The 54,431-nt window shown below is 65.1% G+C and carries 59 protein-coding genes and 1 tRNA gene (2 of these 60 running past the window's edge); 34 read left to right on the forward strand and 26 right to left on the reverse strand.

What is annotated here, in order from left to right; translation table 11 throughout:
- Together EV560_RS33545 and EV560_RS33550 are read left to right on the forward strand one after the other, a co-directional pair.
- On the forward strand, positions 1-260 hold the final stretch of the coding sequence (locus EV560_RS33545) for a LysE family translocator (protein ID WP_131860215.1). Its footprint begins 373 nt before the window's first position; only the last 260 of its 633 coding nucleotides appear in the window; its start codon lies beyond the left edge, outside the window; it ends in the stop codon at positions 258-260.
- A 119-nt stretch (positions 261-379) separates the two neighbouring features.
- A complete protein-coding gene (locus tag EV560_RS33550; protein WP_131860216.1) occupies positions 380-1,570 on the forward strand; it encodes a pyridoxal-phosphate-dependent aminotransferase family protein in 1,191 nt (396 codons plus the stop codon).
- 68 nt (positions 1,571-1,638) lie between these two features.
- Here the strand turns inward: EV560_RS33550 and EV560_RS33555 are convergent, their stop codons facing one another.
- A complete protein-coding gene (locus EV560_RS33555) occupies positions 1,639-2,589 on the reverse strand; it encodes a hydrogen peroxide-inducible genes activator (RefSeq protein WP_131860217.1) in 951 nt (316 codons plus the stop codon).
- 128 nt (positions 2,590-2,717) lie between these two features.
- Here EV560_RS33555 and EV560_RS33560 point away from each other — a divergent pair, with 128 nt between their 5' ends.
- The 3 genes from EV560_RS33560 (at position 2,718) to EV560_RS33570 (ending at position 8,502) form a co-directional block, all read left to right on the forward strand.
- Positions 2,718-4,223 (forward strand): catalase, encoded by a 1,506-nt coding sequence (locus EV560_RS33560; protein ID WP_131860218.1) that lies wholly within the window; start codon positions 2,718-2,720, stop codon positions 4,221-4,223.
- Between the two features lie 186 nt (positions 4,224-4,409).
- The gene (locus EV560_RS33565; protein WP_131860219.1) at positions 4,410-7,181 is read left to right on the forward strand and encodes a tetratricopeptide repeat protein; all 2,772 of its coding nucleotides are present in this window, start codon (positions 4,410-4,412) and stop codon (positions 7,179-7,181) included.
- A 121-nt stretch (positions 7,182-7,302) separates the two neighbouring features.
- Positions 7,303-8,502 carry a M20 family metallopeptidase gene (locus EV560_RS33570; protein WP_131860305.1) on the forward strand — a complete coding sequence of 400 codons (1,200 nt, stop codon included), beginning with the start codon at positions 7,303-7,305 and terminating at the stop codon, positions 8,500-8,502.
- A 115-nt stretch (positions 8,503-8,617) separates the two neighbouring features.
- On the opposite strand, the gene EV560_RS33575 is transcribed toward EV560_RS33570, so the two are convergent.
- Positions 8,618-10,462 (reverse strand): glycoside hydrolase family 15 protein, encoded by a 1,845-nt coding sequence (locus tag EV560_RS33575; protein ID WP_131860220.1) that lies wholly within the window; start codon positions 10,460-10,462, stop codon positions 8,618-8,620.
- 1 nt (position 10,463) lies between these two features.
- Positions 10,464-11,258, reverse strand: coding sequence for a trehalose-phosphatase (gene otsB / locus EV560_RS33580; RefSeq protein WP_131860221.1), 795 nt, complete (start codon positions 11,256-11,258; stop codon positions 10,464-10,466).
- Positions 11,259-11,537: 279 nt separating this feature from the next.
- Here otsB and EV560_RS33585 point away from each other — a divergent pair, with 279 nt between their 5' ends.
- From EV560_RS33585 to EV560_RS33610, 6 genes are all read left to right on the forward strand, one after another.
- Positions 11,538-13,115, forward strand: a complete 1,578-nt coding sequence (locus EV560_RS33585; protein ID WP_131860222.1) for an alpha,alpha-trehalose-phosphate synthase (UDP-forming) — start codon at positions 11,538-11,540, stop codon at positions 13,113-13,115.
- A 136-nt stretch (positions 13,116-13,251) separates the two neighbouring features.
- The gene (ptsP, locus tag EV560_RS33590; protein WP_207908179.1) at positions 13,252-15,519 is read left to right on the forward strand and encodes a phosphoenolpyruvate--protein phosphotransferase; all 2,268 of its coding nucleotides are present in this window, start codon (positions 13,252-13,254) and stop codon (positions 15,517-15,519) included.
- 45 nt (positions 15,520-15,564) lie between these two features.
- Positions 15,565-16,650: a peptide chain release factor 1 gene (gene prfA, locus EV560_RS33595; RefSeq protein ID WP_131860223.1), complete on the forward strand. Its 1,086-nt coding sequence runs from the start codon at positions 15,565-15,567 to the stop codon at positions 16,648-16,650.
- Positions 16,651-16,707: 57 nt separating this feature from the next.
- Positions 16,708-16,956: a hypothetical protein gene (locus EV560_RS33600; RefSeq protein ID WP_131860224.1), complete on the forward strand. Its 249-nt coding sequence runs from the start codon at positions 16,708-16,710 to the stop codon at positions 16,954-16,956.
- A gap of 6 nt (positions 16,957-16,962) precedes the next feature.
- The gene (gene prmC / locus EV560_RS33605) at positions 16,963-17,883 is read left to right on the forward strand and encodes a peptide chain release factor N(5)-glutamine methyltransferase (protein ID WP_131860225.1); all 921 of its coding nucleotides are present in this window, start codon (positions 16,963-16,965) and stop codon (positions 17,881-17,883) included.
- 388 nt (positions 17,884-18,271) lie between these two features.
- On the forward strand, positions 18,272-19,339 hold the full coding sequence (locus EV560_RS33610; RefSeq protein ID WP_248312340.1) for a DUF4167 domain-containing protein: 1,068 nt from the start codon (positions 18,272-18,274) through the stop codon (positions 19,337-19,339).
- A gap of 108 nt (positions 19,340-19,447) precedes the next feature.
- Here the strand turns inward: EV560_RS33610 and EV560_RS33615 are convergent, their stop codons facing one another.
- From EV560_RS33615 to EV560_RS33625, 3 genes are all read right to left on the reverse strand, one after another.
- Positions 19,448-20,329 carry an AraC family transcriptional regulator gene (locus EV560_RS33615; protein ID WP_131860227.1) on the reverse strand — a complete coding sequence of 294 codons (882 nt, stop codon included), beginning with the start codon at positions 20,327-20,329 and terminating at the stop codon, positions 19,448-19,450.
- Between the two features lie 95 nt (positions 20,330-20,424).
- Entirely contained in the window at positions 20,425-21,213 is a 789-nt protein-coding gene (locus EV560_RS33620; protein WP_131860228.1) for an MOSC domain-containing protein, read from the reverse strand.
- Positions 21,214-21,303: 90 nt separating this feature from the next.
- Positions 21,304-21,630, reverse strand: coding sequence for a DUF2293 domain-containing protein (locus EV560_RS33625; RefSeq protein ID WP_131860229.1), 327 nt, complete (start codon positions 21,628-21,630; stop codon positions 21,304-21,306).
- Between the two features lie 196 nt (positions 21,631-21,826).
- Between EV560_RS33625 and EV560_RS33630 the strand changes: the two genes are divergently transcribed.
- The 4 genes from EV560_RS33630 to EV560_RS33645 all read left to right on the forward strand — a co-directional run bounded on the left by EV560_RS33630 (position 21,827) and on the right by EV560_RS33645 (position 27,842).
- Positions 21,827-22,957 carry a cache domain-containing protein gene (locus tag EV560_RS33630; protein WP_131860230.1) on the forward strand — a complete coding sequence of 377 codons (1,131 nt, stop codon included), beginning with the start codon at positions 21,827-21,829 and terminating at the stop codon, positions 22,955-22,957.
- A complete protein-coding gene (locus EV560_RS33635; protein WP_165923758.1) occupies positions 22,954-24,042 on the forward strand; it encodes a ligand-gated ion channel in 1,089 nt (362 codons plus the stop codon). The genes EV560_RS33630 and EV560_RS33635 overlap by 4 nt, the downstream gene beginning before the upstream one ends.
- A 243-nt stretch (positions 24,043-24,285) precedes the next feature.
- Entirely contained in the window at positions 24,286-26,907 is a 2,622-nt protein-coding gene (clpB, locus tag EV560_RS33640; RefSeq protein ID WP_131860232.1) for an ATP-dependent chaperone ClpB, read from the forward strand.
- A 509-nt stretch (positions 26,908-27,416) separates the two neighbouring features.
- Entirely contained in the window at positions 27,417-27,842 is a 426-nt protein-coding gene (locus EV560_RS33645) for a hypothetical protein (protein ID WP_131860233.1), read from the forward strand.
- Between the two features lie 51 nt (positions 27,843-27,893).
- Here the strand turns inward: EV560_RS33645 and metW are convergent, their stop codons facing one another.
- Both metW and metX read right to left on the reverse strand, forming a co-directional pair.
- Positions 27,894-28,514, reverse strand: coding sequence for a methionine biosynthesis protein MetW (metW, locus tag EV560_RS33650; protein WP_131860234.1), 621 nt, complete (start codon positions 28,512-28,514; stop codon positions 27,894-27,896).
- 151 nt (positions 28,515-28,665) lie between these two features.
- Positions 28,666-29,835 carry a homoserine O-acetyltransferase MetX gene (gene metX, locus EV560_RS33655; RefSeq protein ID WP_131860235.1) on the reverse strand — a complete coding sequence of 390 codons (1,170 nt, stop codon included), beginning with the start codon at positions 29,833-29,835 and terminating at the stop codon, positions 28,666-28,668.
- A gap of 175 nt (positions 29,836-30,010) precedes the next feature.
- Here metX and EV560_RS33660 point away from each other — a divergent pair, with 175 nt between their 5' ends.
- The 4 genes from EV560_RS33660 to EV560_RS33675 all read left to right on the forward strand — a co-directional run bounded on the left by EV560_RS33660 (position 30,011) and on the right by EV560_RS33675 (position 33,078).
- The gene (locus tag EV560_RS33660; protein ID WP_131860236.1) at positions 30,011-30,844 is read left to right on the forward strand and encodes a chorismate mutase; all 834 of its coding nucleotides are present in this window, start codon (positions 30,011-30,013) and stop codon (positions 30,842-30,844) included.
- A 35-nt stretch (positions 30,845-30,879) separates the two neighbouring features.
- Positions 30,880-31,989: a histidinol-phosphate transaminase gene (gene hisC / locus EV560_RS33665; RefSeq protein WP_131860237.1), complete on the forward strand. Its 1,110-nt coding sequence runs from the start codon at positions 30,880-30,882 to the stop codon at positions 31,987-31,989.
- A complete protein-coding gene (locus tag EV560_RS33670; protein WP_248312337.1) occupies positions 31,986-32,933 on the forward strand; it encodes a prephenate/arogenate dehydrogenase family protein in 948 nt (315 codons plus the stop codon). Before hisC ends, EV560_RS33670 begins: the two co-directional genes overlap by 4 nt.
- Before the next feature lie 69 nt (positions 32,934-33,002).
- Positions 33,003-33,078 (forward strand) — tRNA-Thr (locus EV560_RS33675).
- A 146-nt stretch (positions 33,079-33,224) separates the two neighbouring features.
- On the opposite strand, the gene EV560_RS33680 is transcribed toward EV560_RS33675, so the two are convergent.
- The gene (locus tag EV560_RS33680) at positions 33,225-33,632 is read right to left on the reverse strand and encodes a hypothetical protein (RefSeq protein ID WP_131860238.1); all 408 of its coding nucleotides are present in this window, start codon (positions 33,630-33,632) and stop codon (positions 33,225-33,227) included.
- A gap of 142 nt (positions 33,633-33,774) precedes the next feature.
- Here EV560_RS33680 and EV560_RS36805 point away from each other — a divergent pair, with 142 nt between their 5' ends.
- From EV560_RS36805 to EV560_RS33705, 5 genes are all read left to right on the forward strand, one after another.
- Complete coding sequence (locus EV560_RS36805) at positions 33,775-34,212, forward strand: helix-turn-helix domain-containing protein (RefSeq protein ID WP_131860239.1); 438 nt, start codon at positions 33,775-33,777, stop codon at positions 34,210-34,212.
- A 19-nt stretch (positions 34,213-34,231) separates the two neighbouring features.
- The gene (locus tag EV560_RS33690; RefSeq protein ID WP_131860240.1) at positions 34,232-34,417 is read left to right on the forward strand and encodes a hypothetical protein; all 186 of its coding nucleotides are present in this window, start codon (positions 34,232-34,234) and stop codon (positions 34,415-34,417) included.
- 78 nt (positions 34,418-34,495) lie between these two features.
- Positions 34,496-34,804, forward strand: a complete 309-nt coding sequence (locus EV560_RS33695) for a hypothetical protein (RefSeq protein ID WP_131860241.1) — start codon at positions 34,496-34,498, stop codon at positions 34,802-34,804.
- Between the two features lie 172 nt (positions 34,805-34,976).
- Entirely contained in the window at positions 34,977-35,483 is a 507-nt protein-coding gene (locus tag EV560_RS33700; protein WP_131860242.1) for a DUF4365 domain-containing protein, read from the forward strand.
- A gap of 92 nt (positions 35,484-35,575) precedes the next feature.
- Positions 35,576-36,598 carry a hypothetical protein gene (locus tag EV560_RS33705; RefSeq protein ID WP_131860243.1) on the forward strand — a complete coding sequence of 341 codons (1,023 nt, stop codon included), beginning with the start codon at positions 35,576-35,578 and terminating at the stop codon, positions 36,596-36,598.
- 365 nt (positions 36,599-36,963) lie between these two features.
- Here EV560_RS33705 and EV560_RS33715 read toward each other — a convergent pair whose 3' ends face one another.
- A complete protein-coding gene (locus tag EV560_RS33715; RefSeq protein ID WP_131860245.1) occupies positions 36,964-37,749 on the reverse strand; it encodes an SOS response-associated peptidase in 786 nt (261 codons plus the stop codon).
- A gap of 61 nt (positions 37,750-37,810) precedes the next feature.
- Positions 37,811-38,197: a hypothetical protein gene (locus EV560_RS33720; protein ID WP_207908180.1), complete on the reverse strand. Its 387-nt coding sequence runs from the start codon at positions 38,195-38,197 to the stop codon at positions 37,811-37,813.
- Positions 38,198-38,277: 80 nt separating this feature from the next.
- Between EV560_RS33720 and EV560_RS33725 the strand changes: the two genes are divergently transcribed.
- Positions 38,278-38,499, forward strand: coding sequence for a hypothetical protein (locus EV560_RS33725; RefSeq protein ID WP_131860247.1), 222 nt, complete (start codon positions 38,278-38,280; stop codon positions 38,497-38,499).
- Positions 38,496-38,867, forward strand: a complete 372-nt coding sequence (locus EV560_RS33730; protein WP_131860248.1) for a hypothetical protein — start codon at positions 38,496-38,498, stop codon at positions 38,865-38,867. The genes EV560_RS33725 and EV560_RS33730 overlap by 4 nt, the downstream gene beginning before the upstream one ends.
- On the opposite strand, the gene ligD is transcribed toward EV560_RS33730, so the two are convergent.
- Positions 38,864-39,901 carry a non-homologous end-joining DNA ligase gene (gene ligD, locus EV560_RS33735; RefSeq protein ID WP_465247065.1) on the reverse strand — a complete coding sequence of 346 codons (1,038 nt, stop codon included), beginning with the start codon at positions 39,899-39,901 and terminating at the stop codon, positions 38,864-38,866. The genes EV560_RS33730 and ligD overlap by 4 nt on opposite strands.
- 125 nt (positions 39,902-40,026) lie before the next feature.
- On the opposite strand from ligD, the gene EV560_RS33740 reads away from it, so the two are divergent.
- The 4 genes from EV560_RS33740 (at position 40,027) to EV560_RS33750 (ending at position 42,085) form a co-directional block, all read left to right on the forward strand.
- Positions 40,027-40,236 carry a hypothetical protein gene (locus EV560_RS33740; protein ID WP_131860249.1) on the forward strand — a complete coding sequence of 70 codons (210 nt, stop codon included), beginning with the start codon at positions 40,027-40,029 and terminating at the stop codon, positions 40,234-40,236.
- A 389-nt stretch (positions 40,237-40,625) separates the two neighbouring features.
- Complete coding sequence (locus EV560_RS35970) at positions 40,626-40,790, forward strand: hypothetical protein (protein WP_165923760.1); 165 nt, start codon at positions 40,626-40,628, stop codon at positions 40,788-40,790.
- An 11-nt stretch (positions 40,791-40,801) separates the two neighbouring features.
- Entirely contained in the window at positions 40,802-41,095 is a 294-nt protein-coding gene (locus EV560_RS33745; RefSeq protein WP_131860250.1) for a DUF7696 family protein, read from the forward strand.
- A gap of 216 nt (positions 41,096-41,311) precedes the next feature.
- Positions 41,312-42,085 (forward strand): KilA-N domain-containing protein, encoded by a 774-nt coding sequence (locus EV560_RS33750; protein ID WP_131860251.1) that lies wholly within the window; start codon positions 41,312-41,314, stop codon positions 42,083-42,085.
- Positions 42,086-42,732: 647 nt separating this feature from the next.
- Here the strand turns inward: EV560_RS33750 and EV560_RS33755 are convergent.
- Entirely contained in the window at positions 42,733-43,080 is a 348-nt protein-coding gene (locus EV560_RS33755) for a hypothetical protein (protein WP_131860252.1), read from the reverse strand.
- Positions 43,081-43,240: 160 nt separating this feature from the next.
- On the opposite strand from EV560_RS33755, the gene EV560_RS33760 reads away from it, so the two are divergent.
- Positions 43,241-43,588 (forward strand): hypothetical protein, encoded by a 348-nt coding sequence (locus tag EV560_RS33760; protein ID WP_131860253.1) that lies wholly within the window; start codon positions 43,241-43,243, stop codon positions 43,586-43,588.
- Between the two features lie 455 nt (positions 43,589-44,043).
- Here the strand turns inward: EV560_RS33760 and EV560_RS33765 are convergent, their stop codons facing one another.
- The 5 genes from EV560_RS33765 to EV560_RS33785 form a co-directional block, all read right to left on the reverse strand.
- Entirely contained in the window at positions 44,044-44,430 is a 387-nt protein-coding gene (locus EV560_RS33765; RefSeq protein ID WP_131860254.1) for a hypothetical protein, read from the reverse strand.
- Positions 44,417-44,878 (reverse strand): hypothetical protein, encoded by a 462-nt coding sequence (locus EV560_RS33770; protein WP_131860255.1) that lies wholly within the window; start codon positions 44,876-44,878, stop codon positions 44,417-44,419. Before EV560_RS33770 ends, EV560_RS33765 begins: the two co-directional genes overlap by 14 nt.
- 9 nt (positions 44,879-44,887) lie before the next feature.
- On the reverse strand, positions 44,888-45,175 hold the full coding sequence (locus EV560_RS33775) for a Pam3-gp28 family putative phage holin (protein WP_131860256.1): 288 nt from the start codon (positions 45,173-45,175) through the stop codon (positions 44,888-44,890).
- A 35-nt stretch (positions 45,176-45,210) separates the two neighbouring features.
- Entirely contained in the window at positions 45,211-45,573 is a 363-nt protein-coding gene (locus EV560_RS33780; RefSeq protein ID WP_131860257.1) for a hypothetical protein, read from the reverse strand.
- Between the two features lie 312 nt (positions 45,574-45,885).
- The gene (locus EV560_RS33785; protein ID WP_131860258.1) at positions 45,886-46,656 is read right to left on the reverse strand and encodes a peptidoglycan recognition protein family protein; all 771 of its coding nucleotides are present in this window, start codon (positions 46,654-46,656) and stop codon (positions 45,886-45,888) included.
- A 31-nt stretch (positions 46,657-46,687) separates the two neighbouring features.
- Between EV560_RS33785 and EV560_RS33790 the strand changes: the two genes are divergently transcribed.
- Positions 46,688-47,083, forward strand: coding sequence for a hypothetical protein (locus tag EV560_RS33790; RefSeq protein ID WP_131860259.1), 396 nt, complete (start codon positions 46,688-46,690; stop codon positions 47,081-47,083).
- Between the two features lie 39 nt (positions 47,084-47,122).
- Here the strand turns inward: EV560_RS33790 and EV560_RS33795 are convergent, their stop codons facing one another.
- The 7 genes from EV560_RS33795 to EV560_RS33825 are packed head-to-tail and all read right to left on the reverse strand — an operon-like array spanning position 47,123 to position 51,963.
- On the reverse strand, positions 47,123-47,623 hold the full coding sequence (locus tag EV560_RS33795; protein ID WP_248312338.1) for a DUF4376 domain-containing protein: 501 nt from the start codon (positions 47,621-47,623) through the stop codon (positions 47,123-47,125).
- A 9-nt stretch (positions 47,624-47,632) separates the two neighbouring features.
- Complete coding sequence (locus tag EV560_RS33800; RefSeq protein ID WP_131860260.1) at positions 47,633-48,733, reverse strand: glycine-rich domain-containing protein; 1,101 nt, start codon at positions 48,731-48,733, stop codon at positions 47,633-47,635.
- An 18-nt stretch (positions 48,734-48,751) separates the two neighbouring features.
- On the reverse strand, positions 48,752-49,435 hold the full coding sequence (locus EV560_RS33805) for a YmfQ family protein (RefSeq protein WP_131860261.1): 684 nt from the start codon (positions 49,433-49,435) through the stop codon (positions 48,752-48,754).
- The gene (locus EV560_RS33810) at positions 49,428-50,513 is read right to left on the reverse strand and encodes a baseplate J/gp47 family protein (RefSeq protein WP_131860262.1); all 1,086 of its coding nucleotides are present in this window, start codon (positions 50,511-50,513) and stop codon (positions 49,428-49,430) included. Before EV560_RS33810 ends, EV560_RS33805 begins: the two co-directional genes overlap by 8 nt.
- A 6-nt stretch (positions 50,514-50,519) precedes the next feature.
- Positions 50,520-51,014 carry a phage GP46 family protein gene (locus EV560_RS33815; RefSeq protein ID WP_131860263.1) on the reverse strand — a complete coding sequence of 165 codons (495 nt, stop codon included), beginning with the start codon at positions 51,012-51,014 and terminating at the stop codon, positions 50,520-50,522.
- Positions 51,011-51,292, reverse strand: a complete 282-nt coding sequence (locus EV560_RS33820; protein WP_131860264.1) for a PAAR domain-containing protein — start codon at positions 51,290-51,292, stop codon at positions 51,011-51,013. Before EV560_RS33820 ends, EV560_RS33815 begins: the two co-directional genes overlap by 4 nt.
- Entirely contained in the window at positions 51,292-51,963 is a 672-nt protein-coding gene (locus tag EV560_RS33825; RefSeq protein WP_131860265.1) for a hypothetical protein, read from the reverse strand. Before EV560_RS33825 ends, EV560_RS33820 begins: the two co-directional genes overlap by 1 nt.
- Before the next feature lie 63 nt (positions 51,964-52,026).
- Between EV560_RS33825 and EV560_RS33830 the strand changes: the two genes are divergently transcribed.
- Positions 52,027-52,386: a hypothetical protein gene (locus EV560_RS33830; protein WP_131860266.1), complete on the forward strand. Its 360-nt coding sequence runs from the start codon at positions 52,027-52,029 to the stop codon at positions 52,384-52,386.
- A 51-nt stretch (positions 52,387-52,437) separates the two neighbouring features.
- The gene (locus EV560_RS33835) at positions 52,438-52,872 is read left to right on the forward strand and encodes a hypothetical protein (protein WP_131860267.1); all 435 of its coding nucleotides are present in this window, start codon (positions 52,438-52,440) and stop codon (positions 52,870-52,872) included.
- Between the two features lie 5 nt (positions 52,873-52,877).
- Here EV560_RS33835 and EV560_RS33840 read toward each other — a convergent pair whose 3' ends face one another.
- Positions 52,878-54,431, reverse strand: partial view of a hypothetical protein gene (locus tag EV560_RS33840; protein ID WP_131860268.1) — the 3' portion only. 768 nt of this gene lie beyond the right edge of the window; 1,554 of the gene's 2,322 nt are visible here — the last part of the coding sequence; its start codon lies off the right edge, out of view; the stop codon is at positions 52,878-52,880.

The raw sequence follows: 54,431 nt of genomic DNA on the forward strand, positions 1-54,431 counted from the left end.
CGAAGATCGCGATGCTCTATCTCGCGCTCTTGCCGCAATTCATCGACCCGGCGGCGGGCAGCGTGCTCGCGCAGTCCGTCGTGCTGGGCGCGATCCAGATCGTCATCAGCGTCAGCGTCAACGCGATGATCGCTTTCGCGGCCGGCAGCATCGCGCTCTTCCTGTGCACGCGCCCGCTCTGGGCGGTGGTGCAGCGCTGGCTGATGGGCACCGTCCTTGCAGGACTGGCGCTGAAGATGGCGACGGAGGCACAGCGCTGACGGCGCTGCACAGGCTTTCGGCAGCGTCGATTTGCATCGTTTCCAGAGATTGGGCATTGGGCCATGAGCGGCGTCCGGCCGGCGTTCCGGCCGCATCGCGCGGTTAGCAGGAGTTATCCATGAGTGTCGCCAACGGCCGGGCTCTGCTCGCGATTCCCGGTCCGACCAACGTTCCCGACCGCGTGCTGCAGGCGATGATGCGGCCGGCGGAGGAGCTTGCCTCCGACACGATCTGCAATCTGACCGAAACGCTCCTGGCCGATCTCAAGAAGGTCTTCCGCACCAAGGGCGAGACATTCCTCTACGCCGCCAATGGCCATGGCGGCTGGGAAGCGGCGCTGACCAATGTCCTCTCCCGCGGCGACAAGATCCTGACCCTGGCCAGCGGCCGCTTCGCAGTCGGCTGGGGCGAAATGGCGCGTTTCATGGGCGCCGATGTCGAGGTGCTGGCTGGCTCCTGGCGCGCTGCCGTCGATCCTGCCGCGCTGGAAGAGCGCCTGCGCCAGGACGTCAGGCACGAGATCAAGGCCGTCCTCACCGTGCAGATCGACACCGCCTCCGGCGTGGTCAACGACATCCCGGCGATCCGCAGGGCGATCGATGCCGCCGGCCATCCGGCGCTGCTGATGGTCGATGGCGTCGCCTCGCTCGGCTGCATGCCATTCGAGATGGATGAATGGGGCGTCGATGTCGCGATGTCGGCCTCGCAGAAAGGGCTGATGACGCCGCCCGGCCTCGCCTTCGTCGCCGCGGGCGAGAAGGCGCTCGCCGCGCATCAGAATGCGACGATGCGCACGGGCTACTGGGACTGGACCGCCCGGATGAACCCGCTGCTCTACATGAAGCATTGCGGCACGCCCCCCGAGCATCTGATGTTCGGCCTGCGCGCCGCGCTGGACATGATCTTCGGGGAGGGGCTGGAGGCGGTCTGGCGGCGCCACGCCCTGCTGGCCGGCGCAACCCGAGCCGCCGTCTCGAAATGGGTCGAGGGCCAGGTCCTGACCTATAATGTCGAGGAGCCGGCGCAGCGCGCGCCCTCGGTCACGACGATCCTGTTCCAGGGCGATCCGACGATGATCACCGATTATACGCGCAAGGTCTGCGGCGTGACGCTCGGGCTCGCGATCGGCGACCTTACCGGCAAGGGCTTCCGCATCGCCCATATGGGCCATGTCAACGCGCCGATGGTGCTCGGCAGCCTCAGCGCCGTCGAGATGGCCCTGCAGGCGCAGAACATCCCGCATGGCAGCGGCGGCGTCGCGGCAGCGATCGCGCATCTCAGCGAGGGCGCGCGCAACGGCGCAGCCTGACGCCGCCGTCATTACCGGCGCAGCGAAGTAATCCGGGGGCCTTACGCGCTCCCTTTGGCAATGATTTGCTAGGCGCTTATCGGCAGGCTGATCCGACCCGTTTCGGCGGCCTGCGCGCGCTCGGCCGTCAGCGTCTCGCCGACCTCCGCCAGGATTCGCCCCAGCGCCTGGAAATCGTGTTTCCGGGGTGAGGTCTTGCGCCAGACCATGCCGATCGAGCGGCTCGGCTCCGGCTCGGCGAACCTGAACAGCTTCACCGGCATGTCCGGCCTGAGCTCGATCGGCAGTGCCATCGCCGGCATCAGGGTGGCGCCAAAGCCGTTCGCCACCATTTGCATGATGGTCGAGAGGCTGGAGGCGCCATATTGCCGGCGTGAGCCGCTTTGCGCCGTGCGGCAGAAGCTCAGCGCCTGGTCGCGCAGGCAATGGCCTTCCTCCAGCAGCAGGAGATTGTCGCCCGAGAGCGCGGCGGCAGGCGTGTATGGGTCGTCGCCATCCTGGCTGGACGGCGTCACCAGCACGAAGCCGTCATCGAAGAGGTGCAGCGCTTCCAGCCCCGGCCGGTCGATCGGAAGGGAGAGCAGGGCGACATCGAGCCGCCCGTCGCTGAGCTCGTCTAGCAGCGTCGCGGTCTGTGTCTCGCGCAGGCGGAGCTCCAGCGCCGGATGGCGCTTCTGCAGCAGCGGCAGGGTCGCCGGCAGCAGATAGGGCGCGATCGAGGGGATGACGCCGAGATCGAGCTCGCCGCTGAGCAGGTTCGGCCTGTGCCTGGCGTGGTCGACCAGGTCGCTGGCCTCGATCAGGATGCGGCTGGCGCGCTCGGCGATCTCGCGGCCGATCTCGGTGAGCGCGATCGCGCCGCGGCGGCGCTCGACGAGCTGGCAGCCGAGCTGCGTCTCGAGCTCCTGAATCTGCAGCGAGAGCGCCGGCTGGCTGATATGGCATTCCTCGGCAGCCCGCCCGAAATGCCGGTGCCGCGCCACCGCGCCGAAATAACGAAGCTGTTTCAGGGTGATCATGGCGATTTGATAAACTTATCGATCGCCCGCGTAAATGCTATTGGACATCATCGTCACAAAGGGATGTTAGTTCCTCCAATTCGAAATCCGAGGCGCTCTGGGGGCGCAGTTCAACCGTGGAGGACCGCATGTCCAAGAACCCGACGATGACGACGAGCGCGGGCGCGCCGATCCCGGACAACCAGAATTCTCTCACCGCCGGCGAGCGCGGCCCGGTCCTGCTGCAGGATTACCAGCTGCTCGAGAAGCTCGCGCATCAGAACCGCGAGCGCATCCCGGAGCGTCCGGTCCATGCCAAGGGCTGGGGCGCGCATGGCACGCTCAAGATCACCGGCGACATCTCCAAATACACCAGGGCCAAGGTGCTGCAGCCCGGCACGGAAACCCCGCTGATCCTGCGCTTCTCGACCGTCGCCGGTGAACTCGGCGCCGCCGATGCCGAGCGCGACGTGCGCGGCTTCGCCATCAAGTTCTACACCGAGGAAGGCAATTGGGACCTCGTCGGCAACAACACGCCGGTCTTCTTCGTGCGCGATCCGGTGAAGTTCCCCGACTTCATCCACACCCAGAAGCGCCATCCCAAGACCAACATGCGTTCGCCCACCGCGATGTGGGATTTCTGGTCGCTCTCGCCGGAGAGCCTGCACCAGGTCACCATCCTGATGTCGGATCGCGGCCTGCCGACCGACGTGCGCCATATCAACGGCTACGGCTCCCACACCTTCTCGCTCTGGAACGATGCCGGCGAGCGCTACTGGGTGAAGTTCCACTTCAAGACCATGCAGGGCCACAAGCACTGGACCAACGAGGAAGCCGAGAAGGTCATCGGCAAGACCCGTGAATCCACGCAGGAAGATCTGTTCAACGCGCTGGAACGCGGCGAATTCCCGAAATGGAAGGTGCAGGTCCAGATCATGCCGGAGCTGGACGCCGACAAGACCTCCTACAACCCGTTCGACCTCACCAAGGTCTGGCCGCATGGCGAGTATCCGCCGATCGACATCGGCATCCTCGAGCTGAACCGCAATCCGGAAAACTATTTCGCCGAGATCGAGAATGTCGCCTTCTCGCCCTCGAACATCGTTCCCGGCATTAGCTTCTCGCCCGACAAGATGCTGCAGGCCCGTGTCTTCTCCTATGCGGACGCCCACCGTCACCGGCTCGGGACGCATTATGAGACGATCCCGGTCAACCGGCCGCGCCACGAGATCCATCACTATCATCGCGATGGCCAGATGAACACGTATGGCGGCATCAAGACCGGCAATCCGGACGCCTATTACGAGCCGAATTCCTTCGGCGGGCCGGTCGAGCAGCCCTCGGCCAAGGAGCCGCCGCTGCGCATCAACGGCAATGCCGACCGCTACAACCACCGCATCGGCAATGACGACTATTCGCAGCCGCGCGCGCTGTTCAACCTGTTCGATGCCGGCCAGAGGGCGCGCCTGTTCTCCAACATCGCCGCGGCGATGGGCGGCATCCCGCAGGAGATCGAGGAGCGCCAGCTCGCCCATTTCGACAAGGTCCACGCGGATTACGGCAATGGCGTGCGCGCTGCGCTCGCCAAGGCCGATGGGCGCGAGCGCCCGGCGATCTCGGTGACCGAGAACACGCCGCAGCGCGCGGCGGAGTGAGCTCCACCTCCGGCACAAGCCGGATCGCAAGTTGATGACGGGCCCGTCTGCTTGGCAGGCGGGTCCGTTTCTTTTCGCCTGTCACGTTGATGCTTGCTTCATATTGGCCGGCTAAGCCTCGGACGAAGTCCTTGCGCAGTGATCGCCCGGGCCTCATCCTGCCTGCTCTTGCTGGGGGAGGCCGCGATGCCGAGGATTTATCCGCGATATGCCTTGCCGGCTTTCGTGATCGCTGCCTCCATTTTCGCTGCGAATGTCCCGGCGCTGGCGCAAGGCGCCGCCAACCAGAAGCTCTGCAAGGAGGACCGCACGGAGAAGGGCGTCGCCGCCTGCACGGCGCTGCTGAAAGGCAAGCCCAAGCCCGAGACCAGGGCCTTCGCCCATCTCGGCCGTGCCCAGGCCCTGATCGCGCTCGGCCGTCCGGCCGAGGCGCTGAAGGATTACGACGAGACCATCAAGCTCGCCCCGCGCTTTGCCCCGCTCTATCGCGACCGTGGCCGCGCCCGCTATGCGGTGGGCGACCGCGATGGGGCGATGGCGGACTTCACGGTGGTGATCGAGCGAGAGCCCTTCAACGCCGACAACCACGCCAACCGCGCCTATCTGAAGATCATGCTCGACGATCTCGACGGCGCCAAGAAGGACCTCGACCAGGGGCTGTTCTGGGAGAAGGAGCATGCCCGCAGCTACTATCTGCGCGGCCTGCTGCTCTACCGGCTGGGCCAGTACGGCGACGCCATGACCGCGATCAATCGCGGCCGCGAGCTCGGCTTCCGCACGCATGACAGCTTCATCACCCGCTCGCTGGCCTATTATCGCCTGCGCGCCTTCGACGCCGCCGAGACCGAGGCGAGCGAGGGGCTGAAGCTCTTCGCCGGCCAGCCCGACCTGCTCGAGGCGCGGGCGCGGGCGAGGCTGGAATTGCAGCGCCCGACGGAGGCGCTGGCCGATGCCGAGGAGGTCGTGCGCCTTGCGCCGCGCTATGCCCGGGCCTACTCGACCCGCGGCGCGATCAAGCTCGCGCTCAAGGACATGGACGGCGCCAGGGCCGATGCCGACAAGGCGATCGAGCTCGATCCAAAGCTGTTCGATGCGCAGCAGCTCAAGGCCGAAGTGCTGATGGCTGCGGGAGATCGCGACGGCGCCCGCGCCGTCTACCAGGCCAGCGCCGGCCGCACCGATGCCAAGACCGCGCAGGACATCGCTTCGCGCGATCGCGCCGCCGCCCGCATCGTCCAGATGGATGCGCCCAAGCCGATCGTCGTGGCCGAGCTCGACGAGCCCGAGCTCAAGAAGCGCTGCGAGACGCGCGACGATCCGCTGCGCCTGCAAAGCTGCAACCGCCTGGTCGAGACGGCGGTGACGCCCGAGGCCAAGGCCGACCGGCTGGTCGAACGTGCCCGCGCCCGGCCCTTCGGGCAGCAACTCGCCGATCTCGAGGAAGCGGTGGCGACCGCGCCCGGCTATTCGCCGGCTTTGCTCGGGCGGGCCAGGGGGCGCCTCGCCGAGTACAGCTATGACGAGGACATGCGTCCGCTCGATCTCGCCTGGGCCGATGCAGACAGCGCCCTGCGGCTCGCGGCGGGTAATGCCGAACAGGCCAAGCAGGCACGTATCACCAGGGCGTTCGCGGCCTTCACCAAGGGGGATTACGAGCGCGCCAATGTGGATCTGACCGCGATCATGGCCCTGGGCGACGAGATGAAGCCATGGGCCTATGACCTGCGCTCGCAGGCCTTGCTCTATTCCGGCAAGCCTGCGGAGGCCTTGGCCGATGCGCGAGAGGCCAAGGCCCTGGAGAAGCCCGAATTCGTCGGCCTGAGCCGCGAGGACACGCTTGTCGTCTCCCTGATCGAGACCGGCCAGATCGATGCCGCGCTGAGCGCGATCGAGGCCTGGAAGGCGGGCAACCCGCGTGCTGTCTTCGGGCATGGCCCGCTCTATGCGCGAGCCCTGCTCGCACGCGGTGATGCGGCAGGCGCCTATGAGGCGGCCAATGCGCTCGTCCTGGCGAACCAGTACAACCTGGCTGCGCTCGCCGTGCGCGGTGCCGCCGCCGCCCGGCTTGGCCGTTCGCTCGAGGCCAATGGCGATATCGGCAAGGTGCTCGACGCCACCCTGAAGGTCGCCTCCAAGGCCCAGCACGACAACCTGACCCCGAACTTCGCGGCGGAGCTGCTGATCGCGCGCGGCCTCGCCCGTATCCAGCTCAACCAGATGATCGGCGCCCGCGACAATTTCAGCGAGGCCATCAGGCTCGCGCCGGATCGCGCCGAGGCCTATGGCGAGCGCGCGAGATTGCTCTATCGCGCCGGCGACGCGGCGGCCCTGGCCGATATCGCGATGGCCTTGCGGATCGAGCCGGCGCAGCCGCGCTGGCTGGCCCTGGCGGCGCGCATCAACGCCGCGACCGGAGATAATGCCGCTGCCGAGCGCTATGCGACCGAAGCATTGGCGGCCAAGGCCACCGATGTCGATCTGCCGCTGCTGCGCGCCAAGGCACGGCTCGCCGCCGGCAATCTCAAGGGCGCGCTCGAGGATGCGACGGCGCGGACGGCGAGCGCGCCCGCCGATGCCGAGGCCTGGCTCGTCCGCATCCAGGCTCAGGCCGGGCTCGGCGACCTCGCTGTTGCGCTCGCCGATGCCGAGGCCGCGCGGAAGGCCAATGCCGGAGACGGCCGCATCCTGCTCGCGCTCGCCGATCTAAAGGTCCGCAGCGGCGATGTGCCGGCCGCGATCGGCATTTTCGAGGAAGCCGTCGGCAAGCCCGACGCCGCACTCTCCGCCAATAAGCGCTTGGGCGATCTCTATGCCGGCATTGCCTCGGACCAACTCGCGCTCGGTTATTACGCCAAGGCGCTCGAATTGCCGGCGCGCGCGCCCGGAGACGAAGAGCTCAAGACCGCCGCACGCACGGCCCGCGACGCGCTGATCCGCAAGATGTCCGCGGCCAAGTAGAAGGCGGCTAGCGTCATTTTGCGGGGAGCGTCGGTGGCCGACCGCTACCGGTGCCGGACCGCTTTGGCTAAGCTTGCTCATTGGTCCCGCATGGAACGATGAGACGCAGACGATGAGCCAGATGACGCCCGAGGAAACCCAGGTCACCGCCTGGCTCGCCGCCCGCAAGGACGCGATGGTCGCGCTGCTGCGCGAGTTGGTCGATACCGACTCGGGGTCCTATGACAAGGCCGGCGTCGACCGGGCCGGGCAGGTGCTCGCCCGCTTCCACGAGTCGAACGGCCTCTCCGTCGAGATCGTCCCCGACGCGCGCTATGGCGACGCGGTCAAGGCGCGCCTGCCCAATCCGGCCGCCAACGACCAGCGCCCGGTGCTCTTGCTCGGCCATCGCGACACCGTCTTCCCCGAGGGCGAGCCGACGCGCCGGCCCTTCACCATCAAGGGCAGCCGCGCCTATGGCCCGGGCGTCGCCGACATGAAGGGCGGGCTGGTGATCGAGGCTTTCGTCGCCGCCGCCTTTGCCGCCAATGGCGGGCTCTCCGCCCCGCTGATGATGCTGACGACCAGCGACGAGGAGATCGCCTCGCCATCCTCGCGGCCGATCATCGAGGCGGCGGCGCGGGAAGCGCGCTGCGTCTTCAATGCCGAGCCGAGCCGCCTGCCGGCCGGCACGACCTCGGCCGCCGACCACAAGCAGTCGATCACCAGCGGCCGCAAGGGCGGCGTCTTCATGCGCGCCGAGTTCACCGGCAAGGCGGCCCATTCCGGCGCCAATTACGAGAAGGGCGTCTCGGCCATCGTCGATCTCGGCCACAAGATCCCGAAGCTCCAGGGTCTCACCGACCTGGAGCGCGGCGTGACCGTCAATGTCGGGCTGATCGGCGGTGGCCAGACGGTCAACACGGTCGCCCCGCATGCCTGGTGCGAGATCGACCTGCGCTATGTCACCGCCGCCCAGCGCGACGAACTGGTCGAGGCGATCCGCGCCATCGTCGAGACGCCGGTGGTCGAAGGGGCAGGGGGCAAGCTGACCATCAGGGGCGAATTCGTGCCGCTGGAGCGCACGCCCGAATCGCTCGCGCTGTTCGAGACCTATCGCGATGCCGCGGCTGGTTACGGCATCTCGGTCGTCGCCGAGTTCACCGGCGGCTGCGCCGATTCCGGCTTCACCGCGGCGCAGGGCTGCCCGACGCTCTGCTCGGTCGGCCCGATCGGCGGCATGGCCCACACGCCGGACGAGTTCCTGGAGGTCGAGAGCCTGGTGCCGGCGGCGCAGACTTTGGCGCTCGCGGTGATGCGGACCGCGGCGCGGATGGAGTGAGAGCACGGCCCGAACGCGTCATATCGGCCTTGTGCCGATCGTCCACACCTTCCCGATAGGGGCTGTTTCACGATGTGGGGGCTCAGGACGAGGCGCTGCCCGGCCGCCCCCGATATCAGAACGCCTCTTCCCAGTTCCGGCTCAGCCGCATCGCCGAATTGATCAGCCCGACCATCGAATAGGTCTGCGGGAAATTGCCCCAGAGCTCGCCGGTCTTGAGATCCGCGTCTTCCGAGAGCAGGCCAAAGCTGTTGCGCCGCTTCAGGATGCGCCCAAACAGCTCCTTGGCCTCGTCGCGGCGGCCGATCGCGTGCAGCGCATCGACATACCAGAAGGCGCAGATCAGGAAGCCGGTATGCATATAGCCGAAATCGTCCTGCGTATCGTAGCGCAGCAGGAGATCGCCGCGGCCGAGCTTTTGGCCGATCGCCTCGACGGTCGCGATATAGCGCGGGTCGTCGGCCGCCACGAAGCCGAGCTCGGCGATCAGTAGCAAGGTCGCGTCCAGGCTGTCGCCATCGAAGGTCGAGACGAAGGTGCCCTTCTCCTCGTTCCAGATACGCTCGCTGATGATGCCCTTCAGCCGCTTGGCCTCGCCGCGCCAGTAATCCTTGCGCTCGGCGCGGCCAAGCGTGCCGGCGATGCGTGCCAGCCGGTCGCAGGCCGCCCAGCACATCACGCTGGAGAAGGCGTGCACGACCTGCTTCTCGCGCAGCTCCCAGGGACCGGCATCGGGCTTGTCGAAGACGGCGATGGCGATCTCGCCCATGCGCTCGAGCTGGGCGAAGAGCGTGTCCTTGCCGGGCTGGATCAGGCGCCGGTCGAAGAAGGAATGCGTCGCCGCCAGCACGACGGCGCCGTAGCCGTCATTCTGGATCTGCGTCGCCGCGCCATTGCCGACGCGCACCGGCTGGTGCCCGCGATAGCCTGAGAGGTTCGGCGCCTCGAATTCGGTCAGAGCGCCGCCGCGCGTGATCGGATAGAGCGGCGGCAGATGGTCCGCGCCGCTTTCCGAGAACGTGTCGACGACATTGGTGATGAAGCCGAGATAATCCTCCATCGTCCGCGTCGTGCCGAGCCGGTTCAGCGCATGCACGACGAAATAGGCGTCGCGCAGCCAGCAGAAGCGGTAATCCCAGTTGCGCTGCGTGCCGGGCGCCTCGGGAATCGAGGTGGTCAGCGCCGCGACGATCGCGCCGCTCTCCTCGAAGGAGCAGAGCTTCAGCGTGATCGCCGCCCGGATCACCTCCTGCTGGAACTCGAACGGGATCGAGAGCGCGCGCACCCAATCGCGCCAGTAATCGGTGGTCTTGTCGAGGAACTCACGCGAGGTCGTCTCGATCTCGGCGCGCAGCGCCTCGTCCGAGCCGACGAAGAAGGAGAAGGGCCGCTCGACCGCGAAGGGAATGCTCTCCATCACATAGGAGATCGGCGCGTCCGTGGTCAGGCGGATCGTCTGGTCGGCGCCGACATAGCGGACATGGTTGGAGCCGCGCGTGATCTCGTCAGGCTCCTCGCCGAGACCGAGGCAGGGTTTCAGCACGACGCGGATGCGCGGGCGGCCCGAGAGCCGGCGCACGCGCCGCACCAGCTGCGGCGGCCGGAAGAAACGCTCGTAGCGCACGAAGCGTGGCGCGAAATCAAGGATCTCGATGGCGTTGCCGTGATCGTCGGAGAGCACCGAGGACAGGATCGCCGTATTGTCGAGATAGGTCTGTTCGCAGCGCGTCATGCCGACGAGTTCGATGGCGAAGACGCCTTTCTCCGGCATGGCGTCGCCATCGTCAGGCTGGTTGTCGATCAGCGAGCAGAAGACCGGGTCGCGGTCGAAGCGCGGGAAGCAGCCCCAGACGAAGCGCGCACGCCTGTCGACGAGCGCGGCGATCGAGCAATTGCCGATCACGCCGAGATCGAGCGAAGCCGAATGCGGCCCCGCGGTAGTCGTCGTTTCGATGGTCATGTCAGCCCTGGGAGAATGCATGCGGGGTCAGGCTGCCGCTCTCCGCGGCGTCAAGCAAGATGGTGCGGAGAACCGTCGGCGAAGCCAGGCGCTGCGTGGCGCAGGTCTTGCCCTCTCCGATGCGGATCGAAAGGCCGCCGAGCGCGTTGACCGTCTCGAACCCGGCCTCGTCGGTGATGTCGTCGCCGATGAAGACCGGCACTCGCCCGAGATAGGGCGGTTCCTGCATCAGCCAAGCGATGGCGCCGCCCTTGCTGGCCTCGGCCGGCACCAGTTCGGCGACCGACTTGCCCTGCTGCAGCCTGACCGAAGGTCCCATCCTGGCGGCGACATCGCGCATCAGCGCGAGCGCATCCTCCTCGAGCTGCGGCGCCAGCCGCCAATGCAACGCGACCGAGATCCGCTTGTCCTCGACGATGATGCCGACATGGCTGTTGGCGAAGCGGACGAGTTCGCGCGTCGCATCGCGTAGCGCGGCCGGTGCCTGCGATTCCGAGCGCAGCGCCCCGCCGAGCCGGACCTGCGCGCCATGAAGGCCGGCTATGTCGAAGCGATGCGGCGCCAGAAAATCGTCGAGCACCGAAATCGGGCGTCCGGACACCAGGGCGAGCGCGCCGCCGAGCACGGAATGCAGTTTTTCGAGCGCCGGGCCGACGCGCCGGTCGATTTTCACCTGATCGGGAAGCGGCGCCAGCTCGACCAATGTTCCGTCGAAGTCGAGAAATAGTGCGAGCGCTTGCGCCGCGCCGGCGAAGTCGCGGGATTGATTGCCAGATTCCGGTTCGATCAAGTCCATCATCTCGATCTGTCTGCGTGACGAAACGGGCGAAAGCACGGCACGACGACTGGCGAAATCCTATCTCGCAATTCCATTGCGTTGAGGGTTCTCATAAAATGCTCGCGAACTTGCCACATTCTGCTTCCAGCCTGCCACCACGATCTTGATTTCAACGCAAGCCTGACACGGCTTCGCCATTGCGTACCGGACCATTCGAGAAACATTACGTGCACCGGCGCGTTCTGTTCCTGCTCCGGTGGCGAAATTCGGGCACCGGCAGAACGGAGAATTCCCGAGATGCGTCTCGTCGTCGTTTCCAACCGCGTCACGATCCCTGAACGAAGCGAAAAGGCCGTGGCGGGCGGGCTGGCTGTCGCCCTGCGCGAGGCACTGGAGCAGCATGGCGGGCTCTGGTTCGGCTGGAGCGGGGCGATCAGCGAGGGCGGCGCCGTCCGCACGGTCCAGCGCGGCAAGGTCACCTACGCGGTGACCGACCTGAGCGAGACCGAGCGGCAGACCTATTACCTCGGCTTCTCGAACCGGGCACTGTGGCCGAACATGCATTATCGGCTCGGCCTGACCGAGTTCTCGCGGACCGACTATGCCGGCTATCTCGCGGTCAACCGGCGCTTCGCCAAGTCGCTGGCTGCCTTGCTCACCCCCGAGGATGTGATCTGGATCCATGATTACCATCTCATCCCGCTTGCCGCGGAGCTCCGCCGGCGCGGCGTGAAGAACCGGATCGGCTATTTCCACCATATCCCCTGGCCGCCGGCCGAAGTCTTTGGCGCGATGCCCTTCAGCACGACGCTGATCAGCACGATGGGCTCGTATGATCTCGTCGGCGTGCAGACGCAGATCGATGCGCGCAACCTGATCAACGGCCTGGTGATGATGTGCGGGGCCAGGGCGGATGGCGCCAAGGTCACGATGGGTCGGCGCGAGACGATGGTCCAGGCCTTCCCGATCGGCATCGATGTCGAGGCGTTCCGCAAGCTCGCGACGGCCTCGGTGCGCGCCGCGACGACGCCGATCCGCATGACCACGGGGCCGCTCGGTACGCGCAAGCTCGTCATCGGCGTCGACCGGCTCGATTATTCGAAGGGCATCGTCCAGCGGCTGGAGGCGTTCGGCCAGTTCCTGCGCAGCCATCCCGAATATCGCAAGGAGGTCGGTCTGCTGCAGATCGCGCCGCCCTCACGTTCCGACGTGCCCGAATATGCCGAGCTCGACCGCCAGTCGGACGAAGTCGCCGGCCGGCTCAATGCCGCGCTCGGCGAATTCGACTGGTCGCCGATCCGCGTCGTCAAGCGGGCCTATTCGCGCAGCGCCCTCGCGGGTTTCTATCGCCGCGCCCAGGTCGGGCTGGTGACGCCGATGCGCGACGGCATGAATCTGGTCGCCAAGGAATATGTCGCGGCGCAGGATCCGGCCGATCCGGGCGTGCTGGTGCTGTCGCGCTTTGCCGGCGCGGCGCAGCAACTGGGCGAAGCGCTGATCGTCAATCCCTATGATGTCCATGAGGTCGCGGAGGCGATCCGCACCGCGCTGGCCATGCCGAAATCCGAGCGGCAGCGCCGCTTCGAGCGCCTCTACGACACGATATCGGAAACCGATATCGACTGGTGGACGCGGCGTTATCTCTCGGTGCTGTCGGGCGTGGAACAGCCTGAGAATGACGAGATTTCGCCGGCGCCGCGCAAGCTTCCGGGCAGCGTCGGCACGTCCGGACGCAGGTCGCCCCGGAGCAATCCGCACACCGCCCGAGACGCCGGCGCGCTGCCGGAACGCGGCGTCACGCTCTCGCACCAACCGCGGCGCGCCTCCCCCACCGAACGATCCGGAAGCGATTTGCAACCCGCTTCCCGACCCTAGCCCTTGCCGAACACGCGATTCGGTCGCTAGAAGGCGATTTGAATCGGGGCTTGCCTGCGACTCGTCCATGGCAGGTGCAAGCCTGCGATGGATTATCGGCCACGACGGCTGAGGAGGCGGGCGGAGGGCAGGATTGATGCGAGGCGCTCTCGGAGGATCGGGCGTTCTGCTGCGCCGCCTCCGCGAGGTCATGGCAGCGCCTGTCAGCCCGCAGGAGCGGCTGGACCGGCTCGTCGTCCTGATCGCGGGCAATCTCGTCGCCGAAGTCTGCTCGGTCTATGTCCTGCGCGAGGACGGCTCGCTCGAGCTCTACGCTACCGAAGGCCTCAACCGCGAGGCGGTGCACCTCACCACGATGCGTGCCGGCGAGGGCCTTGTCGGCCTGATCGCGCGCGAGGCGGAGCCGATCGCGCTTTCGGACGCGCAGGCGCATCCGGCCTTCTCCTACCGGCCCGAGACGGGCGAGGAAATCTACCGCTCCTTCCTCGGCGTGCCGATCCTGCGCGGCGGCGCCGTGATGGGCGTGCTCGTCATCCAGAACCGCGCCTCGCGGCTCTATAGCGAGGAAGAGGTCGAGTCGCTGCAGACCACCGCCATGATCATGGCGGAGATGATCGCGGCCGGCGGCCTGAAATCGCTCGCCCCGCCCGGCGCTTCGATCGGCCTCGACCGGCCGATCCATGGAATCGGCGCCAGCCTCGCCGACGGCGTCGGGCTCGGCCATGCCGTACTGCACGAGCCGCGCGTCGCGATCACCAACCTGATCGCCGAGAATCCGGCCCAGGAGGTCAGACGGCTCGAGGCCGCGATCGGCGAGATGCGCGCCTCGATCGACGAGCTGATCGAGCGCGGCGATGTCGCCCATACCGGCGAGCATCGCGACGTGCTCGAGACCTTCCGCATGTTCGCCCATGATCAGGGCTGGCTCCGGCGCATGCGCGAGGTCGTGATGACCGGCCTGACCGCGGAGGCGGCGGTCGAGCGCGTGCAGTCCGATACCCGCGCCAAGATGCTGCGCCAGACCGATCCCTATCTGCGCGAGCGCCTGCACGATCTCGACGATCTCGCCAACCGGCTGCTGCGCACCCTGATGGGCAAGGCCAATGGCGTGGCGCGCGAGCAATTGCCCGAGAACGCCATCCTGATCGCCCGCTCGATGGGGCCGGCCGCGCTGCTCGACTATGACCGCGGCCGCCTGCGCGGCCTCGTGCTCGAAGAGGGTGGACCGGCCAGCCATATCGCCATCGTGGCGCGTGCGCTCGGCATCCCGGTGGTCAGCGAGATCGTCAACGCGACCGCGCTGATCCAGGCGGGCGATGCCGTCATCGTCGACGGCCAGGCCGGCGAGGTGCAGATCCGGCCGCAGCCCGATGTCGAGAACGCCTACAAGGACAAGGCGCGGCTACGCGCTCGCAAGCAGGAGCAGTATCGCAAGCTCAAGACGCTGCCCTCGGTCACCAAGGATGGTCTCGAGATCACCTTGCAGATCAATGCCGGCCTCCTGGTCGACATGCCCAATCTCGACGAGACGGCCGCCGCCGGCATCGGGCTGTTTCGCACCGAGCTGCAATTCATGGTGGCGCAGCACATGCCGACCACGGCCGAGCAGCAGGCGCTTTACGGCGCGGTGCTGAAGGCGGCGCAGGGCCGGCCGGTGACCTTCCGCACGCTCGATATCGGCGGCGACAAGGTGCTGCCCTATATGGAGCGCATCGAGGAGGAGAACCCGGCGCTCGGCTGGCGTGCCATCCGCATCGGTCTCGACAAGCCGCGCCTGCTGCGCGCGCAGCTGCGCGCCATGCTGCGTGCTGGCGCCGGCCACGAGATGCGGATCATGCTGCCGATGGTCGCGACCGTCGACGAGTTCCTGCGCGCCCGTTTCATCGTGCGCCGCGAGCTCGCCATGCTGGAGAAGCAGGAGCGCCCCGCGCCGACCAATCTGAAGCTCGGCGTCATGGTGGAAGTGCCGTCCTTGCTCTTCGAGCTGGCGGAGATCGCGCGCGAGGCTGATTTCCTCTCGATCGGTACCAACGACCTGATGCAGTTCCTGTTCGCGGCCGACCGTGAGAACCGGCGTGTCACAGACAGGTTCGATCCGCTCTCGGTCGGCGCGCTGAGGGCGTTGCGCAGCATCGTCGACGCGGCGGACGAGGCCGGCTGTCCGGTCGCGGTTTGCGGCGAGATGGGCGGCAGGCCGCTCGAGACCATGGCGCTGATCGGGCTCGGCTATCGCGGCTTCTCGATGTCGGCCGCCTCGGTCGGCCCGGTCAAGGCGATGCTGCGCGCGCTCGACGTCGCCAAGCTGCGCGAGCGCATGGACTGGATGCTCGCGTCCTCAGATGGTGCGGCGAGCCTGCGCCCGCAGCTTGCCGCGCTCGCGGCGGAGTTGAAAATCCCTGTCTAGCGAGGCTCGCCTTCGCTTGCCACCACATCATAGTTCGAGTTCCAGATGTCCCTTCAGCTTCCGCAAGACCGTCTTGACAGCATCGTGGCGCGCCATGCCGCGGCCAGCGACGAGATCAACCGTTCGGCCGATGCAGCCCGCATCGTCGAGCTCGGCAAGGAACTGGCCGAACTCGATCCGGTCGTTGCGGCCATCGCGTCCTGGCGCCAGGCGCAGATCTCGCTCGACGAGGCGCAGGCGCTGATCGACGATCCCGCGACAGATAGCGAGTTCCGCGACCTCGCCTATGAGGAGCGTGACGCCGCCCGCGCCGAGATCGACACCCGCGCCCGCGAGATCCTGATCGCGCTCCTGCCCAAGGACGCCGCCGATGAGCGCGGCGTCATCCTCGAGATCAGGGCCGGCACGGGCGGCGACGAAGCCTCGCTCTTCGCCGGGGACCTGCTGCGCATGTACCAGCGCTATGCCGCGCAAAATGGCTGGAGCCTCGATCTCCTCTCCGAAAGCGAGGGCACGGTCGGCGGTTACAAGGAGGTCATCGCCGAGATTTCCGGTCGCGGCGTCTATGCCAAGCTCAAATTCGAATCCGGCGTGCACCGCGTCCAGCGCGTGCCCGATACCGAGACGAGCGGGCGTATCCACACCTCGGCTGCAACCGTCGCCATGCTGCCGCTCGCCGGCGAAGTCGACGTCACGCTCAACGAGGCCGATATTCGCACCGACACGCTGCGCTCGGGCGGTGCCGGCGGCCAGCACGTCAACAAGACCGAATCGGCGGTGCGCCTGACCCATATCCCGAGCGGGATCGTCGTGCTGGTCCAGGACGAGCGCTCGCAGCACAAGAACAAGGCCCGCGCCTATGACCTGCTGCGCGCCAAGCTCTACGATGCCGAGCGCAGCAAGGCTGATGCGGAGCGCGCCGCCGACCGACGCTCGCAGGTCGGTTCGGGCGATCGCTCGGAACGCATCCGCACCTACAACTTCCCGCAGGGGCGCGTCACCGACCACCGCATCAACCTGACGCTCTACAAGCTGGACGAGATGATGCAGGGGCTCGCGCTCGACGAGATCATCGATGCGCTCACCGCCGAGCACCAGGCCAAGCTGCTTGCGGCCGAGGGGGCGGCGTGAAACATATCGGCGTCACCGACGTTTAGACCGTATCAACGTTCTCGGCGGGAGATAGCCATGACGAAACTCGTATCCGGTATTGCAGTGGCGGCCCTCATGGCTTTCGCCATGGGCGGTCAGGCGAACGCCCAGGAGCAGACGATGCGTAAGGTCACGTCTGGCCAGCCGGCGGCCTTGCATGGGGCGATGACCCAGTCCCAGGCCCGGCGCGCCTGCTCGATGGAAATGCGCGGCGCCCGCGAAAGCAAGTCGGCGATCCGCCAGAAGATGACGATCTGCATGAATGACAAGATGCAGGGCAACTGAGGCCTTATGAACGATCAGGAAGCGGTTGAGCCCGCAGGGCCCGGCCGCGAGCCAGCATCCGAATCGTCCGTCCAGGACCGCGCCGCGTCGACCCTAGGGGCGGCGCGGCGTCGTCTTGCGGCACGCCTGCGTGCTGGCGGCAGCGAGAGCGCCGGGCTCGATGCGCGCCTGCTCGTCGAGGGGGCGACCGGCCGTTCCCATCTCGATCCGGTTGCCCCGCTCGATCCGGCAGCGGCGATGGTTCTCGATGGCTACGCCGAGCGGCGCCTTGCCGGCGAACCGGTCTGGCGCATCCTCGGCGAACGCGAGTTCTGGGGCCTGCGCTTTCGTCTCTCGCCCGCGACGCTCGAGCCGCGTCCCGATACGGAAACTCTGGTCGAAGCCACCATCGATATCCTGAAAGAGCGCCGCAACGAGCCGCTGTCGATCCTGGACCTCGGCACCGGCACCGGCTGTCTTCTGATTGCGACCCTCAGCGAATTTCGGCAGGCACGAGGCCTCGGAATCGACCTCTCGCAGGAGGCCTGCGCCACGGCCGCCGGCAATGCGGCGCTGAACGGCCTCGCCGGGCGCGCGACCTTCAGGCAGGGCAATTGGACGCAGGGAATCGAAGAACGCTTCGATTTAATTCTGTCCAACCCACCCTATATACGTAATGACGAGATTGCCGGCCTGGCGCCGGAGGTGCGTGATTTCGATCCGCGCCTTGCGCTTGACGGCGGAGCCGATGGGCTCGACCCTTACAGGGATTTCGCGGTGAATCTGCCACATTTGCTGACGCCGGAGGGCGTGATCGTCCTTGAGATCGGGGCTGGGCAGGGTTCTGATGTCGTGGCTCTGATGCAGCAGGCGGGACTGGCTCATTTGGGCACCCGACATGATCTCGGCGGCCATGCGCGCGCCCTGATCTTTGCCGGCAGAGGATGATGCACACAGGCATTTGTGCGAATTTGCTTGGAGATGCCGGGAAAAACCGTTATGCACATTTCAGCCGAAGCTGGTGCCGTCAGCGCCGAGCCTTGGGCAGCCTCCTGATCATGAGTGTTGCCTGCGGATGATCCGCGGATTGACGGAACCGACAAAGCAAGATCGGACATCGGAAGGCGCTGAGGCGCCATTCGGCCTCTGGGACCTAGACAGGCCCCTTTTGGAAACGAGCGCGTGAAGACCAAGAACGGCGCATTGCCCATTCAGGTCCACCTAACCCGGCGTGGCGTCGCAACCCGCTTCGCACCGGCATGCGCATGATCATCAGGTTGCTTTGAGCGAACAGAGCGCGAGATAGACGCGAATGAGACCAGGTCAGAACCGGCGTATGCGCGGCCGCAACAACAATAACAACAATGGCAACCGCAAAGCTCCGAATCCGCTGCAGCGGAGCTACGAATCGAACGGGCCCGACGTCAAAGTTCGTGGTACCGCCCAGAACATCGCGGAGAAATACTTGCAGCTGGCGCGCGATGCGCAGTCCTCCGGCGATCCTGTCGCTGCAGAGAACTATTTCCAGCATGCGGAGCACTATTACCGCATCCTTCTCGCTGCGCAGGAGCAGATGGCCCAGCAATACGGCCACAGCTTCCCGCCGACGCGCGGCTTCGGCGAAGATGCCGATGATGTCGAGGATGAGGGTGACGACGAGAACGCCGCCTTCCCGCAGGGTGCGCCGCAGCCGGACATGCGCAATCAGCCTCAGCCGGGCATGAACGGCAACGGCTACAACGCCCAGCGCCATGACGGCGAGGGCGGCGAGGGCAATAACGGCCAGCGTTTCGATCGCCAGGGTCGTGGCGACCGCTTCAACGATCGCAACGACCGGAACGATCGCAACAATCGCCGTTTCGATCGCAATGACCGGCAGGACCGCGGCGAGCGCCGCTTTGATCGCCAGGACGGTGGCCAGAACGGTCAGCAGGGCGGCTACGCGCCGCGCTCGGACATGCCGGTTTCGGACGAGCAGCCCGAGGCTCAGCCGCAGCGCGACAACGCCCAGCCGAATCAGGCTGAGCGCCGCTTCGAGCGGGGTGACCGCCCCGAGCGTGGCGATCGTCCCGAGCGTGGTGATCGTCCCGAGCGCGGCCCGCGCTCCGAGCGCCGTCCGCGCCGCGACGCGGCTGTCGAGGATGAGGCCAATGGTGATGCCCCGGCCGGGCTGCCATCCTTCCTGACCACGCCGGTCCGCGTTCCGATCGCGGTCGCCGAGGAGCCTGCCGTCGTGGCCGAGGCGCCTGCTCCGGCTCCCGAGCCGGTCGCTGCTCCCGCTGCGGATGTCGAGGCGGTTGCCGAGGAAGCGCCTGCCGCCGCGCCGAAGCGCACCCGCCGCCGTCGCTCGCCGCGTGAGGTGATGGACGCGCTCGGGTCCGAGGCGGATGGCGCCGCCGAGTAAGGCTTGGCCGCGAGACGAAGACAACAGGGGCCCGCAAGGGCCCCTTTTTCTTGGGAAAGGCATCTCTTGGGACAGGCGTTTCCTGGGACAGGCGGCCGTCGCAGGGCGCTATTTCAGCGGCAGGAACAGCTCCGCCACCGACTCATGCTCGGGCACCTCCGGAAATAAGCTCAGCCGCTGGCAATAGATCGGGAAGTCCCGGGCTTCCTCACCGCTGGCCGGAAGCCATTCGCGATAGAGGTAGAGCGCGGCGGGCTCCAGATTATGCGTGTTGCCGTCGACGCGCAGCACCGCGCAGCGTCCGCCGGGGATTTCGCCGGCCTTGATGCCATCGCCATTCGCCGCGATCGGCTGGTCGGTCCCGACACAAAGGTCCACGCTGTAATCGGCGGGCCTGGCGGGGCGCCGCTCGGAGTGCCAGACGTTGAAGGTGGGATTTGTCCTGGGGTGCAGGCCGGCGGCCTTGCGCCAGGCGATGAACCGCTGGATCGTGGCGCCGAGCGTCGCCGGGTCGCCCCGATGCTCCATGATCGCCACCGGCGTCGCGGGCACATCGCGGATCGTCACGTCGTCAGGATTGAAACTTTTCTGCATGAGCTTGCTCCTCGCATCGTCGAGAGGCCCGAAGGCCGCAAGCCACGGCTCCCAGTCGGGAGATTTTCGGAACGACGAAGGCGACTGCCCCGACCATTGCCGGAAGGCGCGGGCGAAGGCATCCGGAGCCTCGTAACCGGCATCCATCGCGATGTCCGTGACGCTTTGGGCATCCCTGTAGGCCAGCCGGAACGAAGCGCGCTTCATGCGGGCGAGCTGGATATAGCGATGCACGGACAGCCCGAAGGTCGCCGTGAATTGCCGGTGGAAGTGAAATTTCGAATAGGCCGCGATGCCGCTCAGTGCGTCCAGGTCCAGATCACCGTCCAGATTCCGGTCTATGTGATTCAGCACCCGCTGCATCCGGGCATGGTGGTTCCGAAGCGCTGCCTTCATGATTCCGTCTTCCGTGGCAGCGCCAGTTAGGCGCAGGCAGGCATGACGCGCTCGACCGATCTTGCGGTTTTGTCAGGGGTGCGGAAGGACAGACCCTAGAGCACGCGGGCTTCGGCCGGCAGCGGCACGGGCTCCAGCCTGTCGCCTTCGGCCAGCGTGCCGCTCGCGGTGATCCGGCAATAGATCCCGCAATCGAAATGGCCATAGGCCGTCACCAGCGCCTTCGGGATCTGGAGATCGCGGAAGCCGGTTTCCGGATCGACATTGGTCGCGGCGCAGCGCTCGATCCGCTTGATCACCTGCAGCTTCAGGCCCGATGGCGAGGCGATTTCCTGGCCGGGCGCCAGATCGAACTCGGCCCAGGGCTGCAGGTCGTCGACCATGATGTTGCCGCGGAAGCGCAGCGGATCGACCGCCGCGCCGATGCGCTCTTCGAACTCGGCGACGCTGGCGAGATTGATGATCGAGACGAAGCCGGAGCGCGAATCGGTGAAGCGGTAACCGTCCGGCGCCGCCAGCAGGCGCGGCTCGCCGCGCAAGTCCTGCGGCATGTAGCTCTCGAAGAAGCGGGTGATCGCTGCGCGCCCGTCCGCGGTCGTCACATCGGCCCGCAATGCTTCGCGCCCCTCGTGGCTGATCGTCAGCTCGCCGGTCTCGTCGCAATAGCGTGTCTTCAGCCGCGCCAGCGCTTCGTTGCGCATCAGCATCAGATATTTGAGCTTCGGCTGGTGCACTGGCGCCGCTGGATCGAAACCCGAGGGCCCATTCTCGATGGCGAAGAGGCGGTCGCTCGGGAAATACTGTCCCTTGAGCAGCGAGACCGCAGCGAGGCGTTCGGGCGAGAGCCCTTTGATGGGATAGCGGTAGAGCGAGGCGACGCGCATGCGATGGGTCCGGGATGCCGATCTGATCGCGACCTTAGCCGCGCTTCCCGGGGAAGCGCGATCAAATCCTCTTAATGATTGTAATGACACTCAGGCATCGATCGGGGTCTCGGCCTCCTCGCCATCGGCCACCGAACGCTGGCAGCCCCAGCTCGACAGCACCGCATCGGTCTCCTCGACCACGAAGAAACGGGCCGAGTCGCGATCATAGCCTTCGCCGAGAAGGCGGTCGTAATCGGTATGGCTGTGCCGGACATGGCTGCCGAGCGCGAGCCAGAGCGCGGTGGAGGGAGGCAGGTCCTTCATATGGCGCCGCTCGGCCAGGCTGATCACCGCCTCGGCATCGGCGAGGGGGATGCCGGGGGCGAGCGCTCTCAGCGCCCTTCGAATCGCCTGCTGCCGTTTGGTGCCCGCCATCGCCTCTGCTTTGCGCCGAACCTGCCGCGGGTCAAGGCGCGGCAAGGGGCAAGGATCGGGCGAGCCATCATGCGCTCCGCCCCTGCTGGCCGGCGGTTTGATAGAGCGATGGCAGTGCCTCGAACCGTCGTTCACGCGCGAAGACTGATGGCAGACGCCGCGTTTTCGCTCTGTTACCGAGCGGCCAGGGGGTTCCATGGTCTTCAAACGTCATGCGCCGGCTACGCTTATTGCTGCCGTCATCATTGTTGTTTCGGCTCTGACCTTTCTGTCGGGTCGTCTCTTCTCCGGCCTGACCTCCTCGGTGGAGACGGGTCAGTTCGAGCTGATGCGGTCCATCCTCGAAACCTCGCTGCGCGATGCCTCTGATCGGGCGCTCGCGCGGGCCGAGATGGTCGCGGCGCTGCCGAGCGTGAAGCAGCTCGTGGCCGAGCGCGATCGCGAGAAGCTCTTCGCCGAGTTCGGCCCGATGTTCCAGGGCCAGAAGGACCGTTATGGGGTCGATCAGGCGCAGTTCCACATTCCTCCCGCGCAGAGCCTGCTGCGCCTGCAGGATCCGACGCAGTTCGGCGACGACCTGACGCGCTTCCGGCCGCTGGTGGTCGCCGTCAACCGCGAGAAGACCGCGCGCAAGGGTCTCGCCATCGCCCGCAGCGGCCCGGCCGTGTTCGGCGTGGCGCCGATCAGCGATGCACAGGGCAACCATGTCGGCAGCTTCGAGTTCGGCCTCGATTTCGGCGCCATCCTGGTCTCGCTCAAGGTCGCCTATGGGCTCGAGCTCAGCCTGTTCATCGAGGAGAAGCCGCTGCGCGAATTCGCCCGCGGCGTGAACCCGGCTGCTCTCAGCGACCAGAACCGTTTCGGACGCTTCCTGCGCTTTCAGACCACCAATGGCACGCTGATGGGCGGGCTCGTGGGCGATACCGATATCTCCGCCGTTTCCGAGCCGACGAATTATGTCCGCGATGCCGGCCGTGTTCCCTATGGCGTGCTGCTCCTGCCGCTGCGCGATGCCTCCGGCCAGCCGATCGGCGTCATGGCGGCGGCGCGCGATTTCAGCGGCTCGCGCGAAGCGGCGGGCCGTTCGCTGATCTGGCAGATCTGCCTCGCCGTCTTCGCGGTCATCCTCCTGGCGGTCGTGATCCTCACCGTCATTCGCGGCGCGCTGCTGCGGCCGCTGGAGATCGTGGTCGCGCGCTTCGTCGCGCTGACCTCGGGCGGCGAGGCGCGGCCCATCGACGATGACGGGTTCTGCAAGGAGTTGCAGCCGCTCGTCGATCTCAACAACCGCATCGTCGCCCGGCGTGCGCAGGAGCCGGTCGCGTGAGACGCCTCGCCGCCGCCTGCATCGCTTGGCTGCTCTGCCTCGCCGGGCCCGCCCTCGCCGTCGATCAGGCTGCCGAACAGGCTGGCAGCCTGCCGCGCGGCAAGGGGTTGCCGCTCGTGGTCAAGGCCGCGGTCGGCTTCGTCGACCTCACCGGGCTCGACGAGAATAACAGCGTCTACAAGGGCACGGTCGATATCCGCCTGCGCTGGGAAGACCCGCGCCTGCGCCGCAAGCCCGAGGAGATGCAGCAGCCGCCTCAGACCCTACGCGGCGCCGCGGCCGAGGCGGAGCTGGCGAAAAACTGGTCGTCGCCCTTCGATATCGTCAATCTGCGCGGCGCGCCGACCGCGACGGAAACCGGCCTGCGGATTTTCCCTGATGGTCAGATCGAGCTGATGCGCCGTGTTACCGGCGATTTCCTGACGCCGCAGGATGTCGAACGCTTCCCGTTCGATCAGCAGAAGCTTCAGGTCAAGATCGCGATCCGCAACTACAATACCGACGCGGTCAGCTTCGCCTTCGTCCAGGACGATCTCGATTTCAGCCGGCCTGCCGCCACAGCCAGCCTCGACGGCTGGGAGCTGAAATTCGTCAACCTGAAGACGGAGGAGCAACCAGGCTGGTATGGCGAGAGCCATGCCATGCTGGTCGCGGCGCTCGATATCGAGCGCAAGCCGGGTCCTGCGATCGCGGCGATCTATATCCCGCTCTTCGCCTCGCTGCTGATCCCGATGCTGGCGATCTGGCTGCACAAGATCGAGGACGGCGTCTTCGAGATCGATACGTTCGAGCTGGTCAATGTCATCATCGGCGGGCTCTTCGCGGTGATCGCGCTGAACTTCACGGTGAATTCGTCCTTCCAGGCGCTGGCTGCGAGCGACAACTCGGTCAATCGCCTTTTCGCCCTGAACTATATCGCGCTCGGCACCAGCCTGCTGATCAACATTGCCCTGTGCCGCTTCTCCCTGGTGGCGCGCGCCTTCGGCGTCTACGTCCAGGAGCAGCTCTTCCTCGTCCTGCTCTGGGCCTTCCCGCTGCTGATCCTGACCATGGCGCTCTCGTTCATTCTCGTGGCCGTCGTCTAGATCGTCGGACCGGACATCGTATCCGGTCCGACGATCCAGCTTCTTGTTTTCGCATCGGCTTCTTCGAAAACCGCAATCCGCTTTTCGGGCCGATGCGCCAGGAAACGCGTTTCGCCACCCCTTCCGTTGCCGGGAAGCAACACCTATCTCTGCCCTTGAGAGGCCGCCCGTCAGGGGGCTTCATCCCAATGAAAGGCAGCCGATCGCGTCGCCACGGGGCGCATCGGCGGGCGGAGTGACGACATGAATATTGAAAAGTACACCGACAGGGCCAAGGGCTTCCTGCAGGCGGCGCAGACGATTGCCTTGCGCGACGGCCACCAGCAGTTCACGCCCGAGCATCTGCTCAAGGCCCTGCTCGACGACAATGAGGGCATGGCGGCCGGCCTGATCGACCGCGCCGGCGGCCAGTCGAAGCTTGCGCTTCAGCTGACCGATGCGGCGCTTGCCAAGCTGCCCAAGGTCAGCGGCGGCGGTGCCGCCGGTCTGCACCTGACGCCGGGCCTCGCCCGCGTCTTCGATACGGCCGAGAAAGCCGCCGAAAAGGCCGGGGACAGCTTCGTCACGGTCGAGCGGCTGCTGCTCGCGCTGACGATCGAGAAGGAGACCGAGGCCGGCAAGGCGCTCGCCAAGGCCGGCGTGACGCCGCAGACGCTCAATGCCGCGATCGAGGCGATCCGCAAGGGCCGCACCGCGGACTCGGCCAGCGCCGAGCAGGCCTATGACGCGTTGAAGAAATACGCCCGCGACCTGACCGCCGCGGCGCGCGAGGGCAAGCTCGACCCGGTCATCGGCCGTGACGAGGAGATCCGCCGCACCATCCAGGTGCTCAGCCGCCGCACCAAGAACAACCCCGTCCTGATCGGCGAGCCCGGCGTCGGCAAGACCGCCATCGCCGAGGGCCTGGCGCTGCGCATCGTCAATGGCGACGTGCCCGAGAGCCTGAAGGACAAGGAACTGCTCGCGCTCGACATGGGCTCGCTCATCGCCGGCGCGAAATATCGCGGCGAGTTCGAGGAGCGGCTGAAATCCGTGCTCAACGAGGTCTCGAGCTCCGATGGCGGCATCATCCTGTTCATCGACGAGATGCACACGCTCGTCGGCGCCGGCAAGACCGATGGCGCGATGGATGCGTCCAACCTGCTGAAGCCCGCGCTCGCCCGCGGCGAGCTGCATTGTATCGGCGCGACCACGCTCGACGAGTACCGCAAATATGTCGAGAAGGACGCTGCGCTCGCGCGGCGCTTCCAGCCGGTCTTCGTCGACGAGCCGACGGTCGAGGACACGGTCTCGATCCTGCGCGGCCTGAAGGAGAAATACGAGCAGCACCACCGGGTCCGCATTACCGATTCGGCGCTGGTTTCGGCCGCGACTTTGTCGAACCGCTACATCACCGACCGCTTCCTGCCGGACAAGGCGATCGACCTTGTCGACGAAGCCTCGGCGCGCCTGCGCATGCAGGTCGATTCCAAGCCGGAAGAGCTCGACTCGATCGACCGCGAGATCGTGCGCCTGCGCATCGAGCAGGAGGCGCTCAAGAAGGAGAGCGATACCGGCTCGAAGGAGCGGCTGAAGCGTCTCGAGATGGAACTCGCCGAGCTTGAGGGCCGTTCGGCCGCGATCACCGCCCGCTGGAAGGCGGAGAAGGACAAGCTCGGCCAGGCGGCGGAGATCAAGACCAAGCTCGACAATGCCCGCAACGAGCTCGCCCAGGCGCAGCGCAAGGGCGAGTATCAGCGTGCCGGCGAGCTCGCCTATGGCGAGATCCCGCAGCTGGAGAAGGCGCTGGCCGATATCGAGGCCATCGGCGACTCGTCCGGCATGGTCGAGGAGGCGGTGACGCCGGACCATGTCGCGCAGGTCGTCAGCCGCTGGACCGGCGTGCCTGTCGACAAGATGCTCGAAGGCGAGAAGGAGAAGCTGCTCCGCATGGAGGAGGTTCTGGCCTCCCGTGTCGTTGGCCAGCGAGAGGCGGTGGAGGCGGTCTCGACTGCGGTCCGCCGGGCACGCGCCGGCCTGCAGGACCCGAACCGTCCGATCGGCTCGTTCATGTTCCTCGGCCCCACCGGCGTCGGAAAGACCGAGCTGACCAAGGCGCTCGCCTCGTTCCTGTTCGACGACGAGACCGCGCTCGTGCGCATCGACATGTCCGAGTACATGGAGAAGCACTCGGTCGCTCGGCTCATCGGCGCGCCTCCCGGCTATGTCGGCTACGAGGAGGGCGGGGCGCTGACGGAGGCGGTGCGGCGCCGGCCCTATCAGGTCGTGCTCTTCGACGAGGTCGAGAAGGCGCATCCCGACGTGTTCAACGTCCTGCTCCAGGTGCTGGACGATGGACGTCTCACGGACGGGCAGGGCCGCACGGTCGATTTCCGCAATGTGCTGATCATCATGACCTCGAATCTCGGTTCGGAATATCTGGTGAACCAGCCCGAGGGCCAGGATTCCGATGCGGTGCGCGACGAGGTCATGGGCGTGGTCAGGCAGGCCTTCCGGCCGGAATTCCTGAACCGCATCGACGACATCATCCTGTTCCACCGGCTGCGCCGCGCGGATATGGGCGCGATCGTCGACATCCAGATGGGCCGCCTTGCCAAGCTGCTCGTTGACCGCAAGATCGTGCTCGACCTTTCCGAGGAGGGGCGCGAGTGGCTCGCGGACAAGGGCTACGATCCCGCCTATGGCGCGCGCCCGCTCAAGCGCGTCATCCAGAAATCGGTGCAGGATCCGCTGGCCGAGCAGATCCTCGCCGGCAAGGTCCATGACGGCGAGACCGTGCCGGTCACGGTCGGCCCCGCCGGGCTGATGCTCGGCGACGTCTCGGTCGTGAAGGAGAAGCGCCCGGCCGGCGTGGCGCTGAACTGACGGCGCGCTACCTTCTCCCCTCGGGGGAGAAGGTGTCGTCGCAGACGACGGATGAGGGAAGGGCCGCGTTCGCGGCCCTTTTCTTGTGCCTATGCTTGACCATCGCGCCCCCGCATTTGGTTGCAAAGGTCGCCTCTAACTCGGTAAACGGGTGCGAGTTTTTGGGCGGGGAGACAATGATGCTCGTGAGGTCGGTGCCCTTTGCGATAGCGTGCTCGGCGACCATTGTCGCTCTTGTGGGCGACGCCACGGCACAACCGGCAGCATCGGAGGCCAAGTTCGCTGAGAGAATTGTCTGTTCAGATGACGCTAGCGATCCGTCCGCGGCAGCCGAGAGCGCATGTCTTCCTCGCTTTCGTGGAATAGCCATTCGAGAGGGAGATGTACTTCGCGTCGCCCTACGGAGCGGGACAAGCAAAGCTTTCAAGGACGCGCCGATTTGTCGTCAAACTGACTCGGATGCCTGCAGCTTCTACAGGATCAGAGGCTACCATCCGGAGAACGATGCAGTGGTCGTGCAGCGATGGGGGGTGCGTTGGCCCATTCATGTTGTGCTCGGGGCCTTTATGGTGGAGCGTGCCACCGGACGTATTGTCGACCTGCCAGGTCCGCCTCACTACGCGCCGAGCGGGGCCCGCTTTCTTTCCCTGTCGGTGTGCGGTGATAATTGCTCAAACCGGATCGACATATGGTCCGTTGACGACGGGGTGGCCAAGCTCGAGTGGCGCTACCGTATCAAGGAGCGAACGGAGAAGGCCTTCACATATGAGTTTGTAGAGTGGGAGGGAAACGAGCAGATCAAGCTCCGCATTCTCCCCGAGATCGAAGCCCCAGGAGATCTCCCCGGAAAAGTCGGCGATAAAAGCCGGTCCATCCTTGCTAGCTTGACGCGCACTGAACAAATCTGGACGCTGGATCCGCAATTGCCGCAGTAATTCACCCATCGATCGACCAGCGTAGAGCCATATCCCTAAAGGCGGGTGGGTTCATCCCCGCTTCAGCAGGAACACGGCCTGCGCGCCAAACAGGTTCCAGAACCACCAGGGCGCGCTTACCTCGACCTTGCCGCCGGCGGCATTGAGCGCGACCGCGCGCTCCTTTTCCGCGCCGACCGCCTCGCACAGCGAGACGAAGTCGCGGATCGTGCAGAAATGGATATTGGGCGTGTCCCACCAGGCATAGGGCAGGGAGTCGGTCACCGGCATGCGGCCGAGGAAGAAGACCTGGCTGCGCATGCGCCAATGCCCGAAATTCGGGAAGGAGACGATGGCGCGCCGGCCGATCCGCAGCATGTGCTCGAGCACGAGCTTCGGATTCCGCGTCGCTTGGATCGTCTGCGAGAGGATGACGTAGTCGAAGGAATCGTCGGGATAATCGGCGAGATCGGTATCGGCATCGCCCTGGATCACTGAGAGCCCGCGCGCGACGCAGCCGGCGACGCCCTCGCGCGAGAGCTCGATGCCGCGCGCGTCGACCTGGCGGGTCTCGGCCAGCAGCGCCAGCAATTCGCCGTCGCCGCAGCCGACATCGAGCACCCGCGTGCCCGGCGTCACCATTTCGGCGACGAGCTTGAGATCGATGCGGTTGGTGTAGTCGCTCAACGCCATGGCACCGCTTTCATCATCCGGCGGGTGTCCCGCGCCGTCATGCTCGGCCTTGTGCCGAGCATCCACGTCTTGAACACCGCCCAGCGTTGAGAAAGCCGTGGATGGCCGGGACCGGCCCGATAATGACGGGGAGGGTTGATCGCTCGACCCATCACAATCCCCGCGCCCGTGCCGCTGCGTTGAGGAAGCCGCGTGTCGTCGCGAACAGGTTCGGCTCTTCCAGCAGGAAGGCGTCGTGGCCCTTGTCGCTCTCGAGCTCGACGAAGGAGACCGAAGCGCCGGCGGCATTGAGCGCATGCACGATCGCGCGCGAGTCGGCGGTCGGGAACAGCCAGTCCGAGGTGAAGGACGCCACGCAGAAGCGCGTCTTCGTCCCTGCGAAGGCCTTGGCCAGCACGCCGTCATGGTCGGCGGCAAGGTCGAAATAATCCATCGCCCGCGTCACGTAGAGATAGGAATTGGCGTCGAAGCGCTCGACGAAGCTCAGGCCTTGGTGGCGCAGGTAGCTCTCGACCTGGAAATCCGCGTCGAAGGAGAAGGTCGGCGCCTCCCGGTCCTGCAGCTTGCGGCCGAATTTCCGGTGCAGCGCCGCCTCGGAGAGATAGGTGATATGCGCGCCCATGCGCGCCACCGAGAGTCCCTTGGCCGGGCGCGTGCCCTCTTCGAGATAGCGCCCGCCGCGCCAGTCCGGATCGGCCATCACCGCCTGGCGGCCGACCTCGTGGAAGGCGATGTTCTGGGCCGAATGCCGGGCGCCGGTGGCGAGCGGCAGCGCCGCGAAGACCCGCTCGGGATAGCTCGCAGCCCATTCCAGCACCTGCATGCCGCCCATCGAGCCGCCGGCGACGCAGAACAGGGACTCGATCCCGAGCGCGTCGACCAGATGCGCCTGCGCCCGCACCATGTCGCGGATCGTCACCATCGGGAAGCCGAGGCCCCAGGGCTTGCAGGTCGCCGGGTTGGTCGAGGCCGGGCCGGTCGTGCCGGTGCAGCCGCCGATGACATTGGCGCAGATGACGAAGAAGCGGTCGGTGTCGATCGGCTTGCCCGGGCCGATCATCGCCGTCCACCAGCCGCCCTTGCCGGTGATCGGGTTGCGGCTGGCGACATGCTGATCGCCTGTCAGGGCATGGCAGACCAGCACGGCGTTGGATTTTGCGGCGTTGAGCACGCCATAGGTCTGATAGGCGATCTGCCAGGAATCGAGCACGATGCCGCAATCCATCAGCAGCGGCGTCTGCGTGCCGAAGCGCGCGACCGGGCTCGACGGCTCGTTGGCCTCCTTTAGCGGGTCGGCAAGGCTTTGAACGTCGTCGCGCATCATCGTCCGCTTTGGCAGATGGTTTTTCTCTTTAGGCCGGCTCGTTCGAAAGAACGAACCTACCGATGGCGCGGCCGAAGCGCGCTGTCAACGCGCGCCTGCGCAAGCGCGGCTTTGCTAAGCTTCGCCATGAGGTCTAAGAGACGCGGCGAGGCCCGCCGAGATTGCGTTTCCCATGACCGAGACAGCCCCGACTACCCTTGCCGATCTGCGCAGCGAGATCGACCGCATCGATTCCACCATGCATGCCCTGCTGATGGAGCGCTCGCAGATCATCGAGACGCTGATCGCGGTCAAGAAGACCCAGGTCTCGGGCTCGGCCTTCCGGCCGGGTCGCGAGGCCGACATCATGAAGCGGCTCGCGCTCAGCCATCGCGGCCTGCTGCCGCTCGACACGGTCGAGAGCATCTGGCGCACGATCATCGCGACCTTCACCTATGTGCAGGCGAATTACTCTGTGCATGCCGACGTCTCCGGCGGCGATCCGGAGATGCGTGATTCCGCCCGCTTCCATTTCGGCTTCACCGTGCCCTTCGTCACCCATGAGGATGCGCAGGCTGTGATCAGCGCAGTGGCCGAGTCGGCCGGCGATCTCGGCATCTTCCGCATGGATCTCGGCGCCAGCGCCGGGGTTTGGTGGCGCGATCTGATCGGCACCGACCGGCCGAAGATCATCGCGCGCCTGCCCTTCATCGAGCGGCCGGACCATCCGGCCGGCACGCCGGTCTATTGCATCGCCAAGCCGCTGGCCGACGCCGCCATGCGCGAGATCGTGCTCTACGCCGCCAAGGTCGAGCGCTGGTCCGACAGCCTGCGCGCCGGCCTTGCCCAGAACCTCGCTGAAGTCTCCGCCAGCGCCGCCGACGGCTCGCACCTCTCGCTGCTGGTCGCCGCCTCCGGCGAGAGCGATCAGGCCGCGATCCGCGCTGCGCTGGCGCCGGCAGGCCTCAGCGATTTCGCCGAGGTCGGCAGCCATGCCGCCCGCTTCGCCTTCAAATCCCCCCGCTGATCTCCCGAACCGACACCCCGCAAGGCTTTGAGCTCATGACCGCGCCTGCTTCCCGTCCTGTCCCGCGTCCCGGCGTCCTCGACATCCAGGCTTATGTGCCCGGCAAATCGGCCGCCCCGGCCGGCGTGAAGCTGCATAAGCTCTCCTCGAACGAGACCCCGCTCGGCCCAAGCGCCAAGGCGGCCGAGGCCTATGGCGCGCTTGCCTCCAAGCTCGAATTCTATCCCGACGGCTCGGCGACGAAGCTGCGCGAGGCGATCGCGGGGCGCTACGGGCTCGATCCCGCGCGCATCATCTGCGGCTCCGGTTCGGACGAGCTGCTCTCGCTGATCACCAGCGCCTATATCGGCCCGGGCGACGAGGGCGTCTTCACCGAGCACGGCTTCCTGGTCTACCGCATCGCCATCATGGCGGCAGGCGGCAAGCCGGTCGTCGTGCCCGAGAAGAACTACACCGCCGATGTCGATGCCATCCTCGCGGCCGTGACGCCGCAGACCAAGGTCGTCTTCCTCGCCAACCCGAACAATCCGACCGGCACCTATTTGCCCTTCGACGAGGTCAAGCGCCTGCAGGCCGGCCTTCCCGCGAACGTGCTGCTCGTGCTCGATGCGGCCTATGCCGAATATGTCCGCCGCAACGACTATGCCTCGGGCCTCGAGCTGGTCGCCGAGCGCGAGAATGTCGTGATGACCCGCACCTTCTCGAAGATCTATGGCCTCGCCAATCTGCGGCTCGGCTGGCTCTACGGGCCGGCCCATCTCGTCGATGCGCTGAACCGCATCCGCGGCCCGTTCAACGTCAACGGCGCGGCGATCGAGGCCGGCAGCGCGGCGATCGCGGATGAGGCGCATGTCGCCGCCGCGATCGAGCACAATGACAAGTGGCTGGCCTGGACGACGGCCGAGCTGGAGAAGCTCGGTCTCACCGTCACGCCCTCGGTCGGCAATTTCATCCTGATCCACTTCCCCAAGGCGGCCGCCAAGGGCGCCAAGGAGGCCGACGCCTTCCTGACCCAGCGCGGGCTCATCCTGCGCGGCGTCGCCGCCTATGGCCTGCCCGACGCGTTGCGCATGACCATCGGCTCGGAGGAGGCCAACCGCCTCGTCGTCGCGGCGCTCGCCGAATTCCTGGGCAAGGCCGCGTGAGCGCCGCGCTGGAAAGCTTCGCGCCGCGCCGCGACGAGCCGATCTTTGGCCGGCTCGCGATCATCGGCATCGGCCTGATCGGCTCCTCGATCGCGCGCGCCGCCAAGGAGCTCAACCTCGCCGGCCGCATCGTGCTGAGCGATCGCGACGAGGCCGTGCGCCTGCGCGCCCGCGAGCTCGATCTCGGCCACGAGATCGCAGAGACGGCGGCCGAGGCCGTGCGCGAGGCCGATCACATCATCCTCTGCGTGCCGGTTGGCGCCTGTGGTGCCGTGGCCGCCGAGATCGCCGCGTCCCTCAAACCGGGCGCGATCCTGTCGGATGTCGGCTCGGTCAAGAACGCCGTCGTCGAGGCGGTCTCGCCGCATGTGCCCGACGGCGTCCATCTCGTTCCCGCGCATCCGGTCGCCGGCACCGAGAATTCCGGCCCAGATGCCGGCTTCCCCAGCCTCTTCCTCAATCGCTGGTGCATCCTGACCCCGCCCGAGGGCACGGATGCCGCGGCGACCGCCGCGACCCGGCATTTCTGGGAGGGCATGGGCGCGCTGGTCGAGGTCATGACCGCCCAGCACCACGACCTCGTGCTCGCCATCACCAGCCATTTGCCGCATCTCATCGCCTATAACATCGTCGGCACCGCCGAGGATCTGGAGGCCGTGACGCAGTCGGAGGTGATCAAGTTCTCGGCCGGCGGCTTCCGCGATTTCACCCGCATCGCCGCCTCCGATCCGACCATGTGGCGCGACGTCTTCCTGCACAACAAGGACGCGGTTCTGGAGATGCTCGGCCGCTTCAGCGAGGACCTGTCGATCCTGACGCGCGCCATCCGCTTCGGCGACGGCGAGACCCTGCACAAGCACTTCACCCGCACCCGCGCCATCCGCCGCGGCATCATCGCGCTCGGCCAGGAAAAGCCCGAGACGGAAAAGCTGCGCAAATCATAAACGAACGGGGCAGGTTTCCTCCCTTCGTCCTTGCCAAGAATCGGCCGGGCTGGTAGAGCCCCAGCCGTCGCCGCAATAGCTCAGCTGGTAGAGCACCTCATTCGTAATGAGGGGGTCGGGGGTTCGAATCCCTCTTGCGGCACCATCGATTTTTCTCAATAAAATCAGTTCACTATGCCCCGGCGTTGGCCGGAGCGTTTTATGCCATGTTCTGAGCCAAGGGTGACGCACAGGGTAACAAAAAAGGCACCTGCGTCATGCAGGTGCCTTCAGCGGGAGACCGTCGCGCGGCTATTGCCCGTCCTTCCAAGCGAGATCGCTGGCGACCGCGGCAACGCGCAGGGCGCCCTCGAACGCGTGAAGCTCATCAGCCAGGATGAGGCGATGAAGGTCCTCCAACTCGACCGCGCCATCGGGGCGGACACCGCGCGCCGCGTCGGCTAGGCCGTCAGCGACGGTTGCGATTTCCTCCCGCAGGCTCTCGAGATAATCGCCGGCCGCATTGAATGTGCCCCTGCTGGGCGCAATGGAATATCTGGGCTGCGCTAGAATTCCATCGAGCACATTCACGGTCAGCCGCAAGGCTTCGTAGAGTGGCAACATCAGCCGCGGTCCGAGCTCGGCCCCGATCGGCGGGAGGTGAACCTTGTCGGGTGTGGGCAAGCCAGTGGCGGCTGCCGGAACGCGAGCGTCGGGCATGATGTTCTCCTGAAGCTTGAGCGGAATGGCTTGGCTTCAACGGATTTCGTTGATGGCCAACGATTAACACCCATTAACGTTGCCCGTCAACGCAAAACGTTGTTCCTCGACAAAAAACGTTGGGTCGTGCTATTGCTCCCGCATGATCACTCCCGCCCAATCGCGCGCCGGCCGCGCACTCCTTGACTGGTCCCAGGATCAGCTCGCCCAAGCCGCCCATGTCGGCCTTTCAACCGTCCGTGATTTCGAGAGGGGGCGGCGCGTGCCAGGCCACAACAATCTCCTTGGACTGAAGACAGCCCTTGAAGACGCCGGCGTCATCTTCGTCGCCGAGAATGGTGAGGGGCCGGGAGTGAGGCTGAGGAAGGGCGTGGTGCCGACTTTGGCTGAGCCGTCCTCCCCGGAGCAGCGCCAAGCGGGAGTCGATCACGCACGCCATAAGGCCGGCAAGGCGGCCGATCGCGCGTTGACGGATGTCGATGCGAGCGACGATGAGAAGGCCGCGCGCCGCGGGGCACTAACCGACGAGCCGGCCATCGTCGCGAAGGCGCGCGGCAAGCATCGTTCGAAAACCAAATAGTGTTCACGCCCGTAGTCGTATGGCTCGCACCGCCGCCAAGGTCACCCAAGCTGATATCGCACGTGTCGTCCGAGCTGTTGCCCAAGCTCGGGTGCGGGCTGTGATCGAGATTTTACCGGACGGCACCATTCGCGTGATCATGAACGACGAGCAGGCGCTTGAAGCTGGAAAGCCTATCGATCGGGACGAGGAGATCGTGCTGTGACTAACGTGAGCCCGGTCAGGTAACGCTATGCCAAGACCACCGCAATCGAGTTTAATTCGCTTCGGCGTAGAACCACGAATGGTGCCTCCTGTGAAAGCGGCCAGGCGCCTACATCTCACGCTTGCCGAGTTCGATCGGATATTGCCGCGCCTCCTCCAGCGCGGCTTTCCGAAGGCTGATCCCGATATCGGCAACTATGATCTAAAAGCGATCGATGCGTGGCTGGACGGCCAAATGGCGGTCCGGACCGAACAGGTAGCGCGCCAATCTACGCACAAACTCGTAATGGAGCGCTTGGAGCGGCTGGATCAAGAGCTTACGGCGAAGAAGGCGCTGAGAGAGGCCCGCCGAAAGAGCCGACCCTCTGCCGGGGAGCGAAATGGCTGAATGCTCGAAAGGCTCACGGCATGACCTCAATATATGCACACCGGTGAGCGGTGGAACCGGGATCGAGGAGCACATCGCCGCCCAGGCGATGGAACGAAGTAGTCGAGCGCGAAAGCTCTGGTAATTGCTCGTTATCGTTGCCGTGCCATAGTCCCTTGGGGCTGAGGCGTCGATGATAACTAAAGGCCATTCGCAGGAGACATTCTCGCGCGCGCACCTTTATGCCGTCGCGGCGCGAGCGGGTGTCACGGTATCTCGACCGGAACTCGACTATGGTGTCGATGCCATTTTGCGGCCGGTTGTTATGGTGGGCAAAAAGATGTCCGAGAGCGCTTTCGGCATCGATGTCCAATTGAAGTCAACCACGACTTGGTCGCGGACGGCAGGCCACATCAAGTACGACCTTGATGCTGCCGCATACAACCGGATGATCGCACGGGAACCGGGTGAAATCCCGCTGTATGTATTCTTGTTGTGCCTCCCGCCAGATCCGGACAGTTGGTTGGACCATTCTGAAACTGAGACCATTCTCCGGAATTGCTGCTATTGGTATCGCGCGAATGGGCCGCGCACCTTTAACGAGAGAACAATAGCCATCGATATCCCGCGCTCAAACCTTCTGACATCTGATGCTTTGATAAGTCTAATTGCGGCCGCACGTTCGGAGTTGATGACGTGAGTGAGCCAACATTCACGATGCCGCAGCCAGGACTTCTCAGGAGATACCTGCGTGCGCGAGGTTGGAGGGCGTCTAAGCTAAGAATCCCAAGCTTGGAACTTTACTCCAAGGATGAAGGATCGAGCCATATAGAAGTTGTAGTGCCCGAAACGACCGCAGCGCCGCAGGCCGAGCGGCGCATTCGCCACGCGGTGGAGACGCTGGCGATCATCGAAGATCGATCTGCAATCGATGTATCCGCTGCCATCGCCGGATTGGGCTTTGATGCACTTCGAGAGCGGCTGCCTGCAGATTTCCGTAACACCATACTATTACCAGTTGCAGAGACAGTTGTCACAAGGAACAGAAGGCTTCTGCACGCCGCTGCACAGGCGGAATTCGCGAAAACCGAAGTAAATCGGTCCCGCTCGGCCGCAGATTTGTTCGTGGAACGATGCCGGTTCGGCCATACCTTTAAAGGGAGCTTTGGGTTCTCGATTCATTCCCCGATCGGTCCGCGCCCAGCCGAGATGATTGCGGACCAGGAAGCAGATCCTCCTGCGGAACGGCTGATCGTTCAACGCGTCATGCGTGGCCTTGCTTCGATCTCTGACACTCTAAGCAGTAAGCGCCTGGCGGTTTTGTCGGACCCCTCTGTTGGTTTTGATGCGGACATGCTGGACAACTTAGCCGGCCTCTTGGAGGGCGTCCGCTCCGAAGCTTTGACATTCGAATTTGAGCTTTCCGCCGAGTGGCCTCCGGATGTCGATTTGGACCTGCATTCAACGTTCGTTGTCGCCACGTCGATTGCACCCACTGTGCGAGAGCTAGCAGCCAAACTGCGGGAAACCGTCCTGCCGTCCGCAAGCGTCATTAGGGGCTTTGTGACCAAGCTGGCAAACGCCGACAATCCGGCTGATTTGGAAAACCAGAAGGGCTCTCGCGAGGTAACGATTGCATGGGAGGCCACTGATCACATGCTGCCTGTTCGCGTTCTCTTGAGCCCAGCAGACTATCGGGTAGCTTGGCGAGCGCATGGGCTGCATGTGCCCGTAGAAGTCGAGGGGGAGATCGAACGGGCAGGGCGTGGGTTTATTATCCGTCGCTCTAAGATGCTTACGTCGATTCCGGAATGAAGGGTGGCGTGACCGGGCCTCTGGCCGGCTGCGGCGGCTTGGGCCCCAAATAATGGACTGACTTGGGAGCGAGAAAAGGGAGATGCGCTTCGGCCCGACTGATAGCCGCATGTTGCTGATAGCCGCCATTGCAGTGGTTATCGGGGTGGCGGCTTGGCTGGGGGTGTTCTAGCCGCGAAGCCCATAATAGAGATGCCAGAAAAAAGAGGTGCGAGTTTCAATCTTCGACAAGCAAGCGCGGTTTTGCCCAAATACTTTATCAGGGCACATATTCAGGACTGCCGCGTAGCGCTGGTTCTCGACGGCCGCGAGCCGATAGCTGAGAAAAACCACCGCAATGGAAAGCACGACTATCGCAGCGTTCTTCATGAGGCTGAAACTCTGAAGGCCGGCGCCTGTAGTTCGTTGCCAGGGCTGATATCGAGCGCGTCAGCTGGCTGGTCGAACTTCGCTCCGCGCGCGACGACGGACAGCGAGCCGTCCGGCAACGGCCGCTGCAGATCATGCACCCGGTCCCAAGGCTCGGTCATCCAGCGCGCGCATTCCTCCGGCGTGGTCAGGATCACCGGCATGGCCCGGGGATGGTACTGCTTCACCTCGGTATTCGGATCGGTGGTGAGGAAGGCGAACAGGTCGATCGTCTCCTCGCCGTCCTTGATCTTGCGGACCGAGGTCCACTGTGGCGCCCAGATCCCTGCGAACATCGCGGTCGGCCGCTCCTCACCGAACGCGAACCAGACATCCTGCCGCGCCGATTGGTCGAACTCGCTGAAGCTGGTGAACGGTACGAGGCAGCGGCTCTCAACGCCGAGCCAGCGCTTCCAGTGTGAGCTCTTGGTGTTGCGCACGTTCGTCGTGCCGCGGTCGGGCTCCATGCGCAGGAGCTGATCGAAATCGACCTCTTTGCCCTTGGCGCGCAGCTTGTCGGCACGAACGGTCGCCGCGTCGAGCAAGGCCTTGCGCGACGAAGGCATGCCCCAGCGCACCATGGCGAGTTCAGGCTCAGCGCCAGCGACGTTTCGGATGATCGGCGCCGGCCGGTCAGGATTGATGTTCGGCTGCGGCGCCAGGTTCAATTCCCAGCCCCCAAACTTCGGGAACAGCCGCCGCATCGCGTCGACAGAGCGGGTATGGCTGTAGAGATTGCACATGCTGCCTGGCCTCCGATCTTGATGCGACTATAGCTTCGCCTGATTGCTGAACCAGCCCGGCTCACGGTCTGGATAGCCGCCGCCCTTCCTGCGGCGGTGGCTCATCATCCGATGGCAGCAGACTGTCCTTGCCGCCTTCGATCACGCGCAGGCCCGCCATAGTTGGCGGCAAGTCCGGCGGGTCGGTTCTGCGCATGTCCATGATGTAGGCCCCGCACTTCCGGCCGTATTTCTGCGGCTTGCGATGATCCGGCCGCCAGACGCAGCCCGACATGAAGACGGCGAGCAGCTCGTGAAGCTTCGCTTGCGCGCCGTATTTCTCCGCACAGGCCGCCAAACCCGCGTCGCCCCAGCGCCTGCAGTAGTCGCAGCGAAAGCGGATCACGATCCACGGATAGTGCCGGAGATCTGTGTCCAGCGTCGGCGGAATCGTTGGTCGTGGGGGCATCGGCGAGTGGCATTTGACTCTCTGGAAAATGAGAACGTAATAAGAACATTCGAGAGGGGTACGGAGTCAAGGAGGCCATCATGTCGCGTAGGAAGACGGCGCCCTGGACGGTTGAACTGTCACGGCAGAAAGGGGCCAGTCAGGTAATCGCGCGGTGCTGGCTCAGGGACGCGGCCGTGGCGGCGATCGAGCATGTCGAGCTCAAGGACGGCGAGAGCCTGACGCTGCTCGAGCGCGGCATCGTCAGGCGCATGCGCGGCCGGAACCTTGCTGTCTCGGAGCTCCCAGAAATCCCGTTTTGACCCGTGAGCACAGATATACGCTCCGGCACACCTGGCCGGGCGAGATCGAAGACGACTATCTGGTTTTCGATGAGGAAGGCGAGCAGATCGCTCGTATCCTTCATGACACATCGTCAGCGATGGGGCGCTGGCGCGTCATCATCCAGGGAACGGGATACTTGCCGATCTATGACGGCAAGTTCAACGCCATGGCCCCCAGTTTCGAAGCCGCCAAGGGGAAGGTGATGGAGCTCTGGCCGCAGTTCCGCGCCCATTGGACCGACGAGGAATATGAGAGGTCGCGCCAGAAGCGCCGCGAGAACGAAGAGCGCGAGCGAAATTCGCCGGCCCACAAGCATTGGCTCCGGCAGCGGGGCGCCCGCCGCTAGTCGAGAGTGTAGATATCCCCCATCTCAGCCTCTTCGCGCAGCCCTTTGAACGACGCATGCCGCAGCTTTGGCTCGTCGGTCCATCCGCGGAACTCGATCTCGGCCGCCAGCGCCGGCGTCAGCCATTTCGCGCCCTTTCGCTTCAGCCTGATCACCGGTGTCTCGATCACCAGCTTGTCCATCATCCGCTTCAGGGCCCGGCCACCGACCTCACCGAAGCCAGTGCCGACGCCGCCGACATAGGCCAAGCCGTCGCCCTGGCGTGCAGCTAGCAGCAGGCGCCCGATGCCGCCCAGCGCCGCGGTCGACGGCTCATAACCGATGATCAGGAACGTCTCGCTCTGGACGCACTTGATCTTGACCCATTCGCCGTAGCGGCCAGAGCGATAGCGGGCGCTGCGCTTCTTCGCGATGATGCCTTCGAGGCCGAGCGCACACGCCTGCTCGAGCAGCTCGGCGCCGGGCCTGTCGATATCCTCGCTCATGCTGATGCCCTGGACCGCCGCCTCGTCGAGCACGCCCTCGAGGAGCGCGCGACGCTCATCGAGCCGCAGCGAGCGGAGATCGTGGCCATTGAGATAGAGCAGGTCGAAGGCGTAGAGCGTCGCGGCGCCGGCCCGCAGCTTGCCGCCTCGCCCGCCGAGCGCCTTCTGCAGGGCGGAGAAATCGGCCCGGCCCTCAGCATCGAGCACGACGGCCTCGCCATCGATGATCGCGCTGTCGACGCCGAGGAGGCCGGCGGCCTTCGCCACGGTCGGGAAGCGCTCGGTCCAGTCATGGCCGCCGCGGGTGATGATGCGGATCTTGCCGCCCGGCTCAACATGGACGGCGAGACGATAGCCATCCCATTTCACCTCATAGGACCAGTCCGGTCCCTCCGGTACCTTCGGGACGAGAAGCGCCAGGCTCGGCTCGATGCGCTCCGGCATCGGATCGAAGATCAGCGCGCGTTGGCCGGCGGCAGAGCGGCGCGCGGCCGGTCCCTTCAAGGTCTCGGCGACAGGCCCCGACCGCAACACGCGACGCGCACACACTGACTGAAACTCCGCAACGCTACGCAGCGCCAACGGCGGCACATCGGAATCGTTCCAACCTTCTTGAAACCCTTGCAGGCAATGACAACTGATAGGCAGGTCTTTGGATCTTCGGGGCGGAACCTATGCAGAACGAACCATGCCGTGTGATTGCAGTCTCGGATGTCAAACAGATCATCGTCAGCGCGGACGCTAGCGAGGGTGCGATCCTGCTGTTTGAAGTGCCGGGGGAAGCCAATCTAGAGCTCAAGATCCCCGCGATCGCATTCGCAAAGCTGGAAGGCCTGCTCGCCAAGGCGAGCGCGGCCCAAGCGAAGCTCAACAGGCCACAGTGATGTCGGACAGGCCACCTCTGCCACCAGAAGCGCCCGCCGTCGAAATTCATTCAGATGATGAGTTCCGACGGACACTGCAGCGCGTTCGCGAGCTTGAGGAGGCCCAGGCGGATACCTCCGAAGCATTGGAGCGGGCCGCACTCCAGCGTGCTATCGCCGCGTTCATGGAACGGCGGCGCGTTTCCGGCACGGATTGGTCGAATTGAAGCTTGAACCACCGGACACCGAAGTGGCGTTGTTGATTGCGGCCGCCATTATCGCTGCGCTCGGCGCATGGGCCGTTGTCGGGTTCGCCCCGTTCTAGCGAGGCGTGCCGAACCCGGCTCTTGGTGTGCGGCAACACAAGCTGGCATCGTTAGCTTGTTCTGAACCGGAGGAGCCGCAAGGACATGCCCGATTTGCCGATCCCCTTGCGCCATGCTGGCGATGTCGAGCGCGCAGTCGAGCATGTCCAGGGATTGACGGGCTGCATCGAGGACAGCGCTGAAGAGAACGAGCTGATCGAGCTGGTCACCGCCCTCGACGAGTGGCTAAGGCATAACCCGATCGACTGAGAGATTCGGCCATGCCCACGCGCGACCCTGCCAACGAACCGATGGCCTTCAGCCTGCTCGCCAACCGCGAGGTTTCGACCTGGTCGGAGGAATGGCGCCACGAATGCGAGGTCACCTATCTGCTCGACATGCCCGCCGAGAAGCGTCGCGCGGTGCTCTATGGCGTCCAAGGCGGTGAAGGCGACGAGGCGAAGGGCATCAAGCACCATCGGGGCGATGCGGCAACGGCGCAGCTTGCCAGCGAGATCGAGCGGTTGAAGCGGTTGCGGGAAACAACAATCCGCGCGTCCGAAAAAAGTTCCTAGAAAAATTACTTCGAAACTTGAACTAATTTCGCCGCATCACCATGTGGGGCTGGCTTTGCAACTCCGCAAAGCAAAGCCGGGGCGCCAACCCCGGCTTTTAGTCCGCACATCGCCTTGGAAACTCTGTGCGGGATCGCAACGTTTCGCGTCCCACTTAAGTGGGGATAACTGCGGTTCTGTCAAGGGGCTCAAGGCATCACATAAGGATGTCTTTATATGCAGACCCATCTCGCTCTCATCCCGCATCAGGCGGAGGGAGCAACTATCTATCAGCGCCCTGAGGATGGTTACATCAACGCGACCGCGATGTGCCAGGCCGCCAACCGGAACTGGGCCGACTACCGTCGCCTCAAGACCACGGCCGAGTTTCTCGACGCCCTCTCGACCGATATGGGAATTCCCATAACGGAACTAGTTCAGTCAGTTAGCGGAGGAGAACCGCGGCTCCAGGGCACTTGGGTCCACCCTCAAGTTGCGATCAACCTGGCTCAGTGGTGCTCCCCTGCCTTTGCCGTGAGGGTGAGCCGTTGGGTGTCCGATTGGATGTCCGGTCGCACACCGACCGGCAAGAGTGCGCTTCCCTACCACCTGCAGCGCTATATCGAGAACAACGAGAGCGTGCCCCACGGGCATTTCTCAGTGTTGGCGGAGTTGTCGATCTTGCTGATCGCCCCGCTGGAAGCGATGGGATACAGGCTCCCCGCCAAGATGGTGCCCGATATCTCATCAGGCAGGCTCTTTTGCGATTGGCTTCGCAAGGAAAAGGGCCTGGATACCGACAAGCTTCCCACCTACTGGCATAGGTATCCGGATGGACGCCGAGTTCCGGCGAAGGCTTACCCCAACGATCTCCTTGCTGACTTCCGCGCGCACGTCGTCGACGTCTGGCTGCCGGAGCACGCTGGGGAATATTTCCGCAGACGCGACAGCGTAGCTCTGGAGTATCTTCCCAAGCTGATTGCGGGACCACGGAAGCCGCGAGCAGCATGACCAGCACGGCGATCATGAGGTCTGCTCCTGCCAAGCCCTGCGTTCTTTGTCTTGAGCAGGTCCGAAAGAGGCGCCACGATAAGCCCCATAGCCGGCTGGTCGTGGAGCATCGTGGACCCGATGTCGGCCACATGTTCGGCGGCGGCAGCGAAACGCGCTATCGCTGCCTCGACTGCGGAGAGACAATCATCCACTCAACGGACCGCGTCGACCCGCCCTGGTGTTGAATGCAAGCGGCAGCCCCCGTCACAATAGCCTGAACGCGAAAAAGGCCCCGCCGGCGCGAGCCGACGGGGCATAGTCTCATGACGTGGGACTGGCATCCCGCTCGCGAAACGCTGGCGCTCAGTACGGGTTCCAAACGAAAAAGCCCGCCGCTCCTTTCGGAACGGCGGGCCAAGTCATGGCATTCAAGAGACTGCGAGCTGGACTCTGCATCGCCGCGATTGTTTCAGCCTGCGGGCGTGCGGTCCGAAAGCGGGCCTTGAACGCCGGAGACGATCGAGCCGTAAATCAGCTTACGACGACCCCCAATATCAACGCGGCTGATGCAAATAGCAGTGAGACCGCCAGAGCCCGCTCAAGAACGTGGCGTGTGGGAAGCCCACGACCTGGGCCAAAGTCGATGGAAGACATTGCCGCGACCCTCACACAGGCAGATTTTCCTGATTGGCCGCTTTGACTCCATCGCCATATCCGTCGCAGTGAGCCAGGCTTGGGAGCCGGTCCAATTGCTCCAGCGCGTCCATGACATCGTCAAAGCTGACTGGATCAGCGACATATCGTGGGTGGCGAAGCGTCGGGCAGGACTCCACGGCGCACGCATCTGAAGCCCATGAGGCAAGAATTGCGCGCTTCTCGGCAACGTTCAGGTGGGTGGCCTGGACCACGTCAGCCGGCCCGGCAAAAAAGCGATCCGGATGCAGCAATCTGTCAAGAGCATTGTCTCGAACCGGGGTACCCGCGAGGGCGGGAATAACTGCTTGTTTCGTCATTGTTGCGCTCTCCCAATTCACTCCTTTCGACGACGCGAAGAGCATTCGCGCGGATGATTTTGTGATCGCGTGCGGCGAGTTCAAGGGGCCGCTTTCAGCCCCTTGTCGGTCGCCGATCGGGACCTAAATCTCCGCCGTTCGTATATGCCTGGAGAGAAGGATGAACGACTATTCGGATCAGCAACGAGGCGCGTTCGACCGTCAGGAGGAGGACGGAACGCAGAGGTTCAAGAAGATTCTTGCTGACGAGGCGAACACCATTTTCGGGGTCAAGGACGCCATACTGGCAGTCATGCTCCGGGATGGAGCGGCGACCTGGCAGACTGTCGAAGGCCATCTCAGCGCCGAGTACTCTAGGGCGCAGGGAGAGTTCACCCGCTTCAGGCTGGAAGCGACCCTTAATCATCTACGCCGACTTTCCAGCAAGCCCGCGGAGCCAGAAGATGGACCGGGCGAAACAAGGAAGCCCCCGCCAGCCGAAGCTGAGGGGACCGGGAGTTCATGGTGATGCAAGGGACTGCCGAAAAACGCGCGCTGGCCTAGCATGTTCCTGACGCGAAAAGGCCCGGCCCCGCCGAAGCGAGACCGGGCCAAAATGTAAGGGTCTCAAAAGCCGGTTGCGTCGCCCGTGCGCGGTAGGTTTCCGCTCCGAAGAGCTGGGGAGGGAGGACCGAAGCAGTTCCCCTTTGCTCACCGGCGACGCCTTTGCAGCGTATCTGAGATCCGGATGAAGCCAACCGAAAAAGGCCGGCGCCACCCCGAAGGATGACGCCGGCCACTGATTCTGAAATGCCGGCCCGGAGTTATCCCAGCCCTCCGAACCCCACCTTACCAATGGGATTGGTCCTGGATACAGCCCTAGGTAGGGTTGAATGCCATAGGTGACGGTTGTCCCCGAAATCCCCAGCGAAATAAGGCGGCTGGTTGGGAGGGCGCGCAGTGAGGCGGTGTTGCCCGGCAATCTCAGGGCGGCTTTCGCCGGCGATTGATGGGTGCCCGCTTCGGCCCGAGCTCGCGCAACATCTGCTGCGCCATAATCTCGGCCCGTCGCACGATTTCCTCTTCCTTCTCTTCGTCCTGGGCACGCTCGAGCAGGAGATCGCGGATCGCTTCCAGTGCGACGGCGATCCGCTCGTTCACCGCTGCCGTCTTCTCCTGCGCGGCGGCGATCGCGCGGAATGGCCCCATGTCGGCGATCGTGCCGCCGGCAACGACGACATCGGCCGCGTTAGGCTGAGGCGGCGCTTTCCGCTCCTTGAGGTACTTCGCCGCCGCCAGCCAGGCAGCAACGATACCAACACCGATGGTCGCGGCGACGTTTTCGACAGTCAGCGAGCTAAGGTCCATCATCCCGGGCCTTGTCCATCTTGGCGGCGTCTGACGCGGCAGCGACCACGTTCATGAGGTCGAGCACGAGCAGGCCGGGATAGACGGCAAGGCCAGTCGTCGTCGTCTCGGCGGCCAACAGGCCGAAGGTGATCTGGAGCCAGAGAAAGCAGGACAGGAACGAAGCCACCATGCGCACGTGCGGCGACCAACGGCCGTACCAGGTGTCATGGAAGGTGCCATTGACGATCAGAGCCGCGAAGCGGAACACGCCCGTCGCGATCGCCCAGACCGCCCATGTACCCTCGCCGGCCAGAGCGGCCATCTGGGCCCACGACACCGACCGCGCAAAGGTCTCATCCGGCCCGAACAGGATCCAGCCCCACACGACCATGATCCCGGCCAGCACCCATTCGGAGCGCCGCGCGGGAAAGTGGTCGTGGATGCCGCGATAGACGCGCAGGATGACCATCGCCCCGGCCTATTTCGCGACCTGTACCGTAGGATCGGCCACCTGCTCCTTGATCGCCTGGCCGGCGTCGGTCGGCTTCAGCTTGACGTCGATCACCTCAGGCAGCGCCGCGGCCGACGCGACCAGTCCGGCCTTGCGGCGGATGTAAAGGCTGTAGCCGGTTGTGAGCAGCGTCATGGTCGCGCCCACAATCATCTGCATTGATCCGTCGTCCATATAGCCGCGCGTCACCAGCGCCGCTCCGGCGGTCTGGAGGAGCGTGCGGACGAGGCTCCAGAACTGCTCCATCGTGAACATGATGCGCTCCTTGATGATCTTCGTTGCGCAGAAGCTCAGCGGCCGGCGCGGGCCGCCGCGATGGCGGCGTAGGCGCTGGCCAAAGAAGCGAGCGCCTCGCTGACGCTCCGAGGCGGCGCGGCGCAGAAGGTCGCGACGGCGATCCGCGCGTCCTGGGCGGCCTGCTGGACCTTCGAGGGGGAGAGGAGGTCGACCGCGAGCGCGGCGGTCTGCACGGTCGCGCATTGCTCGGCGAGCTTGGCGCTGACCTTCTCGATTCGAGGGTCGATCGAGGTCTCGCCGACGATCGCGCCGACGCCGGCGGCGATCTGGCCCCAGGCGCCGGGGTTGTTGAGGCTCTGGCAGCCGGCAAGCGCCAGCGCGCCCAAGGCGACGAGCGCCAGGACGATACGGTTCATGATGATGCTCCGATTATGGGGATGCGGCTGGCCCGGCCGCTGCGGGAACCGAAGCCACTCATCCGCGTAATTGCTGCGGAGAGAGCGGCTATGGGTTTTGGTACCGAGTTTGAATGCAGCGGTTGCGGCTCGCCGGCGGTGTCCCTGCCGACAAAACTCTCGGATGTCGCGGTGGTCCGCTGCGCCGCGTGTCGCGCGGAAATCGGGACATGGTACGATTACAAGAAGAGAATTTGCGGTACGCTGAGGCGCCTGGGTGTTGGCCTTAGCGCCGACCCAATCTTGCTACCTCATGAACCGACACCAGCCCCGTCAGAGGACCGCTTGAACCTGGCGCCGGAGCAAATCACCGCACGCGGCCGCGCCGACGATCGAAGGGTCGAACGCTAGCCGCGCAATATCCCACTTGCCTTTCTGCTTGATGCCGAGATTGGCCTGGACCTCGGCATGCGAGAGCACGGTCTTGGGCGTGACCGGAATGCCGTAGCGCCGGCACAGATCAGCGACGACGGCCGGGACAGCGTCCCACTGCACCTTCGTCATCGGCGCGCTGCCCGGTTTGAAGGGTTTCTCGACGGCGCCGGCCATGCAGCAGAGTGAGACCCCGATTGAGCCCGTGTTGCAGTTGAGCGTGTGCGCGGCGTAGCCGGTCTTCGCGCCCCGTGCATCGTTCAACGCAATGGAAGGGATGCCGCGGACGAGCTTTCCATCGCTCTCGACGAGGATATGATAGTGGCTGCGGTCGAGACCTGACGCCGTATGGTTGCCGGCGGTCCAGTGGACTATGAGGCGGCTCATCTGGGCCGCTGGCATCCAGTCGAGCGGCACGATGCGCAGGCCGCCGCCCCCGCCGCTGCCAGGGTCATTGCTTCCGGGCACAACCTGAACCGGTCCGCCCTTGGCTAGCGCTGCCTTGGCCAGAGCTGCGGTGGTGAGTGGCCCCACAACGCCGTCCGGCTTGAGCCCCGCGGCGCGCTGGAACGCGACCACGGCCGCCGTCGTCTTCCTGCCCGGCAGCCCGTCGACCGGCCCAGGGTCATAGCCAAGCGAAAGCAACGCCCGCTGCACAGCGGTCGTGTCCATGATAAAACTCCATTGGCAATAGGGGGATCAGATGATCCAGACTCAGGAACGGCTGCGCATCGCTGTCAGCGAGGACCGGCGCACCGTTACTGTCGAATTCATGCCACCGAGCGGCGTAAGCGGTTCACTGACGCTTGAGGCCGAACAGCTGCTGACTTTGATTCAGAGCCTCGGCAAGGTGCACGCCATGATGACGGAAGAGCGAGATCAGCCAGCACTTGAGGGCGTAACGATAGAGAGCGCCTTTAACAGGCGGTGGCATGTACAGCCGGAGTTGATTGGTGAGGCCACATCTCTGAGCTTCCACCACCCCGCATATGGACCGGTCTCGTTTCTGGTTCCGATAGACCAGGTTGCGCACATGACCCGTCTGCTGACGGAACAGCTCGAGGCACACCAGGCACTACGAGGAAGCGCACCACAGTAGCGCCCAGAAAGGAGCCGGGGCGGCTAGCTAGGCGAGCCGTCAGTCGAAAGCGGCGTCTACTTCTTCAGGAGTCGTGATCTCGCCGGCTTCGATCTCGGCCTTCACCTCGGCGAAGGTGGCAAAGCCTTGATTGACATGGGCCTGTACGGCGTCGCTGATCGCGACAATCGCCGCCGCGTCGATCGGATATGTGCCCCCATCAGCGCCGTGCCAGATGGTCGACCAATCCGGATCGGCCTCCGCCGCGACGCGCGCGCCCATGATCATGATCTTGCTTCGATCGTCGGTCGCGATCGGCACGCCGGAAATGGTGATCCCGCCGACCTCCTGACGCCAGCGCCGATCGGCAGCATAGGCGAGCAGGTCGATCGGCGGAGATGCTGGGGGCGGATGGAAAGCCCCTGCCTCGTCCATCGTCCAATTCTCGGCGATGCCCTCGACGCCTGAAACGTCGACAAGCCGCTGGGGCGCGGGCCATACCCCAGGGTTGTCCTGAAAGAGCTCGCAAACGCGGCCGCTCTCATCGATCATCGCGAACATGGTCAATCCTCACCAGGAGATCGTAACGAGGCCACCGGCCCCGGTGCCGGGCGCGGCGGTGTTGCTCGTGCCGCCGCCACCGCCAGAGCCGAAGATTGCACCCTGCGCGGAGGGGTAGCCGCCGCCACCCGCTAGGGGCGACGCGCCGCCAAAGCCGCCGTAGTAGTTTGAACCAATCACCTGGCCGGCTTGGCCTGCGCCACCAGCAGGCTGAAACGACCCGCCGGACGTGGTTCCGCCGGTGCCGAAGGCTCCGACCGTTGTGGCAGATGCCGCACCGCCGCCGCCGCCGCCGCCGCCGGCCGACAGGAACACGCCCGTAACAGGTCCAGCAACGGCCGAAACGAACGAGCCGGTACCGTTACCTCCCGCAAGTCCCGAGCCGCCTGCCGCCCCTCCGGTACCGGCCTGGATAGTCAGGGTTGCGCCCGGCAATACTGGAAACCAATTTTCCGCATAGCCACCGCCACCACCGCCGCCGCCCGACGCGTTGAAGACCGCGCCGCCGCCGCCGCCTCCCGCTCCCCAGGCGCGGATGAACATGCGGGTCACACCGGTCGGGACGACGAGCGAGCCAGAGAAGCCCGCCTGGCCGCCCGCGCCCGCGAAGGCCTGCGTGACGAAGAACGTCTCCAGCTGAGTGACGAGCTGAAAGATCGTACCGTTATAAGTGACCTGGAAAATCTGCCCGATGACGATGTCGCCGGCCGTCAGCGCGGCGCCGTTGCGCCTCTGGATCGCCAGCGCTCCGAGGCCGTTGACGTTGAGCGTCGCGGGGCCGGTGTTCGTAGCGCCCGCGACGATGCGGAGCGGGACGCCGACAAGCTGCGTCAAGTTTTGAAAGGCCGGTGACGGCGTGATCGTGATCGCGTTGGCTGTTCCAGCCGGCACGAAATAGCCGCCGCCAAACTTCCGAACGGCTCGCAGAAGCTGAGATAAATCGGCGCCAGCCGGGGTGAGGGCAGCAGCCGCAATCAGGGCCAAGATTTCCCGTTGCGGATGCTCAAATGCAGCAGCTGGCGGGATCGACCCCATCTGCCCGGTGGAGGGGTTGCCATTGACATAGGGCGCGTTCGGGTCGAGCGACCCGTACGGTGCAACGTATTCCATGTGAGAAGGCTCCGGGCGTCAGGGCGTCCCGGTCATCGGCCCAAGCGGATCGATGCCGGTATAGTCGAAGAACACTTCGGTGTGGGCCGGCTTGAAGCGACGGATCAGGCATTCGAGGTCCGTCGCCAGGCCAATACGCAGATGCGGATCGACACCAGCCTGCCCAGCGTTGGCGCGAAACCACGTCAGCCGAGCCGCGGCCATATGGATGTTCCAGTAATACCGGACCTCAGCGGGGCCGATCTCCCAACGGAAATCCGGGGCATCGTCATATCGGGTGTCCCCCACATGCGAGATGCCGGCCATGAACGGCGAATGCTCGGTGATCGTGATTTCATAGCCCAGCGACGCGGCGAGGCCGATGAAGAAGGCCCGCGATTGCCCGCCAAGCATCGTCAGCCGAGCGACCAATGCCCGCTGGCGATCGCCGATCGTGAGAGGTTCGGCCAGGCAGGCATCCGGCAGTCCGGCCATCCGCTCCCAGTCCTCAAGCAACTCGATCGTCGCGCGCGGATCGCTCTCTCGCTCAAGCAAGTCGGCCGCTCTCGCGTCGACCCGATCGCCCCAGATCTCGGCGAGGCCGGCCACGAGCCCCATGAGCGCCGTGCCTGTCTCCCGCGGCCAAGCCGGGCCCGGCGGAAGGAGTGCGGCCAGCGCCTCGGCGTAGTCGGCTCCGCTGCGCTGGACGTGCTGATCAGGCATAGGTCACGGTTCCAGGGACGGCGATATGCCCCTTGGAGGGCATGACGTGGTCGGTCATGGTGAGGTTGAAGCTTTCGACGCCAGATGCGGACAAGACCGCCGCGCTGACCCATTCGCGATGGATCGTCTGAGCATCCTGAGCTACCCCGTTCAGGGCGTAAGCGGGTCGCGCGCGCTCATTGAGCATGGCAGCGACAGCAGCCTCCAGGTTGAAGCGCGTCTCCGCGCTATCGGTCACCAGACCGGAGATGGTGAAGTTGATAGGCTCTGAAATCGGAGCCAGAACGAACAGGTCCTTGACCGAGACTGGGCGCAACGCATCGATATGAGCCTGAACGGCCTCGACATCCTCCGGCAGCGGGAAGCCGTCGTTCGATGCGCGCAACTCGTCCATCATGAACCGAACCGTCACGCTTCCGGCGCCCATCTCCATTGGCGATGTCCAAGCCCGCGTGACGCCCGGGACTTCGAGCGCCCACGCGACATAGTCGTCGGCGTCGCCGCCCATCGGCGGCTTGCGGATGCGATCTAGGATTCGACCTCGAAGGTCTTCATCACTCTCGGCATCGACGCCGCCGGCGATCGTGCCCGCGGTGGCGGCCGCATCGAGACCGGGGATCGCGGTCGACACCGTCAGGCCGGCGCCTGCCGTCTGATTTCCGACGAGACCGGGCGTCAGCGCGCGGACGGCGACGGACGTTGGGCTTCCGGTCAGCGTCGCAAGCGCGAGCGTCTCGTACTCCACCGGCCCGGCGGCGAGCAGGGTTCCGGAAGGGACATCCGTGCCGGCGATGCCCTGCAGAAGCGCAGTGCCCTCGGCGAAGGTCGCGGCCTTGCGCCCGCTGAGCCAGATCTGGCCGAAGCGGTCCAGCCATTCGCGCTCGGCGGTGTCGACCATGAGCTGACGCGCCAGCCAGTCGAGATACTGCAGCGTGAGCGCAGCGAGGCCCGAATTCGCATCGCTCAGCACGCGCAGCACCGAGTTCGGCACGCTGGCATCTGCGCCCGGCAGGTACGCCGCGATGAAGTCGCGATTCAGCCCTCGCAGTTCAGCGAGTGTTGGCGTGGTCCATGGCATGGGTGATCAGGCTCCGATCTCGGTCCAGAGATCCGCATAGCGAAGCGCTATCGCCGGCTGTGCGCCGCGGTAGAAGGTGGCCAGCACATCGATTCGGCCGGTGTCGGTCCGCTCAGCGCGTACCTCGACGCTGGTCGCGATCTGCCGATCGACGAAGGGCTGCAGCGCCTCCCGGACGAATTCCTCAGCCCTGGCGATCGTCGAACCCTGGCGAGCCTCGGGGCCCGTGATCTTATCCCGGGACATCAGCCAGAGGCGCGTGCCGATCGGCCACCCGTCATGGATGACCTCGGCATCGAGATCGCCCCACCAGCCCCGCCGGTCGCTATCGTTCGGATCAGGCAAGACGTCCGCTGGCAGCGCCAAGCGATCCGTGCCCAGCGCGACGGTCGCGGCCGTTGCCAGTTCCTGCGTCGTGTCGAGCTCGCCGGTGGGCGTCAGCAGCCAATCGAGCGTTACCGCTTCCGGCGTCACGATCTGGACGATGCGGATATCGGTCATGCCACATCCACGAGAGAGCTGAAGCCGACCGCCATGGGATCGCAGTGCGGCGGGATTGGACAGAGAGCATCAGGTGCTGCGTGGTCGCCGACGACGATCACCCCTCTGCCGTTGATGGTCAGCCAGGCGTGCGAGGTGATCAGTGCCCCGCCGCCGTGGCTGTTCTGATCGCCCTCGACCGCCCAGAGCTTCCCGTCCACCGTGACATGCCCCTGTCCGGAGACGATTGTGGTCGCGCCGCAGTTGCGGACGTCCCCGTGGCGATGAGCGAAGGCCATCAGGCGGACAGTGCTCGGCCCTGCGCTGGCGCGAAGAGCGGGTGGATGACCTTGTTTTCGGAGCCGAGCTCATCGGCTCGATCACCCGCGCCGTACAGCCTTTGCGAGAGAGTGAGCGTAGGCATGGCTCGCGCATAGGAGTAAGGCACCATCTGCGGCAACGGTCGCCCGCGCATCGCGAGGTCCCGCGTCACTGCCGCATGGAGCGCGACAAAGTCCCGGTACCCGACATTGTCCCCGCTGTCGGCAGCAATCTCGATTGCCGGCGAGAATGCCGAGCTGATCCGGCTCGACGCAGCGCGAACGTCCTCGCGGCTTCGGAAGTTGGTTTCGCCCAGCGCCGTCGCCATGCCGATCAATGCGAAGCGGATGCAGGCGATCCTGCCGGCCTGCCCCGTCTTCGTGGTGAGGCTGACGCTCTCAGCCAGCGCCCGCACCCGATCCATGCTGTCGAAATCGGCCCCCGCGATGGATGCGGCCCGAAAGGCGGCGTCGAGCGCGGTCCCCATAGTCTTCTGACGGATGTGGAGCTCGGCACGATCGACCAAGTCTCCCACGGACCGTCGCACATCGGCGGCGAGATCCGCATCATCGGCCGAAGTCGCATCGATCAGTGCCGCTCCGACGCGGGCAATCAGCGCAACTGTCTCAGAGATTGCAGTTAAGGCCATTTGCCACCAGTTCTTGCATCGCTGAAAGTCTTCGGCATGATGACGCTTCCGGGGGGATTTCGAATGAACGACACCATTGCGGGCGCCGGGGTAATCACTCTCGCAGTGATGTATCTCCCGACCTTGATTGCCGTTTTCGGAGCGCGACGCTTTCTGCCGTTCCTTGGCGTGGGCACATTGAACACAATCAGTGTGTTGCTGGCGCTTCCGGCTTTTCTTCTCGCCGTGCTCTGTTGGTTTGCTGCGCTATTCATCGCGATCAGCGCGTCCAACCGGACCCGTCGCGACGTGCAGCACAAGGAGCTGATCCGTGCGGTGAAGCAGCAGGCCGTCACCCCTCAGAAGATCGAGCCGCCGATGTACGAGGGACCGCCCCGCATGGGCCAATCATCTTGGTGGCCTCAGCCGCAGAAGCGTGACTAGATTTGAACGCTCGCAACCGCAACGCGAGCTTGGAATCGGGAGAAAGTTGGGATGCGTCTTCTTTCAGCCGCCCTCGTGGGGCTCTCGGTGCTCGCTTCAGGCGGCGCGGTTGGCCAGGAGCGAACCGCCTTCGCCGCCGGCACTCCGTGGAAGAAAGACCCGATCGTCAGCAAAGTCGGCGCACCGCTCTCGATCTACGATCCTCAAGGCATGGCGAAGCCCGCCGGCACTGTTCGAGACTGGCTTATCGGCCACGACCAATCAAAGAACGATTGCGAGGTTACGGAAACCGTCCGAGATAAGCAGATGTGGATCGTCTGCACCAGGCGCGGGCTTTATGGCGACCCGCCCCACAAGCTGGTTTTCGCTTATCAAGCGAGCGTTTTCGCGGCTGGATCGGTCCTGATCAATTTCGCCACGGCCGACGGTAATCCGCTTGTCGGCCGTGACCTGATCGATCACTTCAGGGACGAAATCCAAGATTGATCTCGTCAGATATCGACGCCCGCCTTCGGAGGCCGAACAACCTGCCGAAGGCGGATATCTTTGAACATGCCGCTCATCGACGTGCTCGTCGACATCCCAGCCGGGGCGTTCCGGAAATTGACGTCGAGCGTTGCGGCGCCCTCCATCCGACGATCGGCGTTTTCCCGCTCGCGACGTTCCCGCTGCACATGGCGCCTGTAGGCCTCCGCTGCCTCTCGGCTCTTCAGCTCGAAATGCAAGTGACCGGCCGTCGCCCGGGCTGACGGATTTGTATATTCGTCGAGGACGCTGAAGTCTTTCCCGTCTCGCAGCCCCGACGCTCGAAGCATCTCGCGAACTCGTTCCGCCATCGCAGCGCTCTGCCGGGGATCGGTGAGTGTGAAATCCCCCGCCAGCCCTTGAGCGTGCCGCGAACGCGTGCCTGCGTGATATCGATCGTTGAAGGCCGTGAACCGCTCGATACCTCCCATTGCTTGGATGGAGCGCGCGATATCGAGCACTCCGCCATGCACTCCTCCCCCGGAAAATCCTTGTCCGGGCTTGATCCTGAGGCCCGATGGGTCGCCGACCTGCCAGCCCTCATGTCGCTGCATGGCATCCAGCAGACGCGAGCGTTCCGTCGGCGTGTAAGCGCTCATCGGCTTGCTGGGATCGAAGCCCCCCAGGGCGCGGAGGTAGGCAGGCACGTTGTTCTCCGAACCCGGCGCCCACCGATTGATTGCCTGCCCGAGGTTGAGGTCTCGGTAGTTCTTCGACTCGAAGAGCAACTTTTCTTGAGCTCGGCGGCCCGTCGCGTAGTCGGGGAAAATTGCGAACCGCCCATCCGTGCCGGTTGCGCCCATCGACTGGGCGAACGGTCCATATTCGAGATTGCCGGGGTTGTTGTTCCGCCAAGAACGCGAGCCACCGGCGCCAACCTGTGCGCCCCCAACGCCACCGAGACGCGGCACGCTGATGCCGCTCATCCGGCCGGCCTGGGCGACGCCACCGAGGGCGGCAAGCTGCAGCCGAGCGCCTCCGAAGGACCCGTCGCCCGTCAGGCTCTGCTGCTGTACCGTCGCGTCGGCGGCTCGATCCTTGCGCAGCTGCTCGAGCTCGCGGGTCAGCGCCTCCAGCTCCTGAATGAGCCGGTCGCGCTTCCGGCGTTCCTCACTCGCGGTCATGTTGCCGTTTCCGAGCGGATCCGGCTCGCTCTCCTTTCGAGAGATCAGGTTGTCCATGACGTCGATCTGTCGGCGCAGTTGGTCGCGGCGCTCGATCAGCGGACCGGTGTCGCCGCGGCCCATCTCGCCAATGAACGGCACGCTGTTCTGAACGGATGGCGCAAACACGGGCTTGCTATTGAGCAGCTTCACCGCGTCCAAGAACCGACCTTCGCGCACCGCATTCAGGACATCAACGAAGGTTTTGACCGAGCTGAAGGCGGCTTTCGCGCCCTCTTCAATCTCGTGGAAGAAAGCCTTGATGCCGGTCTTCGTCTCCGGATTGTTCAGCCACTTTTCCGTGGCGTCCGTGATATCCTTCAGCATTGGCAGGATGGTGACCGCCGCGGTGTCGCG

The sequence above is a fragment of the Allobosea sp. BK604 genome (assembly GCF_004341515.1).
Lineage (GTDB): Bacteria > Pseudomonadota > Alphaproteobacteria > Rhizobiales > Beijerinckiaceae > Allobosea.

Bases quoted from the DNA above. Each gene is read 5' to 3' on its own strand.
- EV560_RS33550 (WP_131860216.1), top strand. From the start codon at position 380: ATGAGTGTCGCCAACGGCCGGGCTCTGCTCGCGATTCCCGGTCCGACC.
- EV560_RS33555 (WP_131860217.1), bottom strand. From the start codon at position 2,589: ATGATCACCCTGAAACAGCTTCGTTATTTCGGCGCGGTGGCGCGGCAC.
- EV560_RS33560 (WP_131860218.1), top strand. From the start codon at position 2,718: ATGTCCAAGAACCCGACGATGACGACGAGCGCGGGCGCGCCGATCCCG.
- EV560_RS33565 (WP_131860219.1), top strand. From the start codon at position 4,410: ATGCCGAGGATTTATCCGCGATATGCCTTGCCGGCTTTCGTGATCGCT.
- EV560_RS33570 (WP_131860305.1), top strand. From the start codon at position 7,303: ATGACGCCCGAGGAAACCCAGGTCACCGCCTGGCTCGCCGCCCGCAAG.
- EV560_RS33575 (WP_131860220.1), bottom strand. From the start codon at position 10,462: ATGACCATCGAAACGACGACTACCGCGGGGCCGCATTCGGCTTCGCTC.
- otsB (WP_131860221.1), bottom strand. From the start codon at position 11,258: ATGGACTTGATCGAACCGGAATCTGGCAATCAATCCCGCGACTTCGCC.
- EV560_RS33585 (WP_131860222.1), top strand. From the start codon at position 11,538: ATGCGTCTCGTCGTCGTTTCCAACCGCGTCACGATCCCTGAACGAAGC.
- ptsP (WP_207908179.1), top strand. From the start codon at position 13,252: ATGCGAGGCGCTCTCGGAGGATCGGGCGTTCTGCTGCGCCGCCTCCGC.
- prfA (WP_131860223.1), top strand. From the start codon at position 15,565: ATGTCCCTTCAGCTTCCGCAAGACCGTCTTGACAGCATCGTGGCGCGC.
- EV560_RS33600 (WP_131860224.1), top strand. From the start codon at position 16,708: ATGACGAAACTCGTATCCGGTATTGCAGTGGCGGCCCTCATGGCTTTC.
- prmC (WP_131860225.1), top strand. From the start codon at position 16,963: ATGAACGATCAGGAAGCGGTTGAGCCCGCAGGGCCCGGCCGCGAGCCA.
- EV560_RS33610 (WP_248312340.1), top strand. From the start codon at position 18,272: ATGCGCGGCCGCAACAACAATAACAACAATGGCAACCGCAAAGCTCCG.
- EV560_RS33615 (WP_131860227.1), bottom strand. From the start codon at position 20,329: ATGAAGGCAGCGCTTCGGAACCACCATGCCCGGATGCAGCGGGTGCTG.
- EV560_RS33620 (WP_131860228.1), bottom strand. From the start codon at position 21,213: ATGCGCGTCGCCTCGCTCTACCGCTATCCCATCAAAGGGCTCTCGCCC.
- EV560_RS33625 (WP_131860229.1), bottom strand. From the start codon at position 21,630: ATGGCGGGCACCAAACGGCAGCAGGCGATTCGAAGGGCGCTGAGAGCG.
- EV560_RS33630 (WP_131860230.1), top strand. From the start codon at position 21,827: ATGGTCTTCAAACGTCATGCGCCGGCTACGCTTATTGCTGCCGTCATC.
- clpB (WP_131860232.1), top strand. From the start codon at position 24,286: ATGAATATTGAAAAGTACACCGACAGGGCCAAGGGCTTCCTGCAGGCG.
- metW (WP_131860234.1), bottom strand. From the start codon at position 28,514: ATGGCGTTGAGCGACTACACCAACCGCATCGATCTCAAGCTCGTCGCC.
- metX (WP_131860235.1), bottom strand. From the start codon at position 29,835: ATGCGCGACGACGTTCAAAGCCTTGCCGACCCGCTAAAGGAGGCCAAC.
- EV560_RS33660 (WP_131860236.1), top strand. From the start codon at position 30,011: ATGACCGAGACAGCCCCGACTACCCTTGCCGATCTGCGCAGCGAGATC.
- hisC (WP_131860237.1), top strand. From the start codon at position 30,880: ATGACCGCGCCTGCTTCCCGTCCTGTCCCGCGTCCCGGCGTCCTCGAC.
- EV560_RS33680 (WP_131860238.1), bottom strand. From the start codon at position 33,632: ATGCCCGACGCTCGCGTTCCGGCAGCCGCCACTGGCTTGCCCACACCC.
- EV560_RS36805 (WP_131860239.1), top strand. From the start codon at position 33,775: ATGATCACTCCCGCCCAATCGCGCGCCGGCCGCGCACTCCTTGACTGG.
- EV560_RS33690 (WP_131860240.1), top strand. From the start codon at position 34,232: ATGGCTCGCACCGCCGCCAAGGTCACCCAAGCTGATATCGCACGTGTC.
- EV560_RS33695 (WP_131860241.1), top strand. From the start codon at position 34,496: ATGGTGCCTCCTGTGAAAGCGGCCAGGCGCCTACATCTCACGCTTGCC.
- EV560_RS33700 (WP_131860242.1), top strand. From the start codon at position 34,977: ATGATAACTAAAGGCCATTCGCAGGAGACATTCTCGCGCGCGCACCTT.
- EV560_RS33715 (WP_131860245.1), bottom strand. From the start codon at position 37,749: ATGTGCAATCTCTACAGCCATACCCGCTCTGTCGACGCGATGCGGCGG.
- EV560_RS33720 (WP_207908180.1), bottom strand. From the start codon at position 38,197: ATGCCCCCACGACCAACGATTCCGCCGACGCTGGACACAGATCTCCGG.
- EV560_RS33725 (WP_131860247.1), top strand. From the start codon at position 38,278: ATGTCGCGTAGGAAGACGGCGCCCTGGACGGTTGAACTGTCACGGCAG.
- EV560_RS33740 (WP_131860249.1), top strand. From the start codon at position 40,027: ATGCAGAACGAACCATGCCGTGTGATTGCAGTCTCGGATGTCAAACAG.
- EV560_RS35970 (WP_165923760.1), top strand. From the start codon at position 40,626: ATGCCCGATTTGCCGATCCCCTTGCGCCATGCTGGCGATGTCGAGCGC.
- EV560_RS33745 (WP_131860250.1), top strand. From the start codon at position 40,802: ATGCCCACGCGCGACCCTGCCAACGAACCGATGGCCTTCAGCCTGCTC.
- EV560_RS33750 (WP_131860251.1), top strand. From the start codon at position 41,312: ATGCAGACCCATCTCGCTCTCATCCCGCATCAGGCGGAGGGAGCAACT.
- EV560_RS33755 (WP_131860252.1), bottom strand. From the start codon at position 43,080: ATGACGAAACAAGCAGTTATTCCCGCCCTCGCGGGTACCCCGGTTCGA.
- EV560_RS33760 (WP_131860253.1), top strand. From the start codon at position 43,241: ATGAACGACTATTCGGATCAGCAACGAGGCGCGTTCGACCGTCAGGAG.
- EV560_RS33765 (WP_131860254.1), bottom strand. From the start codon at position 44,430: ATGATGGACCTTAGCTCGCTGACTGTCGAAAACGTCGCCGCGACCATC.
- EV560_RS33770 (WP_131860255.1), bottom strand. From the start codon at position 44,878: ATGGTCATCCTGCGCGTCTATCGCGGCATCCACGACCACTTTCCCGCG.
- EV560_RS33775 (WP_131860256.1), bottom strand. From the start codon at position 45,175: ATGTTCACGATGGAGCAGTTCTGGAGCCTCGTCCGCACGCTCCTCCAG.
- EV560_RS33780 (WP_131860257.1), bottom strand. From the start codon at position 45,573: ATGAACCGTATCGTCCTGGCGCTCGTCGCCTTGGGCGCGCTGGCGCTT.
- EV560_RS33785 (WP_131860258.1), bottom strand. From the start codon at position 46,656: ATGGACACGACCGCTGTGCAGCGGGCGTTGCTTTCGCTTGGCTATGAC.
- EV560_RS33790 (WP_131860259.1), top strand. From the start codon at position 46,688: ATGATCCAGACTCAGGAACGGCTGCGCATCGCTGTCAGCGAGGACCGG.
- EV560_RS33795 (WP_248312338.1), bottom strand. From the start codon at position 47,623: ATGTTCGCGATGATCGATGAGAGCGGCCGCGTTTGCGAGCTCTTTCAG.
- EV560_RS33800 (WP_131860260.1), bottom strand. From the start codon at position 48,733: ATGGAATACGTTGCACCGTACGGGTCGCTCGACCCGAACGCGCCCTAT.
- EV560_RS33805 (WP_131860261.1), bottom strand. From the start codon at position 49,435: ATGCCTGATCAGCACGTCCAGCGCAGCGGAGCCGACTACGCCGAGGCG.
- EV560_RS33810 (WP_131860262.1), bottom strand. From the start codon at position 50,513: ATGCCATGGACCACGCCAACACTCGCTGAACTGCGAGGGCTGAATCGC.
- EV560_RS33815 (WP_131860263.1), bottom strand. From the start codon at position 51,014: ATGACCGATATCCGCATCGTCCAGATCGTGACGCCGGAAGCGGTAACG.
- EV560_RS33820 (WP_131860264.1), bottom strand. From the start codon at position 51,292: ATGGCCTTCGCTCATCGCCACGGGGACGTCCGCAACTGCGGCGCGACC.
- EV560_RS33825 (WP_131860265.1), bottom strand. From the start codon at position 51,963: ATGGCCTTAACTGCAATCTCTGAGACAGTTGCGCTGATTGCCCGCGTC.
- EV560_RS33830 (WP_131860266.1), top strand. From the start codon at position 52,027: ATGAACGACACCATTGCGGGCGCCGGGGTAATCACTCTCGCAGTGATG.
- EV560_RS33835 (WP_131860267.1), top strand. From the start codon at position 52,438: ATGCGTCTTCTTTCAGCCGCCCTCGTGGGGCTCTCGGTGCTCGCTTCA.